Origin of the sequence: Bacteroides sp. 51 (assembly GCF_010500965.1) — a bacterium.
GTDB lineage: Bacteria > Bacteroidota > Bacteroidia > Bacteroidales > Bacteroidaceae > Bacteroides.
The window spans coordinates 149,248-206,918 of record NZ_QVMI01000009.1 but is presented as its reverse complement, the minus strand read 5'-3'; the positions used below and the strand labels follow the sequence as shown (position 1 = coordinate 206,918).

At 46.6% G+C, this 57,671-nt stretch carries 31 protein-coding genes and 1 pseudogene (1 of these 32 running past the window's edge); 13 read left to right on the top strand and 19 right to left on the bottom strand.

Annotated features, from left to right (window positions below; all coding sequences use genetic code 11):
• On the bottom strand, positions 1–340 hold the 5' end (the start) of the coding sequence (locus tag D0T87_RS09130; RefSeq protein ID WP_163174824.1) for a rhamnogalacturonan lyase. Its footprint begins 1,514 nt before the window's first position; the window shows 340 of its 1,854 coding nt (coding positions 1–340); it begins with the start codon at positions 338–340; the stop codon falls past the left edge of the window.
• 209 nt (positions 341–549) lie between these two features.
• Here D0T87_RS09130 and D0T87_RS09125 point away from each other — a divergent pair.
• From D0T87_RS09125 to D0T87_RS09115, 3 genes and pseudogenes are all read left to right on the top strand, one after another.
• Positions 550–1,248: pseudogene (locus tag D0T87_RS09125) on the top strand (DUF6250 domain-containing protein); the annotation flags it as partial.
• A gap of 38 nt (positions 1,249–1,286) precedes the next feature.
• Positions 1,287–2,576 carry a hypothetical protein gene (locus D0T87_RS09120; protein WP_163174822.1) on the top strand — a complete coding sequence of 430 codons (1,290 nt, stop codon included), beginning with the start codon at positions 1,287–1,289 and terminating at the stop codon, positions 2,574–2,576.
• A 127-nt stretch (positions 2,577–2,703) separates the two neighbouring features.
• Complete coding sequence (locus D0T87_RS09115) at positions 2,704–3,093, top strand: RagB/SusD family nutrient uptake outer membrane protein (RefSeq protein ID WP_203558649.1); 390 nt, start codon at positions 2,704–2,706, stop codon at positions 3,091–3,093.
• 267 nt (positions 3,094–3,360) lie between these two features.
• Here D0T87_RS09115 and D0T87_RS09110 read toward each other — a convergent pair whose 3' ends face one another.
• The 8 genes from D0T87_RS09110 to D0T87_RS09075 form a co-directional block, all read right to left on the bottom strand.
• Complete coding sequence (locus D0T87_RS09110) at positions 3,361–5,208, bottom strand: silent information regulator protein Sir2 (RefSeq protein ID WP_163174821.1); 1,848 nt, start codon at positions 5,206–5,208, stop codon at positions 3,361–3,363.
• 31 nt (positions 5,209–5,239) lie between these two features.
• Positions 5,240–7,069: a rhamnogalacturonan lyase gene (locus D0T87_RS09105; protein ID WP_163174820.1), complete on the bottom strand. Its 1,830-nt coding sequence runs from the start codon at positions 7,067–7,069 to the stop codon at positions 5,240–5,242.
• Positions 7,070–7,088: 19 nt separating this feature from the next.
• Positions 7,089–8,471, bottom strand: coding sequence for a sulfatase-like hydrolase/transferase (locus tag D0T87_RS09100; RefSeq protein ID WP_163174819.1), 1,383 nt, complete (start codon positions 8,469–8,471; stop codon positions 7,089–7,091).
• Positions 8,472–8,662: 191 nt separating this feature from the next.
• On the bottom strand, positions 8,663–10,369 hold the full coding sequence (locus tag D0T87_RS09095) for a RagB/SusD family nutrient uptake outer membrane protein (RefSeq protein WP_163174818.1): 1,707 nt from the start codon (positions 10,367–10,369) through the stop codon (positions 8,663–8,665).
• A 28-nt stretch (positions 10,370–10,397) separates the two neighbouring features.
• Positions 10,398–13,463: a SusC/RagA family TonB-linked outer membrane protein gene (locus D0T87_RS09090; RefSeq protein WP_163174817.1), complete on the bottom strand. Its 3,066-nt coding sequence runs from the start codon at positions 13,461–13,463 to the stop codon at positions 10,398–10,400.
• Between the two features lie 32 nt (positions 13,464–13,495).
• Positions 13,496–15,427 (bottom strand): RagB/SusD family nutrient uptake outer membrane protein, encoded by a 1,932-nt coding sequence (locus D0T87_RS09085; RefSeq protein ID WP_163174816.1) that lies wholly within the window; start codon positions 15,425–15,427, stop codon positions 13,496–13,498.
• 20 nt (positions 15,428–15,447) lie between these two features.
• Positions 15,448–18,627, bottom strand: a complete 3,180-nt coding sequence (locus D0T87_RS09080) for a TonB-dependent receptor (RefSeq protein ID WP_163174815.1) — start codon at positions 18,625–18,627, stop codon at positions 15,448–15,450.
• Positions 18,628–18,925: 298 nt separating this feature from the next.
• Positions 18,926–19,624 carry a rhamnogalacturonan acetylesterase gene (locus D0T87_RS09075; RefSeq protein ID WP_163174814.1) on the bottom strand — a complete coding sequence of 233 codons (699 nt, stop codon included), beginning with the start codon at positions 19,622–19,624 and terminating at the stop codon, positions 18,926–18,928.
• 195 nt (positions 19,625–19,819) lie between these two features.
• On the opposite strand from D0T87_RS09075, the gene D0T87_RS09070 reads away from it, so the two are divergent.
• From D0T87_RS09070 to D0T87_RS09060, 3 genes are all read left to right on the top strand, one after another.
• Positions 19,820–20,947: a glycoside hydrolase family 88 protein gene (locus tag D0T87_RS09070; protein WP_163174813.1), complete on the top strand. Its 1,128-nt coding sequence runs from the start codon at positions 19,820–19,822 to the stop codon at positions 20,945–20,947.
• A gap of 462 nt (positions 20,948–21,409) precedes the next feature.
• The gene (locus D0T87_RS09065) at positions 21,410–22,093 is read left to right on the top strand and encodes a DUF2461 domain-containing protein (RefSeq protein WP_163174812.1); all 684 of its coding nucleotides are present in this window, start codon (positions 21,410–21,412) and stop codon (positions 22,091–22,093) included.
• A gap of 232 nt (positions 22,094–22,325) precedes the next feature.
• On the top strand, positions 22,326–23,873 hold the full coding sequence (locus tag D0T87_RS09060) for a glycoside hydrolase family 28 protein (RefSeq protein ID WP_163174811.1): 1,548 nt from the start codon (positions 22,326–22,328) through the stop codon (positions 23,871–23,873).
• A gap of 139 nt (positions 23,874–24,012) precedes the next feature.
• Here the strand turns inward: D0T87_RS09060 and D0T87_RS09055 are convergent, their stop codons facing one another.
• Together D0T87_RS09055 and D0T87_RS09050 are read right to left on the bottom strand one after the other, a co-directional pair.
• On the bottom strand, positions 24,013–26,760 hold the full coding sequence (locus tag D0T87_RS09055) for a beta-galactosidase (protein ID WP_370526830.1): 2,748 nt from the start codon (positions 26,758–26,760) through the stop codon (positions 24,013–24,015).
• Between the two features lie 292 nt (positions 26,761–27,052).
• Entirely contained in the window at positions 27,053–30,025 is a 2,973-nt protein-coding gene (locus tag D0T87_RS09050) for a glycoside hydrolase family 2 protein (protein ID WP_163174809.1), read from the bottom strand.
• A 243-nt stretch (positions 30,026–30,268) separates the two neighbouring features.
• Between D0T87_RS09050 and D0T87_RS09045 the strand changes: the two genes are divergently transcribed.
• The 6 genes from D0T87_RS09045 to D0T87_RS09020 all read left to right on the top strand — a co-directional run bounded on the left by D0T87_RS09045 (position 30,269) and on the right by D0T87_RS09020 (position 39,022).
• Positions 30,269–33,157 carry a sugar-binding domain-containing protein gene (locus D0T87_RS09045; RefSeq protein ID WP_163174808.1) on the top strand — a complete coding sequence of 963 codons (2,889 nt, stop codon included), beginning with the start codon at positions 30,269–30,271 and terminating at the stop codon, positions 33,155–33,157.
• 151 nt (positions 33,158–33,308) lie between these two features.
• On the top strand, positions 33,309–34,484 hold the full coding sequence (locus tag D0T87_RS09040; protein WP_163174807.1) for a rhamnogalacturonan acetylesterase: 1,176 nt from the start codon (positions 33,309–33,311) through the stop codon (positions 34,482–34,484).
• A 21-nt stretch (positions 34,485–34,505) separates the two neighbouring features.
• On the top strand, positions 34,506–35,996 hold the full coding sequence (locus D0T87_RS09035; RefSeq protein ID WP_163174806.1) for a glycoside hydrolase family 28 protein: 1,491 nt from the start codon (positions 34,506–34,508) through the stop codon (positions 35,994–35,996).
• Positions 35,989–36,684: a DUF4450 domain-containing protein gene (locus D0T87_RS09030; RefSeq protein ID WP_239063575.1), complete on the top strand. Its 696-nt coding sequence runs from the start codon at positions 35,989–35,991 to the stop codon at positions 36,682–36,684. Before D0T87_RS09035 ends, D0T87_RS09030 begins: the two co-directional genes overlap by 8 nt.
• Positions 36,685–36,790: 106 nt before the next feature.
• On the top strand, positions 36,791–37,600 hold the full coding sequence (locus D0T87_RS09025) for a hypothetical protein (RefSeq protein ID WP_163174805.1): 810 nt from the start codon (positions 36,791–36,793) through the stop codon (positions 37,598–37,600).
• Positions 37,601–37,633: 33 nt separating this feature from the next.
• Positions 37,634–39,022, top strand: a complete 1,389-nt coding sequence (locus D0T87_RS09020) for a glycoside hydrolase family 28 protein (RefSeq protein WP_163174804.1) — start codon at positions 37,634–37,636, stop codon at positions 39,020–39,022.
• Between the two features lie 447 nt (positions 39,023–39,469).
• On the opposite strand, the gene D0T87_RS09015 is transcribed toward D0T87_RS09020, so the two are convergent.
• Together D0T87_RS09015 and D0T87_RS09010 are read right to left on the bottom strand one after the other, a co-directional pair.
• Positions 39,470–41,149 (bottom strand): RagB/SusD family nutrient uptake outer membrane protein, encoded by a 1,680-nt coding sequence (locus tag D0T87_RS09015; RefSeq protein ID WP_163174803.1) that lies wholly within the window; start codon positions 41,147–41,149, stop codon positions 39,470–39,472.
• A gap of 26 nt (positions 41,150–41,175) precedes the next feature.
• On the bottom strand, positions 41,176–44,391 hold the full coding sequence (locus tag D0T87_RS09010) for a TonB-dependent receptor (RefSeq protein ID WP_163174802.1): 3,216 nt from the start codon (positions 44,389–44,391) through the stop codon (positions 41,176–41,178).
• Between the two features lie 848 nt (positions 44,392–45,239).
• On the opposite strand from D0T87_RS09010, the gene D0T87_RS09005 reads away from it, so the two are divergent.
• Positions 45,240–47,195 carry a sulfatase-like hydrolase/transferase gene (locus D0T87_RS09005; RefSeq protein ID WP_163174801.1) on the top strand — a complete coding sequence of 652 codons (1,956 nt, stop codon included), beginning with the start codon at positions 45,240–45,242 and terminating at the stop codon, positions 47,193–47,195.
• A gap of 56 nt (positions 47,196–47,251) precedes the next feature.
• Here D0T87_RS09005 and hepB read toward each other — a convergent pair whose 3' ends face one another.
• The 6 genes from hepB to hepC all read right to left on the bottom strand — a co-directional run bounded on the left by hepB (position 47,252) and on the right by hepC (position 57,597).
• The gene (gene hepB, locus D0T87_RS09000; RefSeq protein WP_163174800.1) at positions 47,252–49,570 is read right to left on the bottom strand and encodes a heparin/heparin-sulfate lyase HepB; all 2,319 of its coding nucleotides are present in this window, start codon (positions 49,568–49,570) and stop codon (positions 47,252–47,254) included.
• A gap of 56 nt (positions 49,571–49,626) precedes the next feature.
• Positions 49,627–51,099 carry a sulfatase gene (locus D0T87_RS08995; RefSeq protein WP_163174799.1) on the bottom strand — a complete coding sequence of 491 codons (1,473 nt, stop codon included), beginning with the start codon at positions 51,097–51,099 and terminating at the stop codon, positions 49,627–49,629.
• A 28-nt stretch (positions 51,100–51,127) separates the two neighbouring features.
• Positions 51,128–52,075, bottom strand: a complete 948-nt coding sequence (locus tag D0T87_RS08990; RefSeq protein WP_163174798.1) for an ROK family protein — start codon at positions 52,073–52,075, stop codon at positions 51,128–51,130.
• 163 nt (positions 52,076–52,238) lie between these two features.
• A complete protein-coding gene (locus D0T87_RS08985; RefSeq protein ID WP_163174797.1) occupies positions 52,239–53,867 on the bottom strand; it encodes a Tat pathway signal sequence in 1,629 nt (542 codons plus the stop codon).
• Positions 53,868–53,982: 115 nt separating this feature from the next.
• Positions 53,983–55,581, bottom strand: coding sequence for a sulfatase (locus tag D0T87_RS08980; RefSeq protein ID WP_163174796.1), 1,599 nt, complete (start codon positions 55,579–55,581; stop codon positions 53,983–53,985).
• Between the two features lie 12 nt (positions 55,582–55,593).
• Complete coding sequence (gene hepC / locus D0T87_RS08975; protein ID WP_163174795.1) at positions 55,594–57,597, bottom strand: heparin-sulfate lyase HepC; 2,004 nt, start codon at positions 57,595–57,597, stop codon at positions 55,594–55,596.
• Positions 57,598–57,671 lie beyond the last annotated feature (74 nt).

Below are 57,671 nucleotides of genomic sequence, written 5' to 3'. Positions count from 1 at the left end.
AACTGTTCTTTAGTTCTTTACTTCCTTTTTGCTTTGCCACAGGTTCAACAACATAGGTCACAGCCTCATGTCCGGAATATGCATCTTTATAACATGTGCTTTGGGTAACGGGGGTGTCGGTTAGTCTTTTACCGTCTCTATATACATGGAAAGCGACGTTCATCGGGTCGGATGACAAATAACGCCATGAAATAAATACTGTAGATGGAGACTCGCGCAGGGCTACTACTCCGCGCCCCAGTTTTTCACGTTTCAGCTTTGAGAAGTCGTAAGCAGGCTGTGCACAAATACACGCAACACTGCTTAATAATGTAAACAGAAGTATGATTTTCGTTCTCATAATATAAGATATTGAGGTTATCGCATTCCAATAACCCGGTTCGGATTCTTTAGATGAACAAAAATACTTTTTTTGATTGCGAAGTATCCTATACGTTTGTACAATTACCTGTAAATCCGTCCGAAACACTAAAAACACATTGGATGAATAACTATTTTCGATTATTTTTGGGAAAACGAGCTCTTACATATAATATCAAAAAAACAATCATGAATACACTACTCAGATTATTCTTCTTTTCATTCATTGCGCATGCTACAGTTACATTATATGGGCAGGGCGTTACGAGTTCCGGTTTAAACCCCAAAGAGTTTGAACAATACTGGAAGATAGAATCCGAGTCACCCGATTATAAGGTTACTTTCTTGAATGATACGGTCGAAGTACTGGCCCCCAAAGGACTCACACTCTGGCGGAAAGAGAAGATGAATGGGGATGTTACCATTGAATATGATGCTTGCATTATGGATGAAGGCAAGCCCGGCGATCGCCTGAGTGATTTAAATTGCTTCTGGATGGCATCAGACCCGCTCTATCCCGACAATCTTTGGGAACGCTTCGAATGGAGGCAAGGGATATTCGATCATTGTTATTCTTTACAGATGTATTATGTAGGGTATGGAGGAAATTATAACTCCACTACACGGTTCCGCCGCTATGATGGTAATTACGAGATTGTGAAAGAAGAGAAGAAACGTCCCGATATACTCAAAGAGTATACAGACGAGGAGCATCTGTTGAAACCCAATAAATGGTATCACATCAAGATAACCGTCTGCGGAAACCAGATTACCTATAGCATAAACGGCGAACAACTTGTCGACTTTTACGACCCGAGTCCATATCGTTCCGGCTGGTTTGGCTTCCGTACAACTGTAGCCCGGGCACGTATCGCCAATTTTAGCTATACATATCATAATCTTGTTAAATAATAAACCACAAAGCCATGAGAACATACAAAGAAATAAGAAGAACCGGTATTATACCTTTCCTTTGTTGTATAATGCTTTTTATCGCAAGTGTTGAGGGCAAAGCCCAGATAGGCAAACGCTTTCCTTCGGAGATGTCCAGTTATACAGATCCGATTACCGGAGTACCCGTTAAAGTACTCACCAACAATCCGGAATATAGTGATTCGCGCATCTATCAAACTCATCCGCAATGGACTTATGATAATCAATATATCGCTTTCCGGTCTAAACGTACAGGTAACGGACAACTGTTTTTTGTACAGGAGAAGAACGGAGAAATAATCCAGATTACTGATGGAGAAAGGAATGGCGAATATAACCTTTCGCGCAAAAAGGGGCTTCTTTATTTTATGCGGCGTCCGGAGGGCAAGCCTGCGCAGGTTATTGAACTTGATTTTGACCGTGTACTTGCCGATAGCCAGAAGGGCAAGATGAAACATCATACAAACTATGAACGCCTCATTACCGAATGGCCGGACTCACTCAGAGTATCGGGCGGAATGGCTCTTGATGTAGAAGAGGATCTTTTATACGTAGGCGTTACTCCACCGCACGATATAGAAACATGGAAGAACCCGATTGACGACTCTAGCCACCGGATAAAAAACCGTCCGGGAGGAATCCGAACCATAAATGTCAAGACCGGAGAGATTGGCTTTGCTTTTAATGTTGACTTTACAATGGGACATGTACAAGCAAGTCCTTTTATTACACGCGAAATCGTTTTCTGCCATGAAACCGGTGGTGACTCACCCCAACGTATGTGGTTTGGTGATATGAAAACAAATACCTACCGCCCGTTATATATTGAGTCTGATTATGAATGGGTAACACACGAAACTTTTGCCGATGCCGACCATGTGTATTTCAATGTTTTGTGCCATTTGGAACGGCTCAAGACGAAGCCTTCGGGAATATTCTCCGTCAACTTGCGCAATGACCATGTACGTGTATTGGGACAGGTCATGGCGGAAGAGGTCAACGCCGATCTTAAGAGCATACCGGCACAAGCCAATAGCTTCTGGCACTGCAACGGTTCACAGGACAGGCAATGGGCTGTTGGAGATGATTTCCAAGGAAATATTTCATTGATCAATGTAAAAACGGGACAGATACATCTGCTGACAACAGGACACGTGATGAAACCCGATCATGCACATCCTTATTTCAGTACGGACAATAAGAGAGTATTGATACAATCGGGCAAGCTCTCCAATGGTGAGCGTCTGGCAATTATGGTAATTGATATCTCTAATATAAAGTAGTACCAGCGTTTCAACAGTTAGTTTAATTCCATTCAGCCTCTTACAAATCGCTCCTACAAAGCTTGTAGGGGCGATTTGCGTTTGCTGCAAAGACTGATTTGCGTTTGCTGCAAAGATCAACCTGTGTTTGCAGCAAACATCGACTCACGTTTGCAGCAAACGCAAATCAGTCTTTGCAGCAAACGCAAACAAGGTGCCCGAATGGTCAAGAAAAGGTCGTCAGACTCCCACCTCTGGTGAACTTACATCCAAAGTTGGGCAGTGGATACCTAATGTCTCTGTTCTTTATCAGAATGGAGAGTATGTTGCTCCCAAATTCAAAACGAATGATAACACCGCACATTGCAACTTCTTTGCCTCTCTTAACAAGACTGTATCCGGTGCTATCAACGCTGATGGTTCACAAAATAGTTACCGTGATGTGACGATGGCTCGTGTTGCCGAAACTTATCTTGTGCGTGCGGAATGCTATGCCCGCCAGGGTGATTACGGAAAAGCCATGGCTGATATCAATTAGAAATTGTTGACGTAAGTATTAAGATTACATAAATAATCTTCTGATATCAGGCAGGTTATTGCATTCAGAAGAGGGTTGCAGGTGATACTTGCAACCCTCTTTTGGTTTTAGCCCAAGAATCATCAAGTGTTTTAGATGTGGGGCTATGTATTTGAGAAAGTACTTCATTCGTTCTGAGAAAGTACTTCAACCCAGGTGAGAAAGTACCTCACGACAAACGAGAAAGTACCTCAGAACCGCTCTGCTATATAGCTGAAACTTCTATATCTACTCTCCCAGATAATACGAGGGAACGGGAGCTTGCGGATACCCCATAGAACGGTGTGCGATATAGTTCCGGTAAAGTGCATCTTGCATTAATGTTACCCGGCGGTCTTTTGCCGGAATATTGGTCCGGTAGATGCGCAATTCGCCCGGCAATGCAGTGATTATCTCTTCCCGCCAGTCGCCCACCACGTCGGCAATCATCAGGATATCTCCCTCTATGCCCTCAGTCAGCGTTTCTGCTTTCCACTTTACGATGCTTTGCTTACGACCGCCCGAGGAAGAACCTGCTCCCCAACGATTATCATCTCCCTTGAATGTCTCGCGTAAAAGGTCGGCATCCCACCAGGCCCAGTTGCGGCAGGGAGGAACGTCGTTGCCACTACCAATCTTCTTTCCATCAGAGGTCAGGAGATACTTATCGGTGCTTCCTCCTTTCTTGTCTTCCGTAGCGGAACACTCCAACCCCGGGTGTGTGGGATCGAAATCGGTAACCATGCCATCGCCCACATGAAACGTCTTATGCCCGATGTTCCATACCGATTTACCATCTTTGGGGTCGACAACGCATACTCCGCGACCATTATCGTGCCACGGCTCAAGGCACAGGAACAGTTCCATACCGGGACGAGCGGGGTCGATATCGGTCAGGTAAATTTTGTCGGGATGCCCCAGGCCGGTCGACCAAAGCAGGGTTCCGTTGTCGTCTAAAGCACACGAGCCAAGTATAATCTCGTCGCGGCCATCGTCGTCTATATCGGCGCAAATCATGCTGTGCGACCCCATGCTGCGAACAACAGGGTTTTCTTCATCTCCATCCCATCGCCACACACGTTCCAGCTTATCGCCTTTCAGCATCCAGGCATCTACAACCATGAGTTTGTAGGTACCGCGGGCGGCGAGTATGAATGGTGTTTTGCCGTCCAGGAAAGCCATGCCTATCTGGTTACGGTTCTGGCGGTTCAGGTTGCCGTAACGGTCGTTCCGCCCGGGCCAGTCAACGCGTGCAATCTCTTTGCCCGTCATTCCATCTAATATAGACAGGTGTTCTTCGCCACCGTCTACACGGCCCTGTTCATTACGCTTCACATGGTCGGGCGCCGTCTTAAGTGCGATTTCCGCTTTGCCGTCTCCGTTAAAATCATAGGCAATAAAAGGAGAGTACCAGATGCCCGGTTCAATTCCCTGCCCCAGATCTTTTGTCCACAGATACGTACCGTCGTTCAGGTAGGCTTCAATCTGGTATGTTTTCCCATTCAAATCGCCGGGATTGCCGGGGTCAACGTTCGATGCCGGGGTACGGATGATGTAGTCGTATGCCCCATCGCCATTCAGATCGGCAAGAGCTATTTTACCTGCTCTTATATCGGCCTGGTTCAGTTTGATGGAGGTATAATTAGGCGCAGAAAGGTCCGACAGCTTCACTTCGATCCGAGAGGAGGCCGGCTGCTCTTTATTATTCGCAATAGCCGAAACCCAATACATGGCTTCGCTGTTCGGAGAGGCATCTACGAAATCGCAGGTCTGTTTTACGGGCCTCGAATTCAGGCGTTTTGTTTTTCCGTTCACCGAACGATAAACATTGAAACTCACACTTTCCGGATCATCTTCGAGTAGCCTCCAGCTCAGGTAGACTGATTTTCCGTCTTGCGCAAGAGAAGCAGCAAGTCCCCGGTCCAGTTTCTCCTTTACACGTTCGTGGGCAAAACCGGTAATCTGCGACTTGGGCTCGTGGCGGGGTTCCAGAATCTCGTAATAATACGTCCGTTCGCGCAGGTCTTGTGCAAACGTCAGGCAAGGGATAGCCGCCAATATGCCCAGAGCCAGTTTTTGTAAGAATGAATGTTTCATGATAATGATGATTAGGTAAGTATATATATTCCTATTCGTGAGAATTGGTCACGTCCGTTCCGAAGTAAAAGCCGGGAGCCGGGGGTTGATTATAACCTACATTCTCGGTTACAACGCTCAGCATATAGATGTGATCTTCAAGGAAAGTCGGGAAACGGTGTTCCGTTTCGTAGGGAGTAAGATATATCCGCAGTTCATTGTTATCGGCGCTACGCCAGATTACCTCTTCCCGCCAATCGCCCAGGATATCGGCCGACAGGCAAGGGTTGGCTTTTGTTCCGTTGTTCGATAGAATGCCCTTGTCTTTGCCATCGAACAGGATTTCCATTCCATCGCCCGTCCATTTCTGTATGCGTACCCCATCCAGCAGTTCACGGCTCAGATCGCCGTCCCACCACACAGCCATATTGACGGAAGGAATCTTGTCGGAAATCTTTTCTCCCTTACAGCTATATAAACCACCCGAATGCGAAGACCAGACCTCACACCCCGGGTATCGGGGATCAATGTCGGCACACATCGCCCGTCCCACATCCTCGGAAGAGGGTATCCGGAAAAGGATCTCGCCGGTGCATGCATCGCGCAGCGAAGAACCCGCCGGAGGATACTCATGCCCTTGCCATACCTCGAAACCCAGACGGAAGGGGTCGATGTCGGTCAGGTGCATAGCGTCGCCATGCCCTAAACGGGTAGTGTGCAGCGGCGCTCCGTCATGGTCAATGGCACAGGCCCCATAAATGATTTCGTCGCAACCATCGCCATCCACATCTGCAACGCGAATGTTATGATTACCCTGATCCTCGTAATCCTTAAACTCCGGACTATCGGCTGTATCGAAACTCCATAGGTGTACGAGCTTACCATCCCGGAAGTTCCACGCCTGCATAGCCGACCGGCCATTATATCCCCTTCCCCAAAAGATGCCGGGATGCTTACCATCGAAATACCCCACTGCACCTAACTGACGGTCTACCCGGTTTCCATAATCATCTCCCCAATCTTCGGAACGTCCACGTTCTATATACGGACCACGGGCCAGTTCCTTTCCCGTCTTTCCATCAACTACGGAAAAGAACTCCGGCCCGCTGAGAATTTTGCCATACGTCCGCAACGACGGATCGCGGATTACATAATCCGTAATGCCGTCTCCATCCGTGTCGCCAATCACCCGACCATCGCCGAAGCGGGTTCCCTCGGACGATTTGATGGCAACTTCCGCGCAACCATCTCCGTCAAAGTCATAAACCAGGAACTGGAAGTACTGGGCGCCCTGGCGGATGTTCACCCCCAGGTCTATTTGCCACAACCGTTGGCCATTCAACTTATATGCTTCCAGCACCATGCTGTGTGGAGACACGCCTTTCTGAGAGCAGGCGTAAAAAGCACCCATGCGTTTGATTACAATCTCCAACTCTCCATCACCATCCAGATCGCCCACTGAGGCATCATTCGGTTGGAATACATGAGCCGTATCGAATGGTAGCGGTTCCAATGGAATAGACAAATAAGGCACCGAGGCCAATTCAGGGGTCAGAAGATAGGAAGCAATCTTTACCGCTTCCCGTTCCTTACCCGAACGGGCATACAAGATGTAGTACTGATCTAAAGAAGTATCCACACCTTTATCAACAAAATAAGTCGATTTGCTCAATGGACTATCATTCAGTTTAATCGCTTCTTGTTTGTTGGTAGACCGGTATAGGTCGAAAGTAACGCCTTCACTATCAGCTGCAAACAAGCGCCAGGACACGTTGACCACTCCATTCCCCTGATGTATGGCTATCATACCACGATTCATGGGTGTGTTGCCCTTCACTAAGGGCGAACACAGTATAAGAAGTAATAACAGCAAATTCTTCATGATGATGCGCAGTAAGGGGTTATTCACCTGCCAATGGCCAGTTTGGTGTGGATACACGCATCGCCCTCATTTCAGCCTCAAACCCGACAACCTTTTCCGGATAAGTGGCAGCAAGATTATTCGATTCCGTAATGTCTTCTTTCAGATTATAGAGTTCGAGCGGAGCGTCCTTTTTCACCGAAACCACCTTCCAATCTCCCTTGCGCGCGGCCCGTTGCTTACCAGTGAATTCCCAGTATAGTAAACGATTGTCCGTATCGACCTCTTCACCATAAAATAGCGGAAGAATATTCATTCCATTCAGGCGTTGAGGCGTTTCCGCATGAGCCAGCGCAGCCAGCGTAGGCAGGACATCGGGAAAGTAGATCTGATTATCCAACGTTTGCGCAAGCACCTTACCCGGCTGATTCACAATGAAAGGCACACGCAGACCTCCTTCATAGAGCAATCCTTTACGGCCCTTAAAGACACCATTACACCCCAGTTCTTCCAATGGTGCCTGAACGGCAGCTCCATTGTCAGACGCAAAGATGACCATCGTGTTCTCCCGAATACCCAGGCTGTCCAGCTCATCCATCAACCGGCCAATAGCCCTGTCCATATGAGTAATGAGCGATGCATAACGTTTCGTATCCATATCCCAGCTTTCATCATCATACCAAGATGTCTCGTCAATGATATACGGTTCATGGGGAGCATCAAAAGCAAGATACAGGAAGAATGGGTTTTCTTTATTCCGGTTGATGAACCGTATGGCGTCATCCGTAGATATATCTGTGTTATGCTTTACATGTTGATCGTGCGCATTTTCATCTATATTGATCAGCGAATCATTGTCGAAACGGTAGAACGGGTAGTAATACGGGTCATTGGAATGAGGGGTACTGATTAACCAACCGTAGAACTCATCAAATCCGCGATTCAAAGGCGTAGCTTCCGGGTTAAATCCGTCTAAGTGCCATTTGTTTACCAAACAGGTCTTGTAACCGGCACTGCCCAGTACGGTTGCAATAGTCGTGTCGGTTGGAAGGATGTGCATACGACGAATGGGGTTTCCATTCTTCAGACCTTCGACACCTCCTGCAACACAGAAGTTATCGCGAATCGTTGTGTTACCGGTGTTCCTGCCTGTCATCAAAGCGCAACGAGAGGGGGAACTAATAGCCGATCCGGCATAGCACTGCCTGAACCGGGTTCCGGTTTCGGCCAGTTTATCAATATGAGGCGTTTGAATATATTTATTCCCATAACAGGAAAGGTCGGCATAGCCCATGTCATCGGCCAGGATAAAAATGATATTGGGCTTTGAGTTGTCTGCTTCTTCTTTAGTGTTGCTACAAGCTGCAACTAGGGTTGCAGTAGAACAGATGCCTAACAGGGGTAAAAGATTCGTGGGTTTCATAATTATATCGGTGATTACTGTTTATACAAATTTACTTATGAGTATGACTAAATCCAATGTAAATATGTACTTTCTAATAGAATATCATGCTACCAATTCAAAGAGATCAAGGTTTATATACCATAACAGGCAGACTATCGGTTAAAGATTGTCTGCCTGTTAATGAATATAGGGTAGAATCTCCCTCTTAATTAATATCCTGCATTTTGAGTCAGATTCGAATTCTTCATTCTTTCCGATTGCGGAATCGGGAAGAAATACAGCTTATCATCCCACATGCGCGATACTACTTTACGTTCATAGTTGTACGTATCATCCGTGTTTTTAGTAATCTTCATTTCTGTGATACTCTTGAAATACTTATCCGCTTCCTTCCAGCGTCTTACATCCCAGAAACGGTGCCCTTCGAACGCAAGTTCTACCATACGTTCATTCGTGTACTGTTTCCAGAAATCATCGCTCGACAATCCAGTTGGCAATGAAGGCATTTCTACCCCTGTACGACCACGAACTACATTCACAGCTTCACGTGCCGACATCGGGTAAGTTGATGAAGTAGCATCTGCCGAACCCAATACCTTAAATACAGCTTCGGCATAGTTCAGATAAAATTCGCCCAAACGATACGTTACCCATGAATGGCGGGTTTTCGTACTTCGTCCACTGCTGAAATCGACATTCTTATCCAACAGTTTCTTCAGGTAATACCCTGTAGGTGTGGCACCGGCCACAGGTTGACCATTGGCTCCACCGGAATAGGTTTGGATAGCCTGTTTGTTGTAGAAAGGCCAACCTGTTTCACCATTCTTTACGATAGTCATTTCAAAGCGTGGATCTCTGCCCTCATAAGGATTAGCCGGATCATAGCCACTACCACTCTCATCCCAGAATTTTCCGGTAGCTTTCATCTGATAAGCATCTACCAGCGTTTGTGTCGGACAGTTTCCGGAATTACCACCTTCTACTCCGGCAGGGAAGTTACGGGACTCCAGGTTATTCAAATCGCCAATACGACGAACAAACAAAGCTTCATTGCTATTCCAGTTATTTGTTCCCCAGATCTCGGTATAAGCTATCAGTTTACGGTTATACTTAGCACAAGAATCCAGTACTGCTTTATTTGCCGAAGCAGCCTTTTCCCAAAGTGCTGTTTCATTGTTTGTATTGAACAACGGACTGGCAGCATACAACAGCGCACGGGCTTTCAAAGCCAAAACACTCAATCGGGTAGCACGCCCAGTATCCTGACTGCCAGGCAGAGCCATTGAGCCCAGGTTACTATAATCAACCGGTATATTTTTCACAATGGCATCGCACTCCTGTACAATGAAGTCTATGATTTCCTTGTATGACGTACGCGATAATGTATTGATCTCATCCACATTCATTTCAGTGGTATAGAATGGAACATCACCATATTGACGCACAAGGTTGAAATAGAAATATGCCCGTAGGAAACGCAGCTCATTCTCATAGTTATTGTAACGGAACATCTGTTGCAGATAGTCATCATTGAATTGCAACTCAGGGAAAGTCAACCCCAAATAGTTTTCCAGAAAGTGATTGCACCCTTGTATAGCTGCATAACTATTATTCCATGTGGTAGACGTAACATTCACAGGGCTTAAAGCGCCATTGTAAAAGTCGTGTATAACATTCGATTCCAGGGCATACTCGGCTTCGTCTGTGGCAGAAGCCAGCATAGCACCTCCATAGTCTCCACCATGATCATAATCCAACTTTGCATAAATGTCAGCAACTAACCCACTAACATTATTGAAGTTGAGTTTCATATAATCGTCTCCATAATTGGTGTGTTCCCGGTAGTTCATTTCATCGTTACAGGATGAAAGCGCCAGAATACAAGCCAATCCGGTAAATAATATTTTAAGTTTCATATAATTGTTCGAATTTAATTATTCAACATTAAAAACCAAGTGATAATCCTACAACTAAACTGCGGTTCATCGGATTGCTAACTCCGTAAGATTCAGGATCTGCAATCTTGATTTTATCAAAGCAGAGCAGGTCAACCCCTCTCACGTATAGTTTGGCATTTTCCATGAAACCTGTCCGTTTCATTAATGTCTTCGGGAAGTTGTAATACAATTCCACATGACGGAGTTTCAGGAATGAGCGGTCTTCCAACCAAATCGTGTTCGTCTGGTAATTGTTGTTACTGCTTTGCGAACTCAGGCGCGGATATTTCGCATTCTGATTTTCTGGTGTCCAGCGATTATTATAATACTCGGTTGAGAGATTGGTGTTATTGATCGCCGAATCGTCGCTCATCTTACCTTTAATCAATGGCCAGTATACACTCTTTGTATTCAGGATGGCCGAATAATTCCCGGTTCCCTGGAATTGAGCGGTAAATCCGATACCCTTATATTCTGCACCTAATTTGAAGGAATAATAGATTTCAGGACTAAGTGTATTATATCCGATAGCGGTTACGTCATTAGCGTCTATCTTCTGATCACCGTTTACATCTTTATATTTAATATCACCCGGTTTTACTTCATTAAAGAGATGAGGTATGCTATTATCAATATCTGCCTGATCTTTGAAGAATCCTTCAGCTATCAATCCGTAAATTTGTCCTACCGAGTTGTTCGTGCGAACCAGGTTGTCATATGCTCTGGGCTCTTCGTATTGCTCCTTGATCTTGTTTTTGTTAAGGGTGAACATTCCACCGATATTGATATTTACTTCGCCAATTTTCTTCACATAATCAGCGCCCAGTTCAAATCCATAACTATCTACGATACCACCATTTTCATATGGGGCATCGAAGCCAAGTGCAGCAGAGTACTTTCCTGTAGTTTCTACCCAGATATCTTTTCTTCTCTGATAGAAGCCGTCAAGAGTCAGGTTTAATCCGCCGAATAATGTAGCATCCACCCCTAAGTTGTATTTAAGAGCCTTTTCGTGTGTAGGGTTTAATGTGGCCAAACGGGAAAGTTTCCAACTGGAACCGGGATTGTATCCGGAATCCATAGGATATTGCGAACTGTTCACATATCTGTCCTCCCAGTAACTTTCTACCCGGTTACCATCACTATCCACCGGTATATTATCACGATTGATAATTCCGAATGAAGCTCTCAGTTTCAGGAAATCCACAAAAGAAACATCCTGCATGAAATTTTCTTTAGACATTACCCATGCTGCCGATACTGTTGGCGAGTATCCCCAACGACTGCTCGGAGCCAATTTATTTGCACCTGAGATTACAAATGAAACATCAGCGTAGTAACGTCCTTTATATCCGTAGTGTGCATATAGTGAGTAATTCTGGCGATACCATGTATTGTCTACACCATTGAGATTCCGGTATTCGTAATCCCATTTGAACTGAGAGTAAATACTGTGATCTCCAAACGTATTCTGATAGTTGAGGCCAATATCGAAGTTGAATACACGGTCCCATGCTTCTATATCAGATCCGGTGCCTAATTCAGAGTCTTTACCACCGGTAAACTTCTGTAGGTTATCCATATTCGGTGCACCATTTATCCACTCCGCCACAGCATAACTACCATAAGCGTATGTCTTTGAATGGTTTTCCATATAAGTACCAACATTATCGTAAGCCAGTCTGAAACTACCACCCAATCCGGGTAAGATAGACGACAGGTCTTGTCTCAATGTCATATCGGCAAATAAAGAACGTCTGTGACCTTTGGTATAACCGGCGGCTTGCGATTGGGCTACCGGATTATATTTTCCGTCCCAAGTAGCATTACCTCCCCAAGCGCCATCTTGGTTCTTAGCCGGGAAAGCTGCTGAAGGAACGGTATAGATCATGTCCCACAAGTCTGCCATATCTCCTGGACGGCTCATTTCGGCTAATGTTCCCAAAAGTTTCAGTTCCAGTTTAGTTTTGGGTGTCAAGTCAATATCCAGGTTGGTTCTCAGGTTTGCCTTCGAGAATTTATCCTGGGTAGAATAACCATCGTTGGTTCTGGGCGAATTAATGAACCCATAATCGTTATACAAGTTCAACAAAGCGTAATACCGGAATGAAGTACCACCCCCACGGAAACTGAGGTTAAAGACATCGGTCGATCCTACGTTTTTGAACGTTTCATCTACCCAGTCTACGTTAGGATAGAGTGTAGGATATGCACCGCTTTTGAATGCTTCCAGTTCGTTTGCCGAGTACCTTGCAGGTTGCCCGTCATAGCCTAAAGCCTCATTCATGGCGCTGGCATAGGTATGTGCATTTACAAACTTCGGACGGCGGGCTTGCCAATTAAACATATGGTCGTAAGAGAACTTAATTTCCCTTGACTCATATTTTCCCCGTTTAGTTACAATGTTTATTGCCCCATTGGCTCCTTTATATCCGTAGAGAGCAACAGCAGCAGCATCTTTTAGCACAGTTACCGATTCTACTTCTTCGGGAGTGATCAGTGTAATATCCCGTTCAATACCATCCACAAGGATAAGTGGTTCATTGCCCGACTTTTCAAGGGTTTGCAACCCTCTGATATAGAATGTATTGTTATAGTCGAAGTTATTACCGCTTCCCTGAAGGGCGGTGAGTCCCAGTACGTTTCCAAACATAGAGCTACCAATGTCTCTGGATGAACGTTTGTTAAGTTCATCACCATAGGCAGTATAAATCGAAGCGGTGGTTTCTTCCATGTTCTGTTTCACTTCGTAACCAATATTTACAGCTTGGCTTGCCTGATTCATGATTATTGTCATGGGCATGCCGCTTTGTGCTTCTATAATTTGATAGCTTTCGTCGGAAGTCGCAATCCGCAATTTCTCCGAGTTAACGGCATCAATCTCAAATTTGCCCTCTTTATTAGTCGCAACCTTATTCTCCGGACTTATGGTTGAGGTTACCAAAGCTCCAACAACAGGGTTGCCCCGTTTGTCGAGTACATATCCGGTAATTTTATCATTACTGTTCTGTGCGACTCCCTGCAAAGTCATGCAGGTAAGGAAAGCCAGAACCAATATTTTATTCTTTCTCATATGCTGATTCTATTTCAATAATTAGATTTAAATTACCATCCCGGGTTCTGTACAAGTCCGTAGGCTTTGTTTATTTCAGCCAAAGGAAATGGAGACAGATACCATTTGGGGTCAAATCCATTTGTCCACCACATGCGTGTTGGGTTACTGATCAGTTTCTTTTCGTAATTAAATTCCGGCCAAGGAGCACCACCGTCTTTCTCAGCACCAAACCATTGTCCTTTACCGTCTTTACGGGTAATAGAAAGCATGCTTAGTTGTTTCTCAAAGATATCCGAACGCTTATATCGGATCAAATCGAAGAAACGGGAGTCTTCCATACCCAGTTCACAAGCACGTTCACGCATAATTTCGGCCAGAAGAGCATCTTTGTCTCCGGTAAGGTTTTTGCCCGGATTGCATGCCACCAGTCCTTTCATACCTACACGGGCACGAAGGATATCTACTTGATTAATAGCATCCTGGAAACGTCCTGTCTGGCAAAGAGCTTCTGCATAATTCAGGTATATTTCAGCTAAACGCAGATAGCACCAAGGGATGTCTTCACGTAGAGAATTGTCTTCCAAATAATATTTCTGCAAAGTGTATCCGGTACCATAGCGTGCATGATTCCCTACGTTTGTCTTAGCGTCATATCCATTTGACCACGTTTCGTATACGTTTCCACTCATATTACCCGTATTCCAGTCTAATGAACGGGGTAAACCGTTTACAATGGCCGATTCATAAAGTCGCGGGTCGCGGGTAAGTGTTACTCCGGCTGTAGGATCGGGTACTCTTTTAATGAACATTTCGTCTAGCTTACCATCCTGTTCAGCCTTGTTCCAGTCGAAAGGTGTGCCGTCTGCCCATGGGAACATTTCAACATAATCGTGTGTAGGATTATAACCACGACCATTGTTTTTCTGTAATTGATGCCAGGAGAATGTTCCTGATCCATGATTATCATTCGTTGTTACACGTACTGACTGAAGCACTTCTGAACTATTAGACCTGTAATACGCTTTACGGAAAGCTAAGCGATAATCTTCCGGACGGGTTCCACCTGCTGTTTCCAAAGCGAATTGGCCGTTGCTTTTCAATTGTGCAAAGAACTCTTCACAGGCAGTAAGACAGCGTTGCCAACGTTCGGCTTTATAATCGCCATACCATACATTCTTATTATCTGCCGCTTCACCTTGTGCATAAGGAACGTTATCATTAAATAAAGGAGAAGCTGCAAAAAGCAGAATAGACGTTTTCAATCCCATAGCACCACCTTTTGTCCAACGACCGGCATCAACAGCCGGGTTGGCTACCTGCCAGGGTAAAACTTTAGCGGCTTCGTCTAAAAGTTCAACCATAAAATCGACTGTTTCTTCTACTGTACCGCGCGGTGCTTCATAACTGGATTCCGTACCGGAGAATGTTCCTTTGAGTATAGGTATCCCCCCGTAATGCCGAAATGTGTCCCAATAACGGGCAGCGATCAGACATTTGGCTTCGGCTTTCAATTGTTCTTTTTCAGCGTTATCCATATCAGGAACTCTGTCGATATTCTCAAGTAATATCCATGCATATCGAACGGCTTCCCACACATTTGAGCGTGTATAGTCGAACTTATCCTGACGTATACTGTATCCTGACGAATGTACTCCACCATAATAATTACCATACATGGAGAATCCTGTCCATGTTGTCACCCAAAGGTCCGATAATGCTTCGAATTTTCCAATCCAATAACTATGTGTATAAGGAGGATTACTGCTGTTGCTATATTGCAAACCATAATATTGGAGTGCATAGATACCTGTAAGAAACTGGCGGGTATATTCGGCCTTGTTAAAGACAGTATCCATGGTCACTGTTCCACCGGGCGCTTTGTCCAGGAAAGAGTCTCCAAATTTAACGTCGTCAACGCAGGAAGCAACAGAAATTGCTATTACTGTCGCAAATGCGATCAACAATTTATTTATTGTTTTCATACAATTGTTCAATTTTAATGTTAGAATCCAAGTTTTAAACTTAGCGAGTAAGATCTTTGCAGCGGATAGGTTGGAGCATTACTTGCCCTTGATTCCGGATCACCCCATTTATAACTTGTGAATGTGATCAAATTATATCCACTGAAAGCCAATTGGCAGGAATTCAACTTTAGCTTTTGCATGATCGGAAGCTTGAAATTGTAGGCTATCTGCAAACTTTTCAGACGTAGATAGTCGGCATCTGTTTCAAACAGGGTTGAGCCTCTATAGTTATTAGTGGCACTAGATCCTGCAAATGTCGGACGTGGATATTTAGCGCTTTGAGACGGATTGTCTTCTGTCCAGGTATTATCTAAATGGTACTGCAACAAACCACCTTGCGTCTGACTATCATTGCTGACAAATGGTCTTGCAAATACGTCCGAGAGCAGACGGCTTACACCCCAGGCACCGGTCCATTGAAGAGATACATCGAAGTTTTTCCAACTGAATCCCATATTGATACCGGCAATGTATTTCGGATCGTCGGTATATCCGTAGTCATAACTGGAATCTTCTGAATCAATCACTCCGTCACCATTAAGATCTACAAATACAGCATCGCCTGGGCGAAGGTCTACTTTATGGTCCGGGAAGGGTGTACCGAATGTCTTTTCATATAACTCCGGAGTGCTTTCATCGTAGAATCGCCAGAATTTATACAGTTGACGAGCACCGATACGGTGTCCTTTCTGGTATAAATAATCGTAGTTTTTGGGGGATTCTTTCTTCTCTATGATTTCATTCTCATTATTGGAGATGTTTACTCCGAGGTAGTACCGGAAATCCTTTCCGATACGATCGTCCCAGCGAACAGAGAGTTCCCATCCCCAGCTTTTTACTTCTCCCAAGTTGGCATAAGGAACTGAGAAACCAATAATAGCCGGAGCTGTGGCATCTACCAAAAGGATATCTTTACGTCTTTCGCGGAAATAATCAACACTTGTCTTCAGGCGTTCGTCGAGGAAGCTAAAGTCAACCCCATAGTTTTGTTTAAACGCTTTTTCCCATTTTACATCCTTGTTATTTTTTCCGGCTTCTTTCGCACCTAGTAATGTGTTTCTGTTTGTTCCGAAATAATAACCCACACCGTTATTGTTAGCATTATTCCCACGGTTAAACAACTGATCCAGATCTACTAAATAGGGGTCGGCAGTATATAAGAAACGACCTACATTATCACTTACTTTATCATTACCAACAAGTCCCCAAGAGGCACGCAACTTCATGTAATTGACAATAGGTTTTATGGGTTGCCAGAATTTCTCTTCACTAACCGTCCATCCCAGAGATCCGGCAGGGAAGAAACCAAACCGATTGTCCGGATGGAAGTTCTCTGATCCGTTATATCCGGCATTAAGTTCGAGCATATACCGGTTTTTCCAGTCGTAAGTAACGCGTCCTACAATTCCGACATAACCACGAGGGATATCTGAGTATTGCTTAGGGTAATATTCTTTGGATTGGTTATAGAGCAGCAGTGCACCTACATGGTGATCGCCAAAGGCTCTGTTGTAATCAAGAGCGGCTTCCATATACCAATCACGTGCTTTCCCTTTTTTCTCGACATAGGTAGTCTGATTGTTTTCTCCGTATTTCTTGTAAGCTAATGTTCCATCAGCCATCAATACGGGAGTGTATGTAGCTGTGGCAGCGCTTCCTTCCTTATAGATAGTAAACGAGCTATTATAAGCACCTTTCACTCTGAATGATAGACCTTTGGTGATAAAATCAAGTTTTTGATTCAACATGAGGTCAGCATTCAATTTGTTGTTGCTGGTTTTCATGAAGCCCTTACCGTAATAATCTCCGATCCCGTCTTTACCTAGGAAAGGCATATTTACGCCATCGGTATAGTCTGTGGCTGCTTTAACATATTTACCATCAATAATCCCCGGACTGGAGAATGGAGTAGCCCAATACAGTGCTCTGACCAAACCACTACTACCTTGTCCGGTATAGGGTCTGCTGGCATTGTCAACATTGCCACCTATGTTAATAGATAGCGTGGTTGATTTTGTCACATCAATATCCAGATTGGAACGGTAGTTGTAGCGTTTATATTCGTAGGACAATTCATAAGGTAGACCAAAATCCCTGAACATTCCGTCCTGGGTATGAGCACCTACAGAAATAAAGTAACGAACGTTCTTTGTTCCCCCTGAAATGTTGATGTTGTGTTGCGTCTGCATCGTAGCATCTTTCATCACATAGTCTACCCAGTCTGTATCCGGGAAACGAATAGGGTCTGAGTTTGTTCTGAATTTCTCAATCACATCGTCCGAGAAAACCGGGTCTACACCATCAAGTTTACTCGTCAGGTTATGGAAAGTGGCATACTCGTATGCACTGGCTTTCTTAACTAACTTGGTTGGTGTAAGTATACTGGCGGAAGTGCTGAAGGAGATTTTTGCTTTACCTTCCTTACCGCGTTTAGTAGTTATCAATACCACACCATTCGCACCTCGTATACCAAATACCGCTGTAGCCGATGCATCCTTCAATACAGTGATGCTTTCAATTTCATTAGGATCGATATCGGCAAATGTGCGTTCAACTCCATCCACTTGTATAAGTGGTTTTGCATCTGCAAATGTAGCTTTACCACGCACAAATATTTCTGCAGCATCGGCACCCGGCTCACCAGAGTATTGCACCGAAGTGATACCTGTCATGAGTCCCGAAAGGACGTTGGCAACAGAGCTTACAGGGGCTTTCAACAGGTCTTCTCCTTTCACCGCTGAGATTGCACCTGTTACGGTAACTTTTTTCTGTACACCATAAGCCACAATCTGCACTTCGTCGAGCATTTGTGTGTTTTCACTCAATACAACTTTTATCGGATTCCGACCGGCAGTAACTGTCTGCGAGTCATACCCGATAAACGTAATGACCAACTTAGTTCCCGGAGGAACATTCAGCTTAAAATTTCCATTAAAATCAGTGATCGTTCCGGTTTTTGCATCTTCCGTAACAACACTGGCACCAATAATCGGCTCACCTTGGCTGTCTTCTACAGTACCTGTAACTGCTATTACCTGCTGGTGACTTTCGTCAATGGTAGCAAATGCAGTTTGTACACCTAACAAAGGAGTAAAAGATACGGCAAAAAAAAGCACGAAAAGGAAAGAATAGCGCCTCTGTCTTTTTTCGTTTTCCATAAAATATTAGTTTAACAAACAATTAATAAAAAATCTACCTGTAATCGATCCATCCCGCGACGGGTGGGGATGTTGGAGAGGGAGGCCCGCTTTCGGTTAAGCATTGCTTAAGTTCGCGCAGAACTTAAACTCCTCTCAATAATTAATGAACATTAAGTCTTTTCCATGTATTTCACCTTAATAGATTAACATTTCTGAAGTTTTAGCAGGACAAATCTACCCTAATTGCTAATAAAAGCAAATGGACGATTGTACAAACACCTGTATTTTTATCGCTCCTACCTGTAAAAGCACAAAATTACATGCCCGAACAATTTGTCAGCACACCATATTCCTTAAGTCCTTCTACAACAAACTCCGCTACAGCCCTGGCTCCTGCTTCACAAGTATGCGTATCATCATTGGGGACATATAATTCCTTGGATTTCTCATCACCCAACAATAGTATCAGGTCACGGGTTTTAAGGTTGACATCAATTATAGGGATATTGTATTCCTGTGCAACTTTCCGGATAATTCCCGGATAAGTTTTTAAGCGATTATCAATTAAGTTTCCTTCATGGAAAGTACGCATCACCAATGGGGTTAACAACATCGGATTTGCCTCTTTTGCATGTACTTCTTCTATAAAACGAATAAGATTTTCCCTGAAGTCTTCGGGGGATGCATGACGCTCGGGTTTCGTTGAAGTATCATTATGCGAGAACTGAATAAGCACCCAATCGCCTTTCTGCACCTGACTAATCAGACTATCCCAACGCCCTTCGTTGCGGAAGGATTTAGTACTACGGCCAGCCTTGGCATGATTAACAACCTCCGTACCATCGCATATATAATAAGGTAACATTTGCCCCCACCCACGCATAACGGTTTTGGTTGTATCATAACCCTGGGCAGTAGAATCGCCTGCAATAAAGATTCTGGGGTGATAAGTACCACTACTTGTAGTTACAAGCAATATAATAAAGGAAGATAGTATAAGATTAAGTGTTTTCATTAATATATCCCTTTAGGTTTTTAGCTGATGCAAACGTACAGTAAAACAGGCAAGGAAGCAATAGAAAATTGTCCGAGTGTACCAGATTAAAGTAAAGTGTATAAAAGTCCATTCCCAAAAACACATTAATCCTGTTACTTTGTGAGTGTAGAAATCAATTCCGAATTTAACACCATAGTAAGAACACTTAGTTTTATGAAAAAAGTATTTATAGCCTTCTCATTCCTGATAGGAACTATTGCCGTTACGAGTAACGCCCAACAGCTACCCGATAGAAATGAAATTCTCCAGAAAACGGTATTAGTCAACGATTATTTTATGAAGAAGCACGCTGACTATACGCAACCTTCTTTCGTTGGACGCTTCCGCCCCAGCAATATCTGGACTCGCGGTGTATATTATGAAGGATTGATGGCACTTTACAGCATTTATCCCAGAGAGGATTATTATAAGTACACATACGATTGGGGAACATTCCACAAATGGGGCATGCGCCACGGAAATACTACCCGCAATGCCGACGACCACTGTTGCGGTCAGGCATATATTGATTTATATCGCGTTTGTCCATCATCTCCAGAGATGATAAGGAATATCAAAGCATCAATGGATATGCTTGTCAATACCCCGCAAGTGGACGATTGGACATGGATTGACGCCATACAGATGGCTATGCCTATCCTTGCTAAATTCGGTCAGATGACAGATGAACAGAAGTATTATGATAAGATGTGGGATATGTATGAGTATTCCCGCAACACGCATGGCGGTGGTATGTTTAACTTGAAAGATGGTCTTTGGTGGAGAGATGCCGACTTCTGCCCTCCATATAAAGAGCCTAATGGCGAAGACTGCTACTGGTCGAGAGGTAATGGTTGGGTATATGCCGCACTGGTTCGTGTACTGAACGAAATTCCAGCAGATGAGAAGCATCGCACAGACTACATCAACGACTTTCTCCTGATGAGCAAAGCGCTTAAAAAGTGCCAGCGCGAAGATGGCTTCTGGAACGCGAGTCTGCACGATCCTACAAACTTTGGCGGAAAGGAAACCTCGGGAACAGCATTGTTCGTTTACGGTATGGCTTGGGGTATCCGTCAGGGATTATTGGATAGAAAAGAATATTTGCCGATAGCTATCAAAGCATGGAATGCAATGGTTACCGATGCAGTTCATAAAAACGGATTTCTGGGCTACGTTCAGGGAACAGGTAAAGAACCTAAGGACGGACAGCCTGTTACATACACCAGCGTACCCGATTTCGAAGACTACGGCGTAGGTTGTTTCCTTTTGGCGGGTTCGGAAATGTATAAACTTAAATAGTACACACATAGATCAAGATCATAAATACAAAAAGGAGTTAGTTGTTTTTTTGCGTAGCGCAGGCAATCTGATAAAAAGGCAAGCATAAATCGTTTTGATTAAACAGGTTTTCATTCATTAATAGGTATTCCGCAACGTATTGTCTTTTTCAGGTATTGCCTGCGCTTTTCTTCCCTTATCCATGCAGTTGAAATGCCTACGGCATCCCAGTGATATCTCGTAGGCATTCTAGTAGTATCTCGGTGCTCTTTCTGCCCCCTTCCATACGCCTTCTGGTCCAGGTATATAATACTTTCGTTTTTTGCATGCAATTAACGCCTTTTTTGCATGCAAAAAACGAAAGTTTTAACGACATGTATTTAAGAGGATTTCGACGAGTGATATTAGATTGACAGTTTACATGTGTTTTCACTGGAAATAAAGGAAAACTAATTAAATTTGCAGCACACAAAAACAGTTATTATGAAAGATCCGGTATTCAAAGGCTTCTCACCTAAAACGTTCCAGTTTTTCAGTGAGCTGAAAGAGAATAATAATAAAGAGTGGTTCGATGCACACAAGCATATCTATGAATCAGAACTTCTGAATCCACTCAAGGGATTGTTCCAAGCCCTGTACCCTATCATGTATAACATTGATGCTGAGTTTGAGATGCGTGCGCACCGCGCTATATCCAGAATCTACAGAGACACGCGTTTCTCGCACAATAAAGATCCCTATAAAACATTTATGTGGATGACTTTCCAATGCCCTGTTAGTCGCGAGGAGTGGAAAGACCTTCCCGGTTATTTCCTTGAATTGGGAGAGAGTTCTTATACGTTAGGGCTCGGTCTGTTTCAGCCGAAGAAGAAAGTGATGGATAGTCTGAGGGATGCCATTATATATGAATCCGAAGAGTTTCAGCGGATAACACAAGAAACGGTACTCGACAGAGGATATACCGTCAACGGGGAGGGATACAAAAGACCGCTCCCGAATGACCTGCCTGAATACTTCCAGCAATGGTTTCAACGGAAGGGAATCTGGGTAGAAAAAGTGAAACCTATCGAAGAGGAACTTTACTCGGGAAGCTTTGCCGATTTAATTATAGAAGACTTCAAAGCACTGGAATGGCTATATAACTTTATGAAGGAAGCCACAGAGTAAACGGCGGGGCACTACGGTCTGATTTCCCTGTGGATAGTAAAAGAAAAAACATCCATGCTTCTTTTGAAGACTGGACTGGAAGTGTGCCTGATAAAGATATTTTCCTACCCCCGAATAATATATGTATCATTTTCTATCTTTATTCATTAAATACACAGGGCAGAGAGAGTACGAAAAGGGTGGGAAGCCGTCATTATTGATATCTTTATTAATGTATTAACGTTCTATCCACATGAAGATCAACAATCTCTTTTGCCTGATGGCTATATTCATGCTTTGCGCATGCAAACCTGTTCAAGACAATACGACAAAAGCGGTGCCTCTGGCCAGCGAGGTAGGCGATGCATGCATGCCGGCGGAGATTGCTCCTATTGAGGCTCCATTTGCGATGCCGCAACTCAGCAAACCGGTTATCCCCGGGACGACCGTAAAGCTATCTTTAAGCGATGCTCCGGCGGATATGCAGACGGATTATATCAACCAGCAGATCAATGCCCTTAGCCAGAGCGGTGGGGGGACCGTTGAGCTGGGACCGGGCGTATGGAAGAGCGGACGCATTGAGTTGAAAAGCAGGATTAATCTTCATATCCCCGAAGGAACGGAGGTGCACTTCAGTGGAGCAATCAAGGATTATCAGCCGGCTGTATTTACCCGCATGGAGGGTACGGAGTGCCTGTCGTCGGGAGCGTTTATTTATGCCAACGGGCAGGAAGATATCGCCCTGACGGGGCGGGGTGTATTGGTGAGCCCGGGGCTGGATTGTGAGATTGCCAAAACGTTCTGGGACAACAATCATGCGCATAAACTGAAAAAGATTACGGTAGATATGCCTCTGGAAGAGCGCGTGTTTGATGGTTCTTCGCCGCAGGCTACGATGTATCTACCCAAAACCTTCGCACCGATCGACTGCAAGAATATATTGGTAGAGGGCATCCGCATACAGGGATCGCTGACCTGGAACATCGCTCCGATGTATTGCGAGAACGTGATTATCCGCGGAGTGAACGTAAACTCGATAGATATACCAACGGGCGACGGGATCGACATTGAGTCTACCCGCAATGTGCTGATCGAATACTCCACACTGGCCAATGGCGACGATTGTTATACGATCAAAGCGGGCAGAAGCGAGGACGGGTTGCGCGTGAACAAGCCTGCCGAGAATATCGTTATCCGCCATTGCCTGTCGAAGGAAGGGCATGGCGCTGTGACCTGTGGAAGCGAAACGGCAGCCGGAATCAAGAATCTGTATGTGCACGATTGTGTGTTCGACGGAACGGAAAGAGGGTTGCGCTTTAAGACCCGGAGAACCAGGGCGGGCGGCGGCGACTCATTGTATTACGAGCGTATCCGCATCATCAATGCCAAAGAGGCAATGCGCTGGGATATGCTGGGAAGTGCTTTCTTTATGGGCGAGCTGGCCAGTCGCCACCCCGTTCCGGAGGTGGACCGGTTGACTCCTCACTTCAGGGACGTCTTCATTAAAGATATTATTGTGGAGAATGCGGAGCATTTCATCCGACTGTCGGGCATCCCCGAATCGCCGGCGGCGAATGTATTTATGGAGAACTGCGAGGTAACCTGCAAGGAGTTGCCACAGTTTACGGATGTTGACGGACTGACGATCAAGAATTCAACTATCACCGCGCAAGACAGTACGATATTGTTGGTCGACGCCCGGAATATCACTTTCGATCATGTGAAAATCAATATCGCCGGTGAACTTACGTTTAAGCGTGAGGGAGATACTACAAATAGCATCTTGTTTGTAATGGACTAGACCGTCTGTAAACAGGTACTTTCCGAAATAGAATATGAAACTTTCTCAAGGCCTTTTACATGTACATCTCAAGGCTTTTAAGATGTACATGTAAAAGGCCTTGAGATGTACATGTGCCGAGCCGGCAGATACGAGTGTACTAAGGTTTAAACACCAGCACTCCGGCTGTAGGAATGTTTTGTTCGCCGATCAACACTGTGGCATTTGCAGGCAAAGCAAACAGGTGGGGTTTATCGGAGTAGTTCAGTACGATGCCCATTCCGTTGCGATATTCCATTGTTACGCCATAAGGCAGGTCCATTACGGGGATGTTCAATGTGGCGTAGAGCTTCTTCAAGACATCGGCTTCGAGTGCCCCGTCGGTAGAATCAACGCCTACGTAGGTGATGGTGCCTTTGCCCAGCTTGCGGAAAGTAATGCCCGGTTTGCCTTCATAAAACTCTTCGGTATACGTGGCCCAGGGGGTAGAGTCCTTGCCCGGAAGCAGGATTTCTCCCCAGGTGTTCCAGGCGTACTTCTTTCCATCCATGACAATGATACCGGGGTCTTCGGGTAGAAGCAAGTCGTAAAACTCCATATTGTTTCCCGTCAGCGCATCGATCAATGAGCCGAAAGGTGCTTCGAACAAACGTCCCATACGGTCTTTATGTGCTGTGCGACAGGTCAATACCAGGTTTCCGCCTTGCCGAACGTAGTCCGTCCAACGTTTCACCAGTGCTTCATCGGCCATCTGATAGGCCGGAGCAATCATTACGGGATAGTCGTTGAAGTTCTTATCTTCCGTGATAAAATCGACCGGAGCGCCGAAGCTCTTTAGCGTGCGGTAATACTTATCTATGTGCTTCATCGTGTCCCAAGTGCGGTTCTGCTTCTGACGGTCAATGCTCCAGGCATTTTCATGGTTGAACAGAATAGCGGTGCGACGGGCGGTATATTCCGCTGGCTTGGCATCGCGGGGCGCGTAGTGTTTGCGAAGCGTTTTGATTTCGTTGATAAACTGCTGGTACTCACGTCCACCGGGTTCGACGGTCACCCCATCGGTGCCCACAATGCCGTAGTGATATTGCTCGGTTCCGTACAGCGGTTGGCGGTAGCGGTAGGTGCAGATGAAATCGCTTCCACCAGCATACACACTCCACATCCACAGGCGTACGGCACCAGGCAGGGGTTGCGGATTGATGCTGCCCCAGTTCACCTGTCCGGGTTGAAGTTCCATGACGCCATATGTGCCCTGTATGGGCCGGAAGAAGTCATTTGCCCAGGCAATGCGCAACGGATTGCCCACCCGATAGCCCCGCCGGCCGATGCCTTCGTTATCGCCATACACCATATAGCGGGTATACACCTGAAAGTCCAATGTCTTGCTTCCACCGATGTGTCCTTCGTCGTAGTTGGGAATGTAATTGGTCGTCACCCATTGGTTTTTGGCGTATTTCCGGATTAACAAGCATTGCTCATCCAGAAAATCATTGGTTTGCCGGGCGGCAAAGCGGCGGTAATCGAGTATCTGATGGTGGTTCATAAACATCTGCCGTGTCTTAGGCAGGGTGATCTCATCAAAAGAGGCATACACCTCGCTCCAAAAGGCCGTTCCCCAGGCGTCGTTCAGGGCTTTGATGTCGTTGCCATACTTCTGACGCAGGAACTGACGGAATCCTTCTTCGGCTTTGGGGTTGTAGTCGAACTGAACAGCAGGTTCATTGTCGAGCTGCCAGCCCATGATGCGCGGATCATTACCATAATGTTGAGCCAGCTTTTCTATCATTTTGTATGAAAGCTCGCGATATAAAGGCGAGGCGAAGGAGGCGTGCTGACGGGCGCCATGATCCAGTACCGTACCGTCTTCCAAGCGGACCAGTATCTCGGGATACTTGCGGCTCAGCCATACGGGAGGGGTAGCGGTAGAGGTACACATCACAACTTTCAGATCGTACTTGGCGGCCAGCGCTACGGCGCGATCCAACCAGGCAAAGTCGTATTTGCCTTCTTCGGGTTCGAGCTGCGCCCAGGCAAACTCGGCAAAGTGGGTGAACTCAAAGCCCAGGTCGCGCATTTGCTTGAAGTCGCGCTCCCACTGGCTTTCGTCCCAATGCTCGGGGTAGTAGTAGACGCCTGTCAGGGTAAGGTCCTTATCGTTGAACCAGGTGTTGGGGGTTTGTTTCAACAATGCATCCAGCACCTTTTTATCCACCGTAAACGCTGTTCCGTGGCGAATGCCTTTAGGGAAAGAAACCTGATCGGAAACATCCTCCCAGTTCACGCGGTCTTTCGTTCGTACCGCGCCGTAAGTATGATTGCGGTATTTATCAAAGTACACATATATATAATCGCCAACGATTAACGGCGCCGGGCCTTCTGCCCAGTAATCGCCCGTAATGGGCTCGGAGACTTCAACAGGGAAGCCCTTCTGTATGTTCCTTGTTTTCGTTACCCGTAGGTTCTTCTCCGGCGGATTGGAGTTCTCGTTTTTCACTACCATAATCAGTTCGTCGTCGTGGTCTTTAACAATGGCGGCATCAATCACACTAAAATCCGGGTCGAAGAACATGTTGGTCTTCGAGAACTTCTTGAAGTCTTTAGTCGTGACGTAGTACATGCGGTGATTCAACCCCTTTTCGCTTTCGCTGGTTGCCACTTCCTTATGCCGCCCGGGTATGGTGGTTGCCCAAAAGATATAAAACGTCTTGCTCGGTTCATCGTAGAACAGTTCGGGCGCCCAACAGTTATGAGCCGTAGGCTCGTGCATCATCACGGGAATCGCCTTCTGCTCCGACCAATGAATCAGGTCTTTGGACGAGGCATAGCCGATGATACGGTCCGTCCAACTGGATGTCCACACCATATGGAATGTTCCGTCCGGTCCCTGGCAGATGCTAGGGTCGCGCATGAGCTTGTCTTTTCCGACTTCGGGTTTGAGGAAGGATTGATTGTTGTTCAAGGCTTCCCACTTCAAGCCGTCATAGCTGTAGGCCAGATGCAAACCGTCTTCGCTCTTGCCCACAAAGTAGGAGAATAGGTAGACCTGCGATTGAGCAAATGTTACTGTTGCTGCGAACAGTACAAGTGCGGTTAAAAAGAGTTTTTTCATATATATTATGTTATACCGTAGGGGCGGTTCGCGAACCGCCCGATAATAGTTTTCTGTACATCCCGTATATTGGGCGGTTCGCGAACCGCCCCTACAAGTGCAGTGCTTCCAGGAACTCCACCTCAACGATCCGAAGCTCATTCCCGGCTTTATCCCCATCCTTTGCACGGAACAAATCCAGTTCCTGCGTAGGGTCAAGCTCCGTAATCTGACCAAAGCCATCGGAGTCCATTGCGCTTCCTTTCAGCCGGATGGTTATTTTATCCGTCCGTACAGGTTTCACATTCAGGTGTATATACCCCAGGCTCTTCTCCGTGTCGCCACTCCAGATCAATTCCTCTCCGGCATAAATCTCAAGCGGATAACTACGCATGCGCCATCCGGTGAGTTTCATACAAATCTCATCCACTTCCGCCATCCGATCAAGCTGATACGTGATCCAGGCCGTGCCCAACTGTCCGTCATTGCGCCACTCGCTCAATTCATTATCATCAAAACTATTGATCGCCTCTTTAGTATTTGCCCCGGCCACTGCCGAACGAACAGCAATATCTACTTTCGTATCCGTATAAGATGCCGTTAGCGGAGTTTCACCCCTATCCAAACGACCAGCCAACTCATTGCCGGGAATAAAGGTACTCAATCCCTCCTTAACTTCCATCGCCTTCGACGACAATGTCAGTGTTGCCGGTTTCAGCCCTTTGCCCTGTGCCGTCAACTTCACCTGACCGGCAGCCGTAGTAGAACGGATCAACGCACGGTTCACCCCACATTCCACGGGCAGTACCTTAGACAAGATATAATTATTCTCGCCCTGCGCAATACCTCCACGCCACTCAGCCGGACCATCAAGCGCAAACTCTATTTCATTGTTCGCCAGCGGACAACGGCGACCATCTTCATCTACCACCTCTACCTGCACCAATACCAGGTCGGCACCATCGGCAGCCCATCCGCCGGGGCTTTGAATCAGTGTCAGTTTGATATCGCGGGGTTCTCCGGCTGTCTGCAAACTGTGGCGACTCACCTCTTTCCCTGCTTCATCATAGCTCACCGCTTCAATCTTGCCACTCTCCCAAGCCATATTATCGAAAGTAAACAGGAAGCGATAATCCTGCTTTCCATATCCTTTGGACTTACCATTGATAAACAACTCTACTTTATCACCACTGGAAACCACATAAACTGGCTTAACCGTCTGCGGAGAATAATTCCAGTGACCAATAATGTGCGTACGGTAGTTCTCTACATCAACCCATCCGTCCCACATCACCTGATGCGCATAGAAACCATCTTTCTCAATGCGCATCGGGTCTACCACTCCACTCCGGCGGTAATTCTCCTCACCACGGAAGTGCGTATTCGTATCGGAGAAGATGATCTTAGCCCCGCCCGAACTCACGCGCCGGCCTGTTCCCGGACGCTCGCGCCAGTAGTCGTACCAACGGCGGATGTTCTCAATCGCCATCATATCCTGGTTGTGGTTGTAATCCAATGCCGGTGCATTGCGGTAAAGCGGTCCGGCACCTTCTTTATGGTAAGGGTAGCTATACTCATCCCAATACTTACGTAAACCCTCATCGCGCGAGTATTCCATCGCCCACATGGGGTGATAAGCACTCTTGTTGATGTACAACATTTCGCCGCCATACTCTGCATCGCGAATATCAAGCATCTCGCGCGAACCGATGGCCCGTCCGCCATACGGGTCGTACATATCGCGCACAGCTTTCATTTCGAGCATATGCTCGCGGCTGATCGACTCGTTTCCACATTCATAGAACAGGATACTCGGATTGTTACGGTTATAGATAATCGCATCGCGCATCAGTTCCACACGCTGTTCCCATTGCCGCCCTTCCCGGTCTTTCTCCGCATCTCCGGCAGGCATGGCCTGTATTAATCCCACGCGGTCGCATGATTCAATATCCTGCTTCCACGGGGTGACATGCATCCAGCGTACCAGATTACCCCCGCTTTTCACTAACAAATCATTCGAGTAATCGCTCAACCATGCCGGAACAGACATTCCGACGGCTGGCCATTCGTTACTGGTACGCTGTGCATATCCCTTCATCTGAATCACTCTGTCATTCAGCCAGATCTTTCCATCGGCAAAACGGGTCTTGCGGAAACCGGTTCGCGTGGTCACCTCATCCGTCACCTTTCCATTGACAACCAAACGGGTTTGTACGGTATATAAATAGCCATATCCCCAACTCCAGAAATGCAACCCCGATACTTCGGCAGCGGCTTTTACGGTTTTTGTCTCGCCGGGTTGGATGGTTAACTCATCACCCTTAAAGGTGGTTACGAGCTTATTATCTTTATCAAACAAGGCTACTTCGTAAGCCACTGTTTGCTTCTTTTTGTATTCGTTACGTATCTCAGACTCTGCATTGATCACCGCCCGGCGCGACTTAACACGGATATCCGAAGCGTAGATATATACGCCGGTAGTCTGCAAACCGCTGTACAGCGGAAGGGTTTGATAAAGCTTATCGGTCACATGTAGCCATACATTTTTAGGCATACCGCCATAGTTGGCATTGAAGTTCTTATTGTTCCACTGATATTTTGTATCAGTGGCGCGTTCCTTGTACTCCCAATTGTTGTCTATCCGCAGCGCAATCTCATTCACTCTGCCTGCTTTTAAATAAGGAGTAATGTCATAGCCAAAAGCCATCACACCATTCTCGTGCAAACCTACATAATGTCCGTTTACATAGAAATCGGCGGCCTGGCGAACGCCTTCGAACTCAATAAAAACTTTCTTGTTCTTATCCGCTTGCGGCAGTTTGAACGACTTGCGATACCACATAACAGTATCCGTAAGTTGATCGATACTTAGTTTAAAAGCCTCATCTTCATTAAAAGCATGTGGCAGGGTTATGCTTTTCCAGTCCGGGTTGCTGTTCTTACTAAACGCGGCTTTAGCATCCGGCAGGTCGCCAACATACAACGACCAGTCTGAGTTAAAGTTATACTTTATCCTTTCGGAAGAATAAAGCGAGACAGGCACCCAAAGCGCCATCATCAATAAAATAATCTTGATACGTTTCATGGATATTCGGTTAATTTTCACTAGGTTATTACATTCACTACAAATATAACCCACACCCTGAGAAAGAAAAAATCGCAGGAAAAGGAATGCAAGTAATTACGTAGCAAATAGATGTACTTTTGTACACAACGCCTACAAACGCCTCCATTTTACACAATAATCTATCTTTATGTACGCCTTTCTATTTAGCAGCATATACAAAACTCGTATTTTAGCCTCACAATAACGATTAACCACTGGACCATGAGGAAACGTATTCTTACTCTTACATCATTACTTACATTCTTTCTAACAATAGCCGCCCAGCAAACCATGGATCTGGCAGGAAGATGGCAGTTCGCTATCGACAGGAACGATGCAGGTATAAAGGAACAGTGGTTCAACAAACAGCTGTCCGATCATATCAACCTGCCGGCTTCCATGCCCGAAAAGCTTAAAGGAGATAATGTCAATGCGCAAACCCAATGGACAGGTAGTTTGTACGACAGTTCGTTCTACTTTAATCCATATATGGAAAAGTTCCGGATAGAGGAAAACTTCAAAGCTCCTTTCTTCCTCACCCCCGACAAGCACTATGTAGGTGTGGCATGGTATCAGAAAGAAATCACCATTCCCGCCGGTTGGAAGGGCGAACGCATTGTATTCTTTATGGAGCGCCCACATATAGAAACAACTGTTTGGGTGAATAATAAGGAAGTAGGTATGCAGAATAGCCTTTGCGTGCCTCATGTATATGATATTACGGCATTCGCCTCCACCGGGAAATGCAGAATCTCTGTCCGGGTAGACAACCGTATTAAAGAAATCAATGTCGGACCCGACTCGCATAGCATCACCGACCAAACGCAAGGCAACTGGAACGGTATTGTGGGAAAGATCAACCTATCCACCACTCCGAAGGTCTACTTTGATGATATACAGGTTTACCCCGACCTGGCAAATAAGAGAGCAAAGGTAAAGATGGTGCTAAAGTCGGCCTCATCCGGCAAAGTAAAAGCAAATATCAGCCTCTCTGCACAAAGCTTCAACTCGGACAAGAAGCATACCGTACCAACAACAAGCCAGGAGTTTACCATAACCAACGGCGAACTGGCCTGCGAAATGGAGTTGCTTCTAGGAGATAGAATGCTAACCTGGGATGAATTCGATCCTGCTTTATACATGCTCCATGCCGAACTGACCGTTGGCAAGAAGAAAGAAACAAAGCAAGTACAGTTCGGTATGCGCGAATTTACGATTCAAGGCAAATGGTTCTACGTGAATGGCAATAAGACTATGCTGCGCGGCACAGTCGAGAATTGTACCTTCCCGCTTACCGGATACGCACCGATGAATGTAAAAGACTGGGAAAGGGTATTCCGCATCTGTCGCGAATACGGACTCAATCACATGCGCTTCCACTCTTACTGTCCGCCCGAAGCTGCTTTCATCGCAGCCGATGTTGTTGGGTTCTATCTGCAACCCGAAGGTCCGAGTTGGCCAAACCACGGACCAAGACTAGGTAACGGACAGCCTATCGACAAATATCTGATGGATGAAACCATTCGCCTAACCAAAATATATGGCAATTATGCTTCTTACTGCATGCTCGCCTGTGGCAATGAACCGGCAGGACGTTGGGTGGCATGGGTTACTGATTTCGTTGAATACTGGGAAAAGACGGATTCCCGCCGTGTATACACCGGTGCATCCGTGGGAGGAAGCTGGCAGTGGCAACCCCGCAATCAGTTCCATGTAAAAGCCGGAGCACGCGGATTGAACTGGTCTAACCAACTACCGGAATCACTCTCCGATTACAGAGCCAGAATAGACACGGTAAGCCAGCCTTATGTGTCGCACGAAACAGGACAGTGGTGTGCTTTCCCGAACTTTGAGGAGATACGCAAATATACCGGAGTAAATAAAGCCAGGAACTTCGAGATCTTTAAAGAGATTCTTCAGGATAACCATATGGGCGATAAAGGCCGGGAGTTCCTCATGGCATCCGGTAAACTGCAAGCTCTTTGCTATAAACATGAGATAGAAAAGACACTCCGCACTCCCGATTATGCCGGGTTCCAGCTGCTCTCACTGAATGACTATTCCGGTCAGGGCACAGCGCTGGTTGGCTTGCTCGATGTGTTTTATGAAGAGAAAGGCTATATCAATGCTCAGGAAATGAGACGGTTCTGTAGTCCAACCGTGCCGTTGGCGCGTATTTCTAAGTTTGTTTATAAGAACAATGAGAGTTTCGAGGCAGAGATTGAAGTGGCTCATTTCCATAAAGCAGCGATCAGGAATGCTAAGACTCTATATATCATCAAAGATGAATACGGAAAGGTATATGATAAAGGTATAGTATCCACCAAAGATATTCCGGTAGACAATTGCTTTGAACTAGGCAAGATCAGTTACGCATTACAAGCCTTTACCTGTGCGCAGAAACTCAAATTGGAGATACGGATAGAAAGTACGGGTGCAATAAACGACTGGGACTTCTGGGTATACCCGGCTCAGGTAGAAATAAATACAGGCGAGGTGTATGTAACAGACACACTGGACAATAGAGCCAAAGAGATACTGGAACAAGGAGGCAATGTGCTTATCACAGCCGCAGGAAAGATCTCTTACGGAAAGGATATTGTACAATACATGACTCCCGTTTTCTGGAATACATCATGGTTTAAGATGCGTCCGCCACATACTACAGGTATATGGGTGAACAATTACCATCCACTATTCAAGGAGTTCCCGACGGAGTATCACAGCAACCTGCAATGGTGGGAGTTATTAAACAAATCGCAGGTGATGCAGTTCACCCAGTTTGCACCGGACTTCCAACCGCTGGTACAGAGCATAGATACCTGGTTCATCAGTCGCAAGGCAGGCACCTTGTTCGAAGCCAAAGTGCTTAACGGAAAACTGATGATGACCAGTATGGATATTGATAGCCATCCGGACGAACGGATCGTTGCCCGCCAGATGCGTAAAGCCATACTGGATTATATGAACTCCGATGACTTCCGGCCAAAGGATATCGTAACTGTTGAACAAATCGGAGAGCTATTTACCAGAGTAGCGCCAAAGGTAAATTCCTTCACAAAGGATTCGCCGGATGAATTGAAACCGGCTAAAGGAGATAAAGGTATTTAAAAATATATAAAAAAGCTATGCCAAAGTGATATACTGTAGGGGCGGTTCGCGAACCGCCCAATAATGAGGAACAGTTTCCTGTGTATTGGGCGGTTCACGAACCGCCCCTACGGTAAATCATTTGGGTATAGACTGAAAACATTTGGATAACATGAAACTATACACTTTAATCATCGCCCTTGTGGCAGCCATAACCTGCCAGGCACAACAAACATCGTATTCATTCGACTTCTCTAAGGATAAAACACCCCCCGAGAGAATCAGCGTTGATGTTCCTGATGGGAATTATAAAGTAACCATCCAAATCGGTTCTAAGAAGAAAGCTGGTTCCACTACCGTGCGGGGTGAATCCCGCCGCCTGTTCATTGAAAACCTGCCAACCAAGAAAGGACAGATTATTGAACGAACCTTTGTAATCAACAAAAGGAATACACTAATCGCCGATGGAGAGTATGTAAAAATCAAACCACGCGAAAAGAGTAAACTCAACTGGAATGATAAACTGGACCTGGAGTTCAGCGGCGACGCACCACAAATAACCTCGCTTACCATTGATAAAGTAGACAACGTTACCACCATTTTCCTCTGCGGGAACTCTACCGTTGTAGACCAGGACAATGAACCTTGGGCAAGCTGGGGACAAATGATTCCCCGCTTCTTCGACGATCAGGTGGCTTTTGCCAATTACGCCGAGTCGGGAGAATCGGCCAATACCTTCATCGGTGCCGGACGCCTGAAGAAACTGCTCACCCAAATGAAAGAAGGCGATTATATCTTTATCGAGTTCGGCCACAACGACCAGAAGCAAAAAGGTCCGGGCAAAGGGGCATACTATTCCTATATGACCAGCCTGAAAACATTCATCGACGAAGCCCGGCTGAAAGGTGCAAATCCGGTATTGGTTACTCCGACGCAACGCCGCAGCTTCAAAGATGGTAAGATTGTCGATACACACGAAGACTACCCCGAAGCCATGAAATGGTTGGCACAAAAAGAGAATATCCCTTTGATAGATCTGCATGCCATGACCCGTACCCTATACGAAGCCATGGGAGTAGAAGAATCTAAACAGGCCTTTGTGCACTATCCGGCCAACACATACCCCAACCAGTCTAAAGCATTGGAAGATAACACACACTTCAATCCTTATGGTGCATACCAGATTGCCAAATGCGTGGTAGAAGGGATTAAATCACTCAACTTGCCCCTGGCAAAGCATATCAGCACCGATTATCAAACCTATAGCCCGGCTAAACCGGATGCCATAGAGACTTTCCACTGGGTGCCGAGCAAGTTCGCCGAAGTAGAAAAGCCTGACGGAAACTAAAATATTAAAAGAATAAACAATATGAACTTATCATTAAGACACCTCAACATCTGTGTAGTCGCATTGGCTGTATTGACCGGATGTAATACGCCCAAGCAAAGCCCGGGAGATATACCCTCGTTTGATTGGATCGCGTCCGATCAGCCAATTGATCTTTCCTGGGTACAGGAAGTAGGTGCCAAGACCTTTCCGGCCAGTAAAGCATTCAGTGCCAATGCTTTCGGGGCCGTAAACGACACTACGGTATTAAGCACCGATGCCATACAGGCGGCCATTGACTCTTGCCACAACACCGGAGGAGGGATAGTCACACTCCAACCGGGATACTATACCACAGGGGCTTTGTTCATCAAAAAAGGGGTAAATCTTGAAATCGGGAAAGGTGTTACCTTGTACGCCAGCACCGACATCAACCACTATCCGGAGATTCCTACGCGCGTTGCCGGCATAGAGATGGTTTGGCCATCTGCCGTACTCAACGTTCTGGATACGGAGAACGCTGCCATATCGGGCGAAGGTACTATTGACTGCCGGGGCAAAGTTTTCTGGGATAAATACTGGGACATGCGCAAGGAGTATGTAAAGGAAGGGCTTCGCTGGATTGTAGACTATGACGCCAAACGGGTACGGGGTATTCTGGTATCCAACAGTTCGAACGTTACCCTGAAAGATTTTACACTGATGCGTACCGGTTTCTGGGGTGTGCAAGTGCTTTATTCCAACCATTGTACGGTAAACGGACTGAATATCAATAACAACATCGGAGGGCATGGTCCCAGCACAGATGGTATAGACATCGACTCTTCATCGTATATCCTTATCGAAAACTGTGACGTGGATTGCAACGATGATAACATCTGCATCAAAGCGGGCAGAGATGCCGACGGACTGCGGGTGAATCGTCCAACAGAATATGTCGTTGTACGTAACTGTATTGCCCGCAAAGGCGCCGGACTCATCACTTGCGGAAGCGAAACATCGGGTGGTATACGGAACATATTGGGTTACAACCTAAGAGCGTATGGTACATCCGCCGCACTGCGTATCAAGTCAGCATTAAACCGTGGGGGCTTTGTTGAGAATGTGTTTATGACGGATGTCGTGGCAGATAGTGTGAAATACATTCTGGCTGCCGACCTGAACTGGAATCCAAGTTATAGTTATTCTACGCTGCCGGAGCAGTTCCAGGGCAAAGAGATTCCTGAGCACTGGAAGGTTATGCTCACTCCGGTAGAGCCAAAAGAAAAAGGGTATCCGATCTTTAAGAACGTATATCTTTCTAACGTTAAGGCCACAGGAGGCGGACAGTTTATTACGGCTTCAGGATGGAATGACTCACTGCGTCTGGAGAACTTCCAGCTATATAATATAGATGCCGAGGTTCAAAAAGCAGGGCAAGTTGACCTGACGGACAGCTTTATCCTGAAAGAGATCAAACTTAAAATAGCAGATAAGAACCAGATTGATTTCAAGAATAATAATGATCTTATTGCCGAAATACAGTATGAGTAAACTCAGGCTGTTCTTTACATCGTTCGTCGTGTTGGCCGCTGTTAGCATAATGGCAGGTGAAAAGAACAGGGAGTCTTCTTTCCATTTGCCACAAATGGCGGGCAACTTCCGGCTGGGTATTGCCAACGGTGCAAACAGTCTGTGGGCCAATGACCTGAGAAAGGTTTCGGTGAAGGAGAACAAGGGCAGACTGACTTACACGCTGACTGACCCGTTGCTGGGTAAAGGAAGTGTGCGTGTACATGTGGCCCGCCTTGCCGATAGCGACGGAATTATACTGGAAGTGAAGGGTGAGAACCTTCCGGAAGGGGTACAACTGATATGGTCGTTCGGAGGATGTTGCGGCAAGATGCTCGACAATCCTATTGATAGTAAAATAGAGCCTTCTTACTGTAAATACAATGTTTTCAGTGTTGAAGGCACGGCTTTTAGTGCATATCATGGAGAGAGTATGAGGCTAAGGATTATACATGGCATCACTCCTCCCGGTTCGGACATACGTTTGGCTGATGCTCACCGACAGGAAACACCTCTTGTGCTTTTCGGGTCGGGGAAAAAGACGGATGCTCCTGTATTAGCAGCATCAATGCAGTTGAATAACAATGAAAAATTATACTTTTGCTTCTATACGCAGAACAAAAAAGCGGATTATAATTATTTTATGCTACCAACCGTAAACAAACTGTAGGGGCAGGCCTTGTGTCTGCCCTTGACGCCACCAGGTGTATCATTACAGTTTCACTATGCAGCGTCAAGGGCGGACACAAGGCCCGCCCCTACAATATACAATATTTATGAAACAATACATTTCTATATTCACATTCCTTTTATTGCTGAGTCCCATCTACGGGCAGGAAAAAGAATACAAAGTCTGGCAGTTCCCCAAAAGCTGCCTCCCTGTTATTGATGGTAATGACAACGATTGGGCAGCCATTCCCGAATCCTACGTCATCACCATCAACGATATGAAAGAAGACGAAGGTAAACACGCCAAACCAGATAAATCTACACTCGACATCCGTGTTAAAGTAGGATGGTGTACCGGGCTTAACCGTCTTTACTTCCTTTACGAGGCATACGACAACCATTGGCGTTTCAGCGAGAACACGCTATCAACAGATATATTTGAAGTGGTGGTCGATGGCGATCGCTCCGGTGGTCCTTTCATCGACCGGTTCCACCCCAGTGAGAAAGCCGATGTGTGGCAACGCTGGTTCAACTTCCACGGATGCCAGGCACAGAACTATCACATATTTACTCCTCCGCATGGAGACGATTGGTGTATGCTTTGGGGACCTCAACTCTGGCTCAAAGAGAAACCTTATGCCGATTATGCCTATCAATATACATTCAAAGAAGGAGAACCCGGCAAGCTAAAGCTGGAATTCTATATCACTCCCTTTGATCATGCCGATGCTTCTGGTCCGGAGAAATCCGTTCCAAGCATTCTGCAAGAGAACAATGACATTGGCCTGTGCTGGGCAGTAATCGACTACGATGCCAACCCGCAGAATAAAGATGGTTTCTGGAATCTATCCAGTGAACATACCATGTACGGAAATGCGTCTTATCTTCTGCCTTTCAGGTTGATGCCTCAGGAATAAACACCCCCTTACCCAATCCAATACTAAGCGAATATGAAACTATACACCCTCTCCCTTCTCTTGTTGCTCCTCTCCTGCCAGGCATTTGCCGATATTTATAATGTAAAAGATTTCGGAGCCACCGGCAACGGAAGGACAATCGACTCGCCTGCCATTAACAAAGCCATTGAGCAAGCCGCCGGCGAGGGTGGAGGAACCATATACGTTCCTGCCGGAAAATATGAGTGTTTCTCCATTCGCCTGCAAAGCCACATCACGCTCTATCTGGAATCGGGAGCAGAGATTATCGCCGCCTTCCCAACGGCTACCGAGGGGTACGATGAGGCCGAGCCTAACGAATTCAACAAGTTCCAGGACTTCGGGCATAGCCACTGGAAAAACTCTCTGATCTGGGGCATCGGACTGGAAAACATTACCATTTGCGGGCCGGGACTGATCAACGGTAAGGGGTTGACCCGCGAAGAGAGCCGCCTGCCGGGAGTGGGCAACAAAGCCATCAGCCTGAAATTATGCAAGAACATCACGCTACGAGACTTTTCCATGTTGCATTGCGGGCACTTCGCCGTACTTGCCACAGGTGTAGATAATCTGACGATACAGGGCTTGAAGGTGGATACGAACCGCGATGGCTTCGATATTGATTGCTGCAACAATGTCCGCATCACAGATTGTAGCGTAAACTCCCCTTGGGACGATGCCATTGTGCTCAAAGCATCTTACGCGTTGGGGTATTTCAAGGACACCGAGAATGTAACGATTTCCAACTGCTTTGTGTCTGGTTTCGACAAAGGAACAATGTATGCCGCAACTTACGAACGTTATGAACCGCAAGCCCCTGATCAGGGTTTCGTAACGGGCCGCATCAAGCTGGGTACCGAGTCGAGTGGCGGATTTAAGAACATCGTCATTACGAACTGCATCTTTGAACGTTGCCGCGGACTTGCACTGGAAACGGTAGACGGCGGACATTTGGAAGATATCGTGGTGAGCAACATCACGATGAGGGACATCGTTAATGCGCCGCTCTTCCTCCGGTTGGGTGCGCGGATGCGTAGTCCGGAAGGCACACAGGTAGGTACGATGAAGCGCATCCTGATCAACAATGTGAATGTGTTTAATGCCGATTCACGGTATTCATGTATAGTTAGCGGCATTCCGGGAGCGAACGTAGAGGATGTAACATTCAGCAATATCCATATTTATTTTCAGGGCGGATATAGTGCCGAAGATGCTAAGCGCGTCATTCCTGAACAAGAAAAGGCTTACCCGGAACCCTGGATGTTTGGTACCATTCCCGCCTCCGGATTTTATGTAAGACATGCCCGTAATATTACATTTGATAACGTAAACTTTCATTTTATGAAACCGGACGGGCGCCCGCTGTATGTTACGGATGATGTGAAGAATGTCATATATAAGTAAAACACATCTCTTTTCCCCAGCTTTAATTATCATTACAATAATCATTATTTCGCTTCACTTAAACAATAATCAAAGCGTTTATTCAAGAGTGAATAAATAACCTATTTTCATAAATAGATTTTATCGTATTTTTGTTTTCAGGACACTATCACCATGAGGTTTACGAAAAAATGACTTGGGAAAAAGTGAAGTGAACTTACTAACTATTAAATATATATCAATATGAAAAATTTATTCAAGATCAGTTTGCTGTCGTTAATGCTACCAATGACAATATCAAATAGTTCTATATTTTAATATAGTGGCGACTCGCAATGACGAAGTGGATTTACTGACTTATGACACATCCTCTCTATGCAGCATAAACTAAAAACTTAAAAACCCACCACTTTCGTTCTTTGTAAAGAAGAAGAGTGGCGGGTTTGTTTCAGTAACTAAATAAACTTACTAATACTTCGGATTATTCTTCCCTTCCAACATGGGGTTACTTTGCATTTCACTCAATGGAATAGGCATCAATTCATGCTGTCCTTTAACAAAGTTCTTAGGTGCATGATAGTGGTTGTTCTTCACTTTTGCATTTTGAATACCGTCGCCAAATAATTTCAGTGCTTTATCCAATACTCCCCAACGTATCAGGTCGAGCTTACGTACGTTTTCATAACACATCTCAAAAGCACGTTCCCAATACAAAGCGGTACGGAATCTACCGGCATCATCGCCATCGTCAATAAACGGTAAATCATATACGGCAGGCGATTTCAACAATGTGCTATAATTAGCCGTAGTAATGGCTGTAGCCCCGGCACGTGTACGCACGCTATTCAACAACGCCCATGCTTGTGTTGTGTTACCTGTTTCATTATAAGCTTCGGCTGCCATTAATACAGCGTCAGCATATCGTATCGGGCAGAAGTTAACGCTACCGTTATTTAAATCCAAATAACCTTTAGGCATCCATTCTCTACGCCATTTACCAGGGAACCACAACAACGGTTCGGGACTTTCTTCTTGTACATGGTCATATACATTGGCCCGCCATTTGAACTGGTATGTGCAGATATTTACATCGCGACGAACATCCTTTTCTTCATAAAAGTTAAGCCACTCCGGAACTACACGGAAGAAAGCATTAGCACGCCCCATAAAGCGATCTCTTTCGGTAGGTTTAACAGAAGGTTCATCAACTAAAGGACCAAGATAAATTCCATATGAACTTGCATTATCCTTCTCTCCAGCAGGAGAAGAGAAAGCTATTTCCCAAAGGCTTTCTTTATTATTCAACACCCCTGCAGAGTAGTCCATAAATAATTTATCGAAACCTCCATCATAGAACCCATGATATCCTTTGCTTTGCAATGCAGTCCATTCTGAAATAACGGCATCGAAATACTTCTTACGTGTAGCATCATCCGGACGGGTTAACTGGCCATCCATCTTCAGACTATAACCGGCACGATAGAGATAAACACGCATAAGAAGAGCATGAGCCGCAGCCTGACATGGTATTTCCGGATTGGTGATATCGCCACCGGCACGTAGATTTTCCTTTGCAAAATCCAAGTCACTGATAATCTCTTCGTAAATAACCTCACGATCGGTACGAGGCAGGAACACCTCACCATATCCGCTGGAATAGGTTGTTTTATAAGGAACATCTCCCCAATGTTTTACCAAGTCGAACGCCAGAAAAGCACGGAGGAAATGTGCTTCCGCCACCATATACTTCAGGTTTTTATTTCCCTCATAGTCCGGCATTCCCGTAATACCAGCTATGGTAAAGTTTGCCCGGTCGATGCCTTTATACTTATACTTCCATACACCCTCTACCCAGGTATTGGTAGATTTGATCATATAATGAGCCAAGTCTCTACGAGTGTTGTCGCTACTTGTTCCTTGTATATAATACGTATCATCCGAAGCCACCATAGCCATTTCGAACTGCCCATAATGGTCCTGGGTGCCTATGCAATCGTGAATGCCATATACCGACATCTGAGCTTTTGATTCAGATTCAAAGTAAGTGTCTTTTTCGTAAAAAGAATCTGGTTTTTCGGTCAGCTCACACGAAGCAAAACTCATGGCTAACAACCCGCCAAGTGCATATATTAGTTTATTCTTTTTCATTGTACAGTGTTTTTATATTAACGATATTAGAAAGCAACATTGACTCCGAATACATAGGAACGGCTACGTGGATAGGCTCCAAAATCCACACCCGGAGTTAATCCATTACCATTGGTCGATACCTCCGGATCATAACCGGTGTATTTGGTCCAAGTAGCCAGATTATTACCTGTAGCATACAACCGTAGGTTGGACAATCCAATCTTTTGTACCATTTTCTTAGGGAAAGTATAACCCAATGTAATATTGCTCAACTTAATAAAGGAACCATCTTCTACAGCCCAAGAGTGAATGTAGGTATCTCCTTCTTCCATATCATAATAAGCAGCCAGGCTTTTGTTAGGGTTCAAAGCAGCCAATGCTGTCGGGTCTTTCGCTTCTACACCCTGTGCATCAATAGTAACCCAACGATTGGAACTATTAGCTACGTCCAGTATGTTTCTGTTTTTCTTTCCGGCTTTGGTATTCGTCAGTTTTGTAGCATTCAGCACGTCATTGCCATAGCTGAAAGTCAGGAATACACTCAGGTCGAAGTTTTTGTAACTAAACGTATTGTTCAAACCTCCGTAAAACTTAGGATTAGCTTTTCCTATAACCGTTTTATCATCTTCCGTAACCTTATAATCTCTTTCACCATTTTCATCTACGCTTCCATCCGTATCCTTAAACTTCCACATACCCGGACGAATATTCTGTTTATTGCCATGATAAGGAATCTTATCTTTCAACGTATAGGTTTGCGTAGCTGCATCATAATCAAAATCGCTTAACTGATAGATACCGTCTGTTACATAACCATAGAACTGACCTAATGTTTGATCAACAGCCACGATGTGCGTATTCTGGTTATATCCGAAACTGGCTTCCCATAACTGAACAGATTCGCCTGTGAGCGCTTTTACCGTATTCTTATTATGCGAGAATGTCAACATGGTGTTCCATTTAAAATCTCTGGTCACAATATTGGTAGAACCAATCGTGAGGTCAATACCTGTATTCTGGGTTTCACCTGCATTAATGATCATACTGGTATATCCGGAAGAATAAGGAATCTTAGCGTTCAGCAACAAGTTGTTACTGCGATTAAGATAGAACTCAGGAGAAATAGTGAGTCGTTGATTAAACAAGCCGATATCTACCCCCAGGTTGAATGTTCTATTGGACTCCCATTTAAGGTCGGGATTAGGAATCTGCTTGGAAGCATATCCGGTCTGATTATTATCGCCATGACCACTGGTCACTGATTCCAGAATTGCCAAACTATTGTAGCTTCCGATACGGTTATTACCCGCAGCACCATAACCTATACGCAATTTCAAGTCAGAAAACAGATTGAGGTTCTTAATAAACTCTTCCTCGCCTAAACGCCATGCAGCCGAAACGGATGGGAAATATCCCCACTTATTATTCTTACCGAATTTTGAAGAACCATCGGCACGGAAAGAGGCCGAGATAATATACTTATCAGCAAATATATAATTGGCACGGCCAAAGAAAGAAAGCAGGTTATCGTCGTAGTTCACCGCCGAAGAAGGTGTACCCGCTACCCCGAGAGACAGGTCGTTCAAACCGATTTCATCATTGGGGAAGTTGCTGGCAACAGCCTTAAAGTTACGCGTCCAGCGAGTTACATATTCCTGCCCTGCCATAACGGTTAAGTTATGCTTGTTTTTTGTCCAGTTATAATTCAATGTATTCGAGGTCTGGAAAGTTCCATACTCAAGATTCTCAATACTACCATTGATACTGGTACGTTTACCTGTTACAGATTGGTCGCCATAGAAGATATCATTCCGGCGGGTTTGATAGCTCATACCGGTATTATTACGGAAAGAGAATCCCTTGAATATTTTTAGAGTCATACCTGCATTCGCCTGGAATGTACGCCATTCGCGGTCTTTCAATTCTTCCGCAGCAGAAAGCAATGGGTTCTGCATAACGTTACCACTTTCGTCAGCCAAAAGAGGGTCTTCATCACCCAACAAATCACTATCATTACCATTTATACCGATAGTCGGACGATATTGCAGGATGTGTTGTAGCTTATTGAAGCGGTCGCCATCACCCGAGGTTCCCATACCCCGAACCTTCTTCTGGTCGTAGCTAACACGCGCATTGAGGTCAACATACTTACTTGAGTGGTTCAAGCTTAAAACGATATTATGCTTGCGGGTACCGCTATAAACCATTGCACCTTGTTCGTCGTAGTAGGAATATCCTAAATTATAGTTCAGGTCTTTCGCACCACCCGAAACGCCTACGCGATAATTCTGTGTAGTGGCAGAACGGCCCAACGTCTCATCTTGCCAGTCAATACCCGGACGATTACCATAATTAGCGTGAAGATCAGTGAATCGACCATATCGTTTTTCAAAACCGGTAATTGCTTCGGTCAAAGCTGTATCGGTAGTTCCGCCTATGCTACGTTCATAATCCAGATAGGCAAACTCTTCTGTTGAAAGAACATCTAGTTTATTGGCTATCTTTTTAAAACCATAATAACTATCAAAAGTTACAGTCATTTTCTTGTCAGAACTGGTACCTCCGCTTTTCGTTGTAATAACGACTACACCATTGGCACCACGTGCACCATAGATAGCGGTAGACGAGGCATCTTTCAAGATGTCGATTGTTTCAATTTCTGCCGGATCAAGATTCGACATACCATCTTCGGTTGGGAAACCATCAATAATATAAAGAGGTTCATTACTTTGGGTAATAGAAATACCTCCGCGTACACGAACAGAAATAGAAGCACCTGGTGCACCCTCATTCTGAATAATTTGTACCCCGGCTATACGTCCGGCCAAAGCCTGAGTGATATCCGATGTGGGTATTTTAATAAGTTCATCACTCTTTACGGAACCAACCGATCCGGTCAGGTCTTTACGCCGGGTGGTACCGTAACCCACTGCCACTACTTCGTCAAGCATAATGCCATTAGACTTCAGTGTAACATCAATCTTACTTCTGCCATTCACCGGGACTTCCTGCGTATCCATACCTATATAAGTAAATACTAATATAGCTTTGGAAGCATCGGCAACCTGCAATCTGTAATTACCGTCTATGTCTGTTATTGTACCCACACCTTGGGAACCTTTAACTACGACATTTGCGCCAATTACTTCATATCCATCACTGTCTACTACTTTGCCTGTTACTGTTACACTCTGTGCGTAAGCACCCAGGCTGGTAAGTAGGAATAAAACCAAAAGGATAATTTTCGAATTCTTTTTCATGAATAAAAAATTAAGGTAACATTCTTAAATCGACTGCAAGTTAGGCCATTCGTGTGTTTTTCTTAAATCTTATTGTTTTTGGTTTATTTAAAAACCTACATCTTTCTATCACAATTGTCTATCAGGCTGTCACTTTCGTCTAAACATCCGTTTTTAAGACCTATATAACGCTATTTTAGACCAAAAAAGGGTCAAAAAGAGGAAGGAATTAAAGTATAATCCAAGGCCGCGTTTTCATAGTTTAGTTTAAAATCGAATAGGATTCGGAAGCCAAAAATACAAAAGAGGTAGCGTTTTACCATACAAGAAGGTGGTATTAACAATCGTAAATATTGCCGTTAACCATATATGTGAGATTTGAGTGTTTCCAATAAAGAACTATAACAATTAATAATTCAACCAACTTTTACGATTGATCCATATATTCCTAGACACTCTATAGCAGGACCAAATACAAGCTACATCTACCCTGTATATACTTACCCCTTAGCTTAGCAGCACAGTAAGGCTAGCAAGTTTTTACTAAACCTATATAAAAGATGAAGAATAGCGCTGTTTTTCCGGAAGAATAGCGCTGTTCTTTGCGAAAAACAGCGCTATTCTTCACCCTTTATAACGCTTGCGTGCCGACGGTTTATTCATTGCGTACAAACTCTTTATTCGTAGAGTGCAGATAGTTATCAACATAGCATCATACTTAAGATGCTTAAGCATCCGTTTTACTCCTTGTTATTTCCGTTTTACTCACTTTTATTCAGAATTATACATATCTGATATTTCCTGCAACAATACAGCATGCAATTATCAACCGCCTCATGTATATTTGTTATAGTTAATCCTATACATTTATGAAAACAACTTTTTATGCATTTTCTGCTGCTATTCTATGCAGCAGTGCACATATGAAAGCTGCTGAAGAACAAAAAGAAAGGCCCAACATTCTGTGGCTCACTTTTGAAGACACCAGCGCTTACGAATTTGGTTGCTATGGCAACACACAAGTCAAAACCCCGAATATCGACGGACTTGCTTCGAAAGGAGTACAGTTTATGAACGCCTGGTCGGTAGGTCCGCAAAGCTCACCTGCGCGTTCCTCTTTAATTACCGGATGTTACGCCACAACCTACGGCATGGACATTCACCCCGTGCAGTATGATACTCCCCCAAACATCTTCTTTCCACAGTGGTTGCGCGATGCGGGATACTACTGCACAAACAACAGCAAGACACACTATAATACAACAACCGATAACAAAAGCTGCTGGGACGAATGCACCCCTGCGGCTTCATACAATAGCCCGGAGCGTAACGGACAGCCGTTCTTTGCCGTATTCAACACCGTTACCTCGCACATGGGCCGCATACGCACATTCCATACCGATGGCCGGCGCGATTATACCCGGGAAGGCATTTATCCCGACCAACTGATCCTTCCCCCACACGTGCCCGATCTGCCCGAAGTCCGCTCCGATTATGCCGGACACCTGGAGGCAGCGCAAGATGTGGATACATGGGTGGGATTCTTCCTGAAAGACCTGAAAGAGAAAGGACTGGACGACAATACGATTGTGTTTGTATTCAGCGATCATGGCGGATGTCTCCCCCGGGGCAAAGGTTACCTTTACGAAACAGGACTCCGGGTACCTCTGGTGGTTTACTTCCCCGAAAAGTGGAGGCATCTGGCGCCGCAAGCCAACGGAAAAGATTATTCGCTGGTGAGCTTTGTCGATTTAGGCCCGACTGTACTTAGCCTGGCGGGTGTAAAATCGCCCAAACACATGCAAGGGAAGGCGGTGATGGGCGCATATGCTTCCGATCAGGAAACAACCATGCAATTCGCCCTGGGTGGCAACCAGTTGCACCATTACATGCCGGTACGGGCAGCGAGAGATAAGCGCTACAAATACATACGCAGTTATATTCCTTACCGCCAGTTTGCCCTGCGCAATTATTACCAATGGGGAATGCCGTCGAACAAGGCGTGGGACAACTGGGTGCTTAGCAATCATAATACCAACCCCGCCTGGGCGCAACCCTTTGAACACCATCCGGCAGAAATGTTGTTCGACCTGGAGAACGACCCTTTCGAGTTGAACGACCTGTCGCAATCGCCGGAACATGCCACTATCTTAAACGGATTCAGGAAAGGAATGTCAACGCATCTCCGCGAGTCAAAAGACCTTGGTTTCTTCCTACCGAAATCGCGCGAGAATGCGATACTATATAATAAGGTGCGGAAAGAGAAATACCCATTGGAAGAGTTGTATACTTTAGTAGAGCTTGCCGGAACGGCTACCACTGCCGATGTCCCTGCATTGGAAAAGGCATTGTCCAGCCCTTATAAAGAAATGCGGTATTGGGCGGCCGTTGGTTTCGCCCAACTGGGAGCGACGAAACAATACGCCATCTGCCCGCCTGCCCTACTCGATCTATTAACCGATGAAGATGCACATGTGGCTTGTGAGGCTGCTTATGCTGTGGCCAATCTGGGAGAAAAGGATAAGGGTATCAAACGGTTGGCTTATCCCGCCAGGGAAGAAGATCGTAAAGTTGGCTATTCTCTGTTGGAATGTCTATCGCTGGACCCGAATATGCGACCCGCCATAAGTGTATATCTTGCAGACCTGAAGAAAGCCGCAGAAGAACTGCCGCGTAAAGAGAATGAAGATGCAGGATTAATGGCGCGCGGTATTCTCGTTAATCTGGGCGAGATGAATATAAAAGACTTGCATGGGCCTGAAGCGTACAAGCAAGGATTGAAGTTCAATCACGGACGCCGTCCTATGGTGCCGCTGCCCAATTAGAAGGGGTTATCTTGTATTGGGCGGTTCGCGAACCGCCCAAACAAGGTCAACCTCAACTATCTTGAAAGCTCGTAGTATCCCCCCTGTCCCTCGAAACAAGCAATACCATCATCAGAGCGAACTTCAAGAGCCGGAATAAAGAGTTTACCGTCTTTCTTTATCTGCCATGTTCCGGGAGCCAGATCAGTAATGACAAACTTCATCGGGCTGTTACCAGATACTTGCATGGTTAACTTGCCAGACAGCGTTTGGCTGTTCTTGCTAAACGTTACAACATGATCTGCCAACTGCACGCCTACTATCCGGTCTGCATCAATCCGTTTGGCTTCATGTAGCTGGTTGCAGGTATTGTCGGCCACTTGCATCACGTTGAGGAAGTAGTTCTCCGCAGCAGGAGATGCAGGTGATACTTCTACACGCCATTCGCCTCTTTCATTCGCAGGATCGGGACGGTTAGGCAGTGCAGCGTTAGGATAATTGGTGCCGAACACCCAGAACTCTTTGCCTGGTCCGCCAACCTTTTCCACCGAAACTTCATCCGGTTTCGGGAGTAACACCTGGTTGTACAGCATTCCGCTATCCCCGTTTTTGGTTCGCTTTACGGTGAAAGCATTGTTCTTTATATCCGGTTCTTCAATGCTATGCAGCAACCAGTATTTCTTGAAATCGGGGTTGGAAGACACAACCTTATCGAATACAATCAAGGCAGCGGGAACTTCCGGAGATTGCAGATTCAGGAAAACGAACGAGCGCTTCATCTCTTTCACCTTATCCGTATAGGCAGATGTGATGTCACCTTTCAGGTAAGAATAGGTAGGGGTATGCCTATCGGGTCCGAAGCCGTGGGCCAAGGCTTTACCTACCGTGTAGCTTTCGCTGAGCAGATCACGGAATGACCGGCAAGTCTCCCAACGGTCGCCCGGCATGCGCTGTCCACCATCGTTGCCGGCAAATTCGGTCTTGTCGGCGCCACCATAGTTCCAGCAGGCAAACTTCTCGTCGGGATTGTAGACCAACAAAGAGTTGTGCGCAATGGTGCGCTTGAAGAAGTTCTTGTTGTGTGGACTGTTGTATCCACCCGAGGTACCGTTATAGGCTCCTGCATCAATGGCCAGAGGACCTTTGTAATAGAGCTGGAAGGAGCCTCCATCCAGGTGCTGATGGTTGCCATAGAATTGCTCGTTGATCTTCATCTCTGCAATTACACTGTTTTCTCCCCAGCCGGTACGTGCCGTCATCCAGCCAAAGGGCGAACCGGAGTATCGCGTCAGTGGCAGGTCATCGGGGGCTTTGGGTTGTATACTGAGATCCTTCCAGAGTACCTCAAATATCAGGCAGTGGTTTTCGACGGAGGGTTTACGCTGATATTCATAGGCCAGGTATGGGTCTTTATAATAGCTATAGGCCAGCAGAGCCGGAAGCGAGTAAGATACCAGGTTTTTCCGGTTAGGGTTGACATCGCCTGCGGGCATGACTTGCCCATCGGGGCGGCGACGATACAGAACGTCATACAAAACAAACTGTTGCGAAGGACTATAAATGGGGCCGGCTCCCATGCGATCCAGTATCCATTGGGAGAAGAGGTCGTTGCAGAGGCGCACATTCAGATAGCCTGTGCCCTGGTGATAGTTGTGCCCGGCATAGGTGTAGTCTCTTACGGGTATGTAGTCCTTAAATATGAGTTTGATGACATGATTGTACATGTCGGGGTGCTCGTCATAGATGGCAATACCGGTAGACAGCAGGTCGCGCAACACCATCCACTCGGACGAGTGGCCGGCAATGGGTTCGCGGTTATGCGGTGGGTATCCACATTCCAGGGTTTTGGCTATGCGGATGAACTCTTCTATGTATTGTTTCTTCTCGCCGGGCTTCATCTGGTCGTAACACCAGTCGTAGACCATAGCGCCACACATGAGCATAGCGCCGCTTGCCCGCGAAAGGTCGCCTTTTATGCCGTAATTGGTACGCTGAAGGGTGTCGAGCATGGCAGTTATGGCCGAACGGGCTTGCTTCTTGTTGCCGTGTACGAGGTAGTCGAGCGCTTGCAGTTGCACGCGGCTGGTCACACCGCGCATCGCGTGGTAGTAGCGGAAGCCATGGTCTGTAACTTTGTTTTCTTCTTCGGGTGTCCGGTCCTGGCCCAGTTTGCGTAGTGTAGAAAGTACTTCCTTTATGCGTGGATCGTTCATGCGGACCTTCAAGTCGGGCAGGTCGGAAGAACGTACATATAGCCTTGGGTGTGTCTGAGGGGGAAGGGGCACGAGTACGCCTTCCATTTCCTGCCACTGCACATCACTTTGACTCTGGGCGTTGGCCAGGCTCACAAAGATGAAGGAGGCAAGTGTTAATAAAAGAATGAGTTTACGGTTCATTTTTAGATGTTTTTTAGATGGTAATTTTGATTCGTTTAAAATAGAGCGCAGAAAGGTTATCTATGCTGCATCGGTTTCCATGCGCTACCGCTACCTCTATGGTTAGGATAACCCGGCGCATGTTCGCGCCAGCATTTATCGGCATCCACTTCCAGACTGCGGTAATCATCGTTTGTTCGCCAGATGTAATCGTCCAGCATCTGGCGATGTTCTTCTAACACCTTGGCATAGGATGGGTTATGCGCCAGGTTTGTTCTTTCGCCGGGGTCCTTTTTCAGGTCATACAATTCTTCACCATCGCCTTCAAGGTAATGAGTATATTTGTAGCGTGGCCCTCTGATCATCCGCCCGGGAGTAATTATTTCTTCATACTCCGTGTGCCACTCCGAGGCAACGTAAGGGTGTGTCGTTTTCTGCTTCCGTCCTTTCAGGAAAGGGGCGATGCTGATGCCCGGTTTATCGTTGGGGACGTCAATCTCTGCCAGTTCGCAAAGCGTGGGCAACAGGTCTAGCGTGGGGTGGGTCAGGAACTGATCGACCGGACGCTTGACATTCCGTATCCCCGGGCCGGCAAAAATAAAGGGCACATTGGTTACTTCTTCATAGAAACTGACTTGCTTGGTGACCATGCGGTGCGATCCCATGCCGTCGCCATGATCGGCCATGATAACAACAATGGTGTTCTGTCCGGCGGGGGTGGAATAAAGCGCATCAAGCACCTGGGCTATTTGCTTATCGACCATCCGGGTGTAGTGCTGGAAGGCAGCGATGTAGTGCCGGTAATTCTCCTCGCTCCACTCAGAGGCTTGCGCCATGCGGCGGTGGTTACAGCAGATGTACTGCACGGGGATGGGAATTTCATTCCAGTCGGCCACCTCAAAGTTTGCGGGCAACTGCGGCAATTGTCCACTGATGGGTTTATCGGTATGTGGTCCGACATTGGCTCCGATATAACCACAGATGTTGTGAGGGTTCTGGAAATCGGCAATGCAAATGAAAGGTGCCTCGGGCGGGTTATTGAGGTATCCGACCACATCCTGGCAGGTGCCTACATCGAGAAAGCTATCATTGTTGACCGGGAACTCCGGATCTTCAAACGGCTGGGGAACGGGTTCTTTATGCTTGAATCCGCGCAGAGCACCCATATCGTGTGTTTTGCCGAAGTGAACGGCATCGTATCCGGCAGCCGCGAACAGGCTACCGAGGGTAGGGACGCTTTCGGGGATGGGTTTATTTACTTCCTTGCCGGTATTCGAGCGGACATTGGTTTGATGCGGCATTAAGCCTGTCCACAAGGCGGCGCGCGAGGGTTGGCTCAACGGGCAACCGACGTAGGCGTTGGCAAAAACGACCCCCTGTGAGGCCACCCGGTCGATGGTTGGGGTGACGTCTTTGGTTTCGCCATAGGCGCCTACCACGCGCTGGGTAAGGTGGTCGCACTGGATAATCAGGAAGTTTGGCTGTTGCTGTTGCGCAAATGCGCTCAATGAACACAATGCCAGGCCGGTGATAGGGATAATTGGTTTCATATTAAATCTTCTGAATTCGGTTAGTTGCTTAATCAAAGACCAGCGATACGGCTCCCAAACAGCCAGCGTTGTTTCCTAGTTGGGCTGCTATGATTTCGGTATTGACTGCCGTATCGGCCATCGCATGCTTCAGTGCCTCGCGGCGAACTTTCTCGATGTAAAATTCGCCTGCTTCGGACAATCCGCCGCCGATGACTATTTTCTGCGGACTAAAGATATTGATAAATCCGGCAATCCCACGTCCCAGATAGAAGCAATGTTCGTCCAGGCAGGAAATGGCGAGTTCATCGCCTGCATGATATAGTTCTACGATAAGTTCGCCGTTTATTTCCTTATCATACGTGCGACCCGCTTCTGCGCTTAGCCGTGCAAACTTCCTCACCAAAGCAGCCGTCGATGCATAGGTTTCAAGACAGCCCACAGAGCCACAGGCACAGGGCTCGCCGTTGGCAATGAGGGGTACGTGCCCCAGCTCGGTGCCGCGGTTGGCGAAACCATTGAACAGTTTTCCGTCGATGATTACGGCTCCGCCGATGCCTGTGCCTACGGTCAGGAATACGACGTGGGTATGTCCGCGGGCAGCGCCGTAGCGGGCTTCTGCCAGTCCCATGACGTTGGCATCGTTGCTGAGTGTGGTGCTTAATCCGGTTTCCTTCTCGATGATAGCGGATAGGCGGAGGTTCTCCCAATTGACGATGTTCTCGGCTCCGCCGATGACTACACGGTTCGTATCATCGACAATGCCGGGGGTACCGATGCCGATGCCTTTGATGGCTAGCTCTTCTCCGGCGGCGAATGCCTTCACCTCATTGATGGCTTTCAGGAGCTGGGCAATCACGGCCTCGGCGGAAGTGTCGGCGTGGGAAGGGAGTTTGCCTTGAAAGAGGAAATCGCCCCCGCTGTTGATGAGGGCATACTTGATGGAGGTGCCCCCGAGGTCAATACCTATTGCGGTTTTGGTATTTGATGGATTCATTATGATTAGTTATGATGTAAATAGTTAACCGTAGGGGCGGGCCTTGTGTCCGCCCTTGACGCTACATAGTGAAATTAGTGATACACCTTGGGCATAAAGGCAGACACAAGGCCTGCCCCTACAACCTGCGGATTAATTCCTTATGTCTATCTCTTAACCCGAATCAGACCCTTTCCGCCCAAATCGGAGACGTCCACAACCACTGCTGATCGCGCTGGCGCACGCGGACGTAGTAGTAGTCGGTATCCAGCTCCGGCGTAGTATCTTCCATATAATGCTCGATCAGGATACAGCTTTCGGGCATGGCGCGGTTAAACTGGATGGCTTCGCTCAGCCAACCCCTCATAAAGTGCGCGCGGGTACCTTCCAGCAGTTCGGATAGTGTGTGTTCAAACTTCTTCCCGTTGAAATCGGCTATGATCTTGCCCGTTTTCGGCATCGTTACATCCAGAACAACGGCCTGCATGGCCGGGGTAACGACATTCGGGTTCTTCAGGGAGTAGAGATCGAGTTCCACTTCTGTTTCGGAAGAGGACAGAATACGATTCACCTTCGTTTCGAATTCCGTTTCACCTTCTTGCGGAGAGGTAAAGGCAGCACCACGGAAGCAAGGGGTTACGCTATGAATCTGTCCCTGATTGATGGATAGTTTGCCGTTCCAGTGCACATACTTTTCCTCGCGGTTCCAGCCGAAGTCTATTTTCACCTTGCAGCGAATGGTATCGCCCTCGGGAGCAACGGGGGTTAGCGGGCCGCTCATGCGGGCAATGGTCTGTCCGTTCTTCACCAGATCAACGTAATCGATGCTGCTTTCCGCCTCTACGTTCAGGTAGATACGGCGACTATTTCCGCGAATCACGTCGCCCATCAGAGCATCGTTGATACGGAAATCGACTTTTATCTTAGCGCCTGTGGCACAGCACACGTGGCGGTTTTTCAAAGCATCCCACACGGCGTCGCGGGTGAGCGAAGGTGCCAGCAGTCCGACGCGCCCGTCGCCCCAACTGCCGGGGTAGCCGGCGTGCTGGTCGGTGGAACCCATGATGCCGAACTTATGTCCCTGGTCGAGTCCGTACTGTACCGTACCTTCCCACTGGCGGGGACCCATATCGTGCAGGTAGTTGTAATCGCCCTGATCGCTCTCGGCCAAACCGTGCCGGGAGTACATTTCGACAAAAGGTGTCTGCTCGCCCTCTGTAAAGCATTTCCAGTTATACCCGCGATAGCCTTCTTGATAGCCCATGTGGTGGGGGGTGATGAAGACCTTATGCCCGCGGGCTTTTTGTTTCCAGTCTTCGATAGAGGTACACTCCACCAGCGGAGCATCGAGATCGTAGTTGAGTGCTACGTGGTCGCCGTGTTCCATGCTGTGGCATTCGTAGCCGATGAAGGCCAGGAATTTTCCTTCTTTGTTGTACTCGTTGGTCATGGCTACGTACTTCTGGTAGCCGCCCTCGCGCAAGCGCTTGAAGGCACCGGTATGATAATCAATAACCCATTTCAGACGAGGGTCGTTGGCACCAGGAATGTCGGGCCACATGGCATGGGGGGTGACGGAGACGAAATCAAGTTGTGTTGTCGCTGCCTCGAATGCACTACGCATGTCGCCGTGACCGTAGGTCAGGTTGCAGTGATTATGCAAGTCTCCCCAATACATCTTTAGGTTGTGTGGGGAGGGAACGATCTTCTTTGCTTCTTTGCTTCCGGAGACGCATGCGCCCAGAAGGCTCCCCGATGCAGCCAGGCCCAGGAAAGACCAGCCTGTGTTTCTTAAGAATTTTCTTCTATTCATATGTATATATATTAAGATTACTAATTGTGGGGACGGGACTCGTGTCCGACCACCCGGCGACCCTCAGCCGGAAAAAATGGGGCCTTCGGTATGTGGGGCGGTTAACAAACCGCCCCTACTTATACCTCCTGTCACCCTGAAACAACTCTTTCTCCTTTTCCTGCGGATCGAAATCCTGATACCTATCTTGTGTTTCTTTCAGAAGAGCCAGTAGTTCCTGTTGCCTTGCAGCATATTCCGGCCTGCCATATACGTTATTCATTTCGCGCGGATCGGCCTTCATGTCATACATTTCCCATTCGTCAATATCATTATAGAAATGCATCAACTTATAATCCTGTGTCCGGATGCCATAATGACGCTTCACCGAATGCTCGGCGGGATATTCATAATAGTGGTAATATACCGCCTTTCGCCAATCTGCCGGAGCCTTCCCGGCGTTCTCAAGAACAGGCATCAGCGAAGCACCCTGTATATCGGCGGGTATGTCAACGCCGGCAAGCTCGAGGAAGGTCGAAGCAAAGTCAACATTCATGCAAAGCGCATTGGAGATGCTTCCCGCTTTGATTGCCTTCGGATAACGCATGACCAGCGGCATACGCTGGCACTCTTCGTACATGAACCGCTTGTCGAACCAGCCATGCTCGCCCAGGAAGAAGCCCTGGTCGGAGGTGTAAACGATAAGCGTATTGTCCAACTCGCCAATCTCTTCAAGATAATTCAACAACCGGCCGATATTCTCGTCGACGGCCAGCACCGTGGCCAGATAATCGCGCATATACTGCTGGTATTTCCAGCTAATCAGTGCCTTTCCGCTCAGGTTGTTTTTGCGATATTCCTCAATGCGGCGGGCATACACCGCATCCCATTTGTCCTGAACCTCGGGCGGCATACGTTTATACACGCTGTACAGGCGGTTCGTCGTATCCTTTAGCATTTCCTTCCGGGTAAGCAGCTTCAGGTCCCAGTCATCTCTCAGTGTGTGCGCAATAGACATGTCCTGCTCCTTAGCTGCCCGCCCGCGGCCCTCGTAATCGTCAAACAGATTCGCTGGCTCCGGAAAAGTTGCGTTGTTAAAGATACCCAGGTGCCGGGGAGCCGGCATCCAGTTGCGATGCGGAGCCTTCTGATGATACATCATGCAGAACGGCTTGCTCTTATCGCGCCCTTCGATAAACCCGATCGCTTTATCGGTAATAATATCCGTGGCATACCCCTGCTCGGTGACAGGCTGGCCATTCTCCAAAAAGTCGGGCGTGTAATAATCGCCCTGCTCGTGCTGTCCGCTCAGGATACTCCAGTAATCAAAGCCCTGCGGCTCGGTGATCAAATGCCACTTCCCCACAACCGCCGTCTGATATCCTGCCTGCTGAAGCAGCTTCGGAAAAGTCTGCTGATCGCCGTTGAACGTACTGGCATTGTCCGTAAAACCATTCACGTGGCTGAACTTCCCCGTCAGAACGCAAGCACGCGAGGGGCCCGACAGGGCGTTAACCGCGTAACAGTTATCGAACCGTATGCCTTCGTTGGCAATCCTGTCCATATGCGGAGTCTGGATTAATTTTCCCCCGTAACAGGACATCGCTTGCGTAGTATGGTCATCGGTCATCATAAAGATGATGTTCGGACGCTTCACCTCTTTCTGAGGGGAACCACATCCCGCAAGCGAGAGTGTGGTTACAGAAAGCAGCACAGATGGAGTGTTAAGTTTCATGCCGGTCGACTTTTAAAAATCTATTTTCAATACACGTTTCTTACCATTCACTTTCACCTCAACATCTACAGCGGAGGCTGCAAATTGCTTGCCGTTAAACTTGGCCGACAGCGCAGGCATATCCGCACGATCTGCATAAGGATAAATGACGGTTATAAAGCGTGCCGCATGCTTCGCATCTTTAGCCGTATTGAACGACAGGGCCGTGCGTTCCACCCGTTGGCGGTATGCCGTTGAGCGCCAGCCTTCCTCTTCCTTCATCTTCAACGGTTTCTCGCCAAAGCATTGCAGTTTTACGTTGCTGTTTCCCGCGTAATCGGTCACAACGGTCATGGACTTAGGATCAAGATTTACTTTGCCCTCTGCCAACTGGTAGTGAAGGTTCACCTCTCCTGTGGCATCGCCATAAGCCTCGTCTACCAGCACAAAATACGTCTGATCTACAAAGAACACCGTGCGGCGATGAGTCAATCCGGTATATCCGGGATTCTCGGTCACCAACGCCTGGACATCGCCCGTGCCATTCCAGTATTTCGTTACAGATTCGGTTGTCTCCAGCGTTCTGTCATCCAGTGTCAGGGTGTTATGCACCATCGTCTGGCGGAACCAATTCCTGAGTTTCATCACCTCATCATCGCCGGCATAAACATAAGCGCCCGAGTCGGGGAACAGGTTCTTGCCATTGAACCAGAATTCGAACGTCCCGTTGTCCGGCTGACAGTGCCACTCGCCTTTCGGACCAGCCTTTACCACCATAACCGTGGCATCATTCTGCCAGGAATTGCGGAAAGTAAAGAAGCCCGAAGCTTTAAATGCATTCGACAGATTCTGAGGTTGCTTACCCTCCTTGCCTTCGGTTGCGAAATACCTGATTTGTTCATTCTGTGGGAATAACGTCGTCCAGTCTTTATAATTCTTCAACTCGGCAGGCTTATCGCCCAGCTTAGCATCACTAAAGCAAGGGTTGGTATAGTCCGGAAAACAAATATTGGCATAGAACAGGATCATCTTCTCTATCCTATCCAGATAAGATTGCGGGAACTCGCCCCGGAAACCATTGGCATCGGCCATATAAAGTGCCTTGCAGAAGATATTGATTGCCGCCAGGTGATAATGGGGATCAAGCTCGAACTGTCCGCCATCGTCATACACCTGTACATTGATCTGCCGGTTCAGGATGTCGATACCGCTTTTCCGCCAGGCGGTAGCTTCCTTATATTCGGGGAAGAAAGCGCCGGCGTAAATGATACGTTGCGCCTCAAACAACAAGTGATTTCCCTGAGCCGAATAATTGGCAAGGATATGCAGCGCATGCTTATGATAGTTCACCAGAAACTCCGTCAGGAACTCAGGGGTGAAGTGAGGAGAATCTACGAAATACAGGAACTGGTTGGTTTGATCCTGTAGGCGATTACTCACTTCGAGCGGACGCCAGGCAAAGCGCACATTCTCCGCATCTCCTTTTACTTCACCACTGCTAATCAATTCATACTCACTTTTATTCATCTCGGCAAGCGGGTTCTTGATAATCCAGTCCATGTACTGATGCACCCACTCTTTGGCATACTTCTCATCGCCCGACACCCGATAGGCTTTCCCCATAGGCGAGAACCATTTATGCCGGTGAAGCTGCCAACGCAACTCATTATCCTGCACCGGCCAGTATTGCCAGTTGATATCTTTTCCGTAATTGTAAGAAGGCTGGTAGCCTTTGTGTACGAAGAACGTATGTTCCAGACCATCGTCGGCCCATTGTTGGTCTTGCTTAGAAATAGTTACTTTAGAGAGGTCAACCTCCGGATGTTTCACCGCCGTTCTTCCGCGGTAATATTCCAACAGGGCGGTAGCCGCCTCGGCGTCATTGCCCGCCTGGTGGAGTGCTTTTACCTTTTCCAGTCCGGGATAATCGAGGTTAAGCATAGAGAAAACCTCCGGTCTGAGTTCTTGCGCTGTTATTCTACCTGCCAGGCAGAGTAGTACAATTGTTAAAGTTATATATTTGGAAATGTTATTCATGATATTTGGGTTTGTAGGGGCGGTTCGCGAACCGCCCGAAAATGGTTTTCTGGGTTTTGGGCGGTTCGCGAACC

Bases quoted from the DNA above. Each gene is read 5' to 3' on its own strand.
- D0T87_RS09055 (WP_370526830.1), bottom strand. From the start codon at position 26,760: ATGCGCGACCCTAGCATCTGCCAGGGACCGGACGGAACATTCCATATG.
- D0T87_RS08985 (WP_163174797.1), bottom strand. From the start codon at position 53,867: ATGAATAGAAGAAAATTCTTAAGAAACACAGGCTGGTCTTTCCTGGGC.
- D0T87_RS09050 (WP_163174809.1), bottom strand. From the start codon at position 30,025: ATGAAACGTATCAAGATTATTTTATTGATGATGGCGCTTTGGGTGCCT.
- D0T87_RS09070 (WP_163174813.1), top strand. From the start codon at position 19,820: ATGAAAAAAGTATTTATAGCCTTCTCATTCCTGATAGGAACTATTGCC.
- D0T87_RS09085 (WP_163174816.1), bottom strand. From the start codon at position 15,427: ATGAAAACAATAAATAAATTGTTGATCGCATTTGCGACAGTAATAGCA.
- D0T87_RS09045 (WP_163174808.1), top strand. From the start codon at position 30,269: ATGAGGAAACGTATTCTTACTCTTACATCATTACTTACATTCTTTCTA.
- D0T87_RS09025 (WP_163174805.1), top strand. From the start codon at position 36,791: ATGAAACAATACATTTCTATATTCACATTCCTTTTATTGCTGAGTCCC.
- hepC (WP_163174795.1), bottom strand. From the start codon at position 57,597: ATGAATAACATTTCCAAATATATAACTTTAACAATTGTACTACTCTGC.
- D0T87_RS08995 (WP_163174799.1), bottom strand. From the start codon at position 51,099: ATGAAACCAATTATCCCTATCACCGGCCTGGCATTGTGTTCATTGAGC.
- D0T87_RS09020 (WP_163174804.1), top strand. From the start codon at position 37,634: ATGAAACTATACACCCTCTCCCTTCTCTTGTTGCTCCTCTCCTGCCAG.
- D0T87_RS09100 (WP_163174819.1), bottom strand. From the start codon at position 8,471: ATGAAACCCACGAATCTTTTACCCCTGTTAGGCATCTGTTCTACTGCA.
- D0T87_RS09005 (WP_163174801.1), top strand. From the start codon at position 45,240: ATGAAAACAACTTTTTATGCATTTTCTGCTGCTATTCTATGCAGCAGT.
- D0T87_RS09030 (WP_239063575.1), top strand. From the start codon at position 35,989: ATGAGTAAACTCAGGCTGTTCTTTACATCGTTCGTCGTGTTGGCCGCT.
- D0T87_RS09060 (WP_163174811.1), top strand. From the start codon at position 22,326: ATGAAGATCAACAATCTCTTTTGCCTGATGGCTATATTCATGCTTTGC.
- D0T87_RS08990 (WP_163174798.1), bottom strand. From the start codon at position 52,075: ATGAATCCATCAAATACCAAAACCGCAATAGGTATTGACCTCGGGGGC.
- D0T87_RS09010 (WP_163174802.1), bottom strand. From the start codon at position 44,391: ATGAAAAAGAATTCGAAAATTATCCTTTTGGTTTTATTCCTACTTACC.
- D0T87_RS09080 (WP_163174815.1), bottom strand. From the start codon at position 18,627: ATGGAAAACGAAAAAAGACAGAGGCGCTATTCTTTCCTTTTCGTGCTT.
- D0T87_RS09065 (WP_163174812.1), top strand. From the start codon at position 21,410: ATGAAAGATCCGGTATTCAAAGGCTTCTCACCTAAAACGTTCCAGTTT.
- D0T87_RS09120 (WP_163174822.1), top strand. From the start codon at position 1,287: ATGAGAACATACAAAGAAATAAGAAGAACCGGTATTATACCTTTCCTT.
- hepB (WP_163174800.1), bottom strand. From the start codon at position 49,570: ATGAACCGTAAACTCATTCTTTTATTAACACTTGCCTCCTTCATCTTT.
- D0T87_RS09105 (WP_163174820.1), bottom strand. From the start codon at position 7,069: ATGAAGAATTTGCTGTTATTACTTCTTATACTGTGTTCGCCCTTAGTG.
- D0T87_RS08980 (WP_163174796.1), bottom strand. From the start codon at position 55,581: ATGAAACTTAACACTCCATCTGTGCTGCTTTCTGTAACCACACTCTCG.
- D0T87_RS09040 (WP_163174807.1), top strand. From the start codon at position 33,309: ATGAAACTATACACTTTAATCATCGCCCTTGTGGCAGCCATAACCTGC.
- D0T87_RS09075 (WP_163174814.1), bottom strand. From the start codon at position 19,624: ATGAAAACACTTAATCTTATACTATCTTCCTTTATTATATTGCTTGTA.
- D0T87_RS09110 (WP_163174821.1), bottom strand. From the start codon at position 5,208: ATGAAACATTCATTCTTACAAAAACTGGCTCTGGGCATATTGGCGGCT.
- D0T87_RS09035 (WP_163174806.1), top strand. From the start codon at position 34,506: ATGAACTTATCATTAAGACACCTCAACATCTGTGTAGTCGCATTGGCT.
- D0T87_RS09090 (WP_163174817.1), bottom strand. From the start codon at position 13,463: ATGAGAAAGAATAAAATATTGGTTCTGGCTTTCCTTACCTGCATGACT.
- D0T87_RS09015 (WP_163174803.1), bottom strand. From the start codon at position 41,149: ATGAAAAAGAATAAACTAATATATGCACTTGGCGGGTTGTTAGCCATG.
- D0T87_RS09095 (WP_163174818.1), bottom strand. From the start codon at position 10,369: ATGAAACTTAAAATATTATTTACCGGATTGGCTTGTATTCTGGCGCTT.